The sequence below is a fragment of the Marseilla massiliensis genome (assembly GCF_016899955.1).
In the GTDB taxonomy this organism is placed as follows: domain Bacteria; phylum Bacteroidota; class Bacteroidia; order Bacteroidales; family Bacteroidaceae; genus Prevotella; species Prevotella intestinigallinarum.
The window spans coordinates 1-57,671 of sequence record NZ_JACJJL010000022.1; the positions used below are offsets into that span (position 1 = coordinate 1).

Genomic DNA, 57,671 nt, shown 5'->3' on the forward strand with positions numbered 1-57,671 from the left:
GGCGGGGGCCATCGGCGCGCTGCCGCGGGGGCCGTTTTGCAGTGCGATGCGGGCCGTTTCGCGGTGTGATGCGGGCCGTTTCGCGGTGTGATGCGGGCCGTTTTGCAACCCCAAACGCCGCTTGCCGTCCAACGCCCTGTGCGTCAGCGTGCTGGCCCGGTGGCGGCTGCGGCCTTGCGCGAGCGCACCACCGCCCCGATGATGGTGGCCACCGTCCCCTCAATGCCCATGCGGTCGGTGTTCACCATCAGGTCGTAGGCAGCCGGCGAGGCCCACCTCACCCCCGTGTAGTGGCGGCAGTGGATGGCCCGCCCGCTGTTCACCCGCGCGGCCTTGCGCGCGGCCTCGTCGGTGCCTATGCCCAGCTGCCGGGCCACGCGCCGTGCGGCCTCGCCGGCGCCCGAGCCCACAAACACCCTGACCACGTGGGGGTCGTCGCGCAGAATCCAGTTGGCCAGCCGCCCCACAATCACGCATTCGCCCTTGTGGGCCAGGCTCCTGATGGTGCGGCTCTGGCTCACGAAGATGGCGTCGTCCTTCGACGGGTTCATAGAGCGCGGTATGCCGCTGTCGGCAGCCACCATCTCCCACAGCCTCGCGGCCGAAATGTTCTGTTCGCTGCGCTCCACAAACTCGGGCGCATAGCCCATCTGCCTCGCCGTGATGTCTATCAGCTGGCGGTCGTAGCAGGGCCATCCCAGCCTCCGGGCCACCTCCTCGCCCACGGCGTCGCCCCCGCTGCCGTAAGTGCGGGCAATGGTCACCACGGTGTGGCCGCCCCAATAGTCGGGCGAGGGCGCCGCGCCGGCCTGCTGCCTGTGGGCCCCGGGTATGAGCAGGGCGTCGAGCCACGCTATGTGGGGTGAGAACACGCGCACCATCATGCCCACGTAAAACATGGATATGAGCGTGCCCGGGCCCACCATGGCCCAGTCCCACCGCCCGAAGAACACGAGCATGAACACCGAGCCCACGGCCACGAGCAGCGTGTCGGTGCATATCTTCACCCTGCTGAAGTCGCGGCCGCTAAACTTGGCGATGGCCAGCGGGAAGCCTTCGCCTGCCAGCATGAGCGAGTCGCAGCGCACCTCGAGGGCTATGCCGAAGGCCAGCACCGCGCCGCCCAGCAGCAGCTCGGCCAGCCGCAGAGGCAGGCCAATGGCCGGGGGCAAGTCGAAGGGCACCTGCATGAAGCTCGTCAGCAACATGGTGAGGTCGGTGTAGAAGCCGAAGAGCAGCGACACGCCTATCTGCAGCCACTGCCTCCGCTCGAAGTCGCGGCGCAGCAGGGCCACCTGCGCCGTGATGAAGAACACGTGCATCAGCATGGTGAGCTGCCCCATGGTGAGCCCCATGCCCGGCACGAGCGACAGCACGTAGGGCGGCGCCGATATGGGCGACGACCCGAGGTTGGCCCTTATCGACAGCGACGTGCCGAAGGCTATTACAAAAAGTATCACCACAAACGCGGCGTAACGCCGCGCCCACTCCTGCCTGCTCCTTTTCCTTGTTTCCATTTTCCCATGTAATTTTATCCGGCTTTTGCCGCCTAAGATTCGGCAACGGCGGCAAAGCAGCTGCAAAATTACTCAAAAGAAGGCACTTGCATTGTTGTTTTGCATTGTGTTTAAACAAGTTTAAACATCAGGGGCGGCCAGCGCCGGCGGCTGTGTTGGCGCGGCCTCACCCCGATTGCGGGTAGCACAGGCAGTCTGGCCTGCCGCGCCCATCATTTCGCCTGGGCCAAAAGCCGGCCCGCCGTGCCGATGCTTGGGCAATGGCTGTGCCTGCAGCTTGTTTGCCCGGCACGGCGACCACATCGCCTCGAGGCAGAGTACTATGGTAGGTGCATGCCTATTTGTTATGTGGAATATAAAGCTCTGCTGCCTGTTCTTGGCCGTGTGTGTCAGCGGCGGTTGCGGCCGAGGTGGCGTGGCCCATGGCAATGCCGCCAAACCATGGCGCATACGTGCCGCATGTTATTCAGCGTTGCCCACGCTGGCCTTATTTTACAGTGAGCTTGGCCGACAAGCCCCTTGCCTTCAGGATGTAAGTCCCGGTTGGCAGCTTGGCCGTGCCGTTGCCGCCGCAATACTGCTTCACGCCCCCGGCAGAATAAATCTCGGCCGTCTCGCCATGCTCCAGGCCGCTTATCTCGATGCCCCCGTCCACGCTGTGTGCCTCAGCCCCGGTTTGCCGGTTGGCGCCGATGGCCGATGGCTCCATTTCAACGATGTTGCTGAACTGTCCCCAGCCGGGCGCCAGCCAGTAGTCCGAGTAAGTGCCTTTGGGCACATAGAGAATGCAGCTGCCCGTAGGCACATTGTAGAACACGCCTCCGTTGAGCCCTTCGGTGGTTTGTGGCGGTGTCATGCTGTGGCACGTGATGCTCAGCAAATGCTCGCAGCTTTCAAACGCGCTGCCCTCAACCTTCTCCAAAGATTGCGGCAGTGTGATTTCGTAGAGGTTGTCGCAACAGCTGAAAGCCTTGCCTCCAATGGTCTTGACGCCTTCAGGCACGGTGTATTTTTTGCCTTCATGTTTGGGTATGATAGCAGTGTGGTCATGGCATTGTCGTACAGCACCCCGTCGGGCGAGGCAAAGTTCTTGTTGTTTTCAGACACAACAAACTCTCTCATGCGGTCGCATGTGTTTATGGAATGGCCATACGCGTTCTGCGGGTTGACAAATGCTTCATATGAAAAGCTGACGAGCTGGTCGCCGATGACAATCTTCTCGAGATTGTATGCTTCATAGAATGCCTGGTTCTTCACATACAGCAGCGAGTTTGGCAGTACCAGGGTGCGCACCTCGCAGTTGCTGAAGTTGCCGTTTCTTACGGTGTTGTTTTCTGTGTATGTCGACGTTCCGAAGCTTCCGCTGGCCAGAATCGTGGCATCCGACAGGTCGAGCGTCTCCAGGTTGTCCATGTTCCTTATGTCATAAAGGTCGGTCCCGTTGATGTAGCCCGATATTGTCAGAGACTTGATTTGGTCAAACTTTGATTTCTCTATTTTCGATTCAAGTGTTCCGGCTTCGTCAAGGTGCACCCTGACATCTTGCGCGCATACGCTTGCCGCCGTGGCCACCAGGAGCAGGCCCGCGCCGAGTAGTCTTTTGTGTTTAGTCATAATGATAATCGAATGTTTATTGGTTTGATTCGGAATGAAGTTTGTTTTCGGGTTCATGTCAACGCTGCAAAAATACAGAAAATATCCGGCATGTATACTTGGCGCTCATTTTGAAGCGCTGGCGTTTATTGTTTTTTAACGTTGCTTCCGGCCCGTTGCCCTTCCATAGGCTTGTGCAAGTGCAATTGGCCTTGCCCGCCGGTTGTGTGGCTGTTGCCAGAGGCGCGCCCCGCCAGCGTTGCCCCGGCTGCAGTTTGGCCTTGGCCCGCGTCCATGGCCTGCCGCGCCATCGGGTCGGGCAGGGCCGGGCAGGCTGCTGTCAGCCAGTCGTTTGGGTGCTGTCTCTGGCTGTGCCACCTGTCGGCATGGGCCTCACGCCCAACGCGGCCATGCCTCATCGCAGGTGGCCGCGGCCGTCGGCGTGGCGTGCCGTAATGTGGGCCGCGGCCGGAAAAGGCCCCTTGGCGGCGGTGGCGAAAGCAGCCCTGGGCCAGTCAAAACAGTTTATTAACTCTTAATTCTTCATTAATTTTTGCCTACTTGGCGCGAAAGTTGTAACTTTGCGGGCAAAAGATTGATATTAATATATAAGGAATAAGACTATGGCAAAGAAAGCACTGCTGATGATCCTCGACGGATGGGGCATCGGCAAACACGGCGAGGGTGACGTGATCTATAACACCCCGACTCCATACCTCGACTATCTTACGGCCGTGAGCGCCCACTCGCAGCTCCAGGCCTCGGGCGAAGACGTTGGCCTGCCCGACGGACAGATGGGCAACTCTGAGGTGGGCCACCTCAACATAGGCGCCGGCCGCATAGTATACCAGGACCTCGTGAAGATCAACCGCGCCTGCAAGGACGGCTCGATAATGCAGAATCCCGAGATTGTCAGCGCGTACACATACGCCAAGGACAACGGCAAGAAGCTCCACCTGATGGGCCTCACCTCCAACGGAGGCGTGCACTCGTCGCTCGACCACCTGTACAAGCTCATCGAGATTGCCCGCGAATACGGCCTGGAGCAGACCTACGTGCACTGCTTCATGGACGGCCGCGACACCGACCCGAAGAGTGGCGTGGGCTTCATCCGCGACCTGCAGGCACACTGCCAGGCCAACGGCGCCCACATAGCCGGCATCGTGGGCCGCTTCTACGCCATGGACCGCGACAAGCGCTGGGCCCGCGTGAAGGAGGCCTACGACCTGCTCGTGGAGGGCAAGGGCAAGCAGTCGGCCGACATGGTCAAGGCCATGGAGGAGAGCTACGCCGAGGGCGTGACCGACGAGTTTGTGAAGCCGATATGCAACTCGGCCGTCGACGGCACCATACAGGAAGGCGACGTGGTGATATTCTTCAACTTCCGCAACGACCGCGCCAAGGAGCTCACCCAGGTGCTCACCCAGCAGGACATGCCCGACGAGGGGATGCACACCATCAAGGGGCTGCAGTACTACTGCATGACGCCCTACGACGCATCGTTCACCGGCGTGCACATACTCTTCCCCAAGGAGAATGTGGAGGACACTCTGGGCGAGTATCTCAGCAAGCAGGGCAAGCGCCAGCTCCACACGGCCGAGACGGAGAAGTATGCCCACGTGACGTTCTTCTTCAACGGAGGCCGCGAGAAGCCTTTCGAGGGCGAAGACCGAATACTCGTGCCCTCGCCCAAGGTGGCCACATACGACCTCAAGCCCGAGATGAGCGCCTACGAGGTGAAGGACAGGCTCGTGGGAGCCATCGCCACGCAGCAGTACGACTTCATCGTGGTGAACTTCGCCAACGGCGACATGGTGGGCCACACCGGCGTGTACAACGCCATAGCCAAGGCCGTGCACGCCGTAGACAACTGTGTGCGCGAGGTGATTGAGGCTGCCAAGGCCAACGGCTACGAGGCCATCATCATTGCCGACCACGGCAACGCCGACAACGCCATCAACGCCGACGGCACGCCCAACACGGCCCACTCGCTCAACCCCGTGCCCTTCATCTACGTGACCGACAACAATAGCGCCACCGTGAAAAACGGCCGCCTGGCCGACGTGGCACCGTCGATACTGCACATCATGGGCCTGGAGCAGCCTGCCGACATGACCGGAGAGAACCTCATCTCGGACAACCGATAGGCGTTTGGTCCTGCCGGATGGTTTTTAATGATATTTCATCAGCCGCCACGGTGCCGCCTTCATGGCCCGTGGCGGCTGTGTTTGTGTGCGCTCCCAGGCTGTAGCCGGCCCCACGTGGGGTGGTAGGATGGGCTGAATGGGCATTTGATATGTTAGTCAATAATACGTATTTATACGACGATAGTTCGGTATTATTGGTTGATTTTACACTTGATTAAGCTTTTTTGCCCTTATTGCATCGTTTGCCTTGATTTAAGTCAAGTATTTCGCGGGAGTGTAATAAATATTGAATACTTTTAAAGTTACTGTTGTTTTTATTCGCTATATTGCGTGGCGAAACTCTAAAACCGATGGATTATGGTAAAACATTTTCTTTATTCCTCGCTCGCAGCTCTGGCGTTTTCCTTTGCTGTAGACGCAACCGCCCAGACGGCATACGTAGGACTGGCTTCCACGCCGTCGTCTTCAAGCAACCTGGGCAACGAAGGACGCATAGTGTCTTTCGACGTCAACAACCTGGCAGAACTCACTGGTGAGTATTGCAAGATGCCGACCTACACCGACGGGATGTATATCTCGGCCGACTACTACATCAAGGCAGGCGCCTCGGTGGGCGATAAATATTACGCTTACGTGGTCTCGGATGGCGACGACGAGGCCTCGAGCTTCTTCGGGACGCTGAATTTCGAGACCAACGAGATAGGCAAGATAACCGAAGGCCCGATAGCCACCAAGGTGTCCGACATGACCTATGACGCCACCACCGAGACGATGTATGCCGTGAATCCCGGTTCCGACGGCACCGAGGTCTATACGGTCAACCTGTCAGACGGTTCGCTCAAGCAGGCATTCACGCTCGACGGCGTGTCTGTGGTAGCCATAGCTGCCGACGGCAAGGGCACGCTCTATGGCGTGATCAACAACGAGGTGGATGGCGGCCTCTTCAATGTGAGCGTCGACCTTTCGCTCTGCACCATCGACCCGGCATCCGGCACATTCAACGAGACGCGCGACATCTCGTCGGAGTCGGGGCTGCTCTCGGGAGTGATGGCCAGCACCATGGACTATTACGACGGCAAGCTGTACCTGATTTACAGCACGGGGTCGAGCAAGATTGTGGCCTTCGACCCTGCCTCGGAGGCAGAGATACCCGAGGCGGTGAAGTGCCCCGTGACCTCGAGGCTGGGCGGACTGACGTTCATCAAGTCTACCGAGGGCGGTCAGGTGGAAGAGCCCACCAAGCCCGAAGACACAGGCCTGCGCGCCACATGCGTCGAGGTGTATGGCGACGCCATGGGCATCTCGGGCGACAACGTGTCGAAGCGCACAATCACATACTACGACCGCTACAACAACCCCGTGCGCAGCGCACAGTACGGAATGTTCACCGCCCTGGGCGGAAAGAGCTCATGGCAGATAATGTACTATACCAAGTATGACTACAACGACGCCCACCAGCTGGTAAGCAAGCATTCGGAGTTCATCCAGATGGACAGCGAGGCGCAGGGAGACTTCCACTACAAGTCGAACAACGACACCGTCAACTATGAGTACGACGCCGAGGGCAGGCTCGCCAAGGAGACCACCCTGGCCGATGGCTCATACATCGCCTACGAATACGACGGTGCCGGCCAGCTCGTGAAGAAGACCACGTCGAAGCCCGACCGCTTCATGAACAACGGCGGCGAGCCCCTCATCTCGACAGAGACATACTCAGACTTCGTGGGCTTCGACAAGCCGCAGACAATCGTCGGCGACGGTTTCTGGAGCTCGGACAAGTTCTGGACCGTGGTTGAATACGACTCCGAGAACCACAAGGTGAAGGCAACCAAGTATGATGACGCCGAGAAGACCGCGGCCTCCGAGGTTGAGCGCTGGACATGGCGCAACGACTCCATCGTGCAATACGACCGCGCCTACGTCTACGACGGCGAGGAGTCGCCCAACAACCGCATTGTCTACGAGTGTGTCGATGGCGACCCGTACCGTGTGCGCGAGGTGGCTTACATGAACGTGGGCGGCAATTGGCGCCCCAACGGCCTGCCCACCGTGACGTATTATACGCAGATGGTTCCCGACTATGTGGTCGAGGGAGTGACCGTAACCCCTGTTGAGGAAGGGCTCAACACGGCAGTGGTAAGCTTCGACGCGCCCTTGTTTGCAGTTGCCGACGGCGTGGTGTCGTTCGACATTTACCGTGAAGGCAACCTCATTGGCACCGTCGGGATGGACGAGGCTACCTACGACGAGTCTTCCGGCAAGGCCGTCATAAGCTTCACCGACAACGAAGTGCCCAACGGAACCTATGATTATTGGGTGCAGACAGTGGTGAAGACCGAGTCGACGGGCGACAGCGTGGCTTACAACGTGAGCGACCTCACCGACCACACCTACTTCATTGAGCTGCCGGCCGTAGAGGGCCTGAAGGCCGAATACGTCGACAGGTCGGACGGTTACGACAAGGTGCACTTCACATGGCAGGCACCCGAGGCCCGCAACGAGGCCCTGCGCTTCCGCTATGACAACATCTATGTGGTTGGGCGCGGCCAGGCCAATGCCGGGCAAAGCGGCATAGTGCCCATCACCGACAACATGTATGACATATACTTCGCCGACAACGTGCAAGACATCTACGTCGAGAGCGTCTACCACTTCGGCCGCGTATGCTCCGACACCATATCGGTTGACGTGAGCACCCTCGGCACTCAGTCTATCGACGGCGTGCCCGCTGCAGCCGGCAACGGCAAGGTGACCGTGGGCGCAGGCCGCATAGCCATCGACGGCGTGGCATCGTCAGTGGCCATTTACACCGCTGCCGGAGCCCTCGAGGCTTCCTACAACAACGTGAGCAGCGTAGACCTGGCCCACTTGCAGGCAGGCGTTTACGTGGCGCTGGTATATGTTGATGGCGAGGTGGTTGCCGTCAAGTTCAGCAAGTAATCGCAATTGGTATTTGGATTGGTTAGGGAGTGCGCCGCTGCCAGGGCCTCCGCGCCAGGCGGCCGCACTCCCTTTTCTGTCTTCAAGCCATCGTCCGGCGGGCGGCGCCAGCCCCCGGCAAGCGTGCGGCCAGTGGGTGCCGCTGCCTGCCGGGGCCTGACGCCTAACCGCAGAAAGCATCAAATACAACCTAAAAAAACCATTTTATGAACAGGATATATCTTATTTGCGTGCTGTTAGTGGCCTCCTTGCTCGGCGCATCGGCAGCCGGCGACACGGGCATCATTACCCTTTACGGGATGCAGAATTACACAGTGACGTCAATTTCTCCCAACGGCAAGTGGGCGGCAGGCTATTTCACCGACAGCGGAGGCGCCCAGCATGCATTCAGGTGGAACCTTTCCACCGACCGCTGCGAGCTGCTCACGGGCAGCACGGAGGTGTCAAACGCCTTTGGCGTGTCTGACGACGGCATCGTGTCGGGCTGCTATCCCGATGACAGATACACGTCGAACGGAGCCACCGTCACCACCTGCGGCTACTACTCAGGCGGGCGGTGGCGCGCGCTGGAGCCCATCAGCGGCTTCGGTGCCGCCACTCACACCGAGTATGACGGCCAGGCCTACTGCGTGTCGGAAGGCGCCCACCTCATCGGGGGAGGCATTTACGACGCCAACGGCAAGTGGAAGGCCACCGTGTGGAAAGACGGCAAGGTGCACAAGGTGCTCGAAGGCACCGAGGGATGCGTCTACGACATCTCGGCCGACGGCACCAAGGCGGCCGGATGGGCATACAAGCCCGGCGGCAAGTCGTCGAGGCTGGCTGTGCTTTGGGACATAGAGACAGGGGCAGCCACCTATCTCAACGAGACCGGAAGCCCCTTCCACGTGGCCCAGAAGTTTTCGTCCGACGGCAAGCACCTGCTCCATGACACAGGCATCTACAACGTAGAGACAGGCGAGAACACCGACATCGGCTCATTGTCGACGATGCCTTATTCGCTGCAATACATGTGTATGGACGACAATCTCACCGTCTACGCCTACGAGCAGGACATGATGACTTACACATCCTACGGCTCTGTTTACACCGGCGGCAAGTTTGTGAAGCTCGACACCTACCTCGCTGAAAAGGGAGTAGACCTGAGCAACCTGCCCGTGGTGTCGGCCCTCACCGTCACCGCAACGTCGGCCGACGGCAAGGTGCTTGCCATCTCAACCATGGACAAGAACAGGACAGAGCACCCCGTGGTGGTGCTTCTCGACCAGAACGTCGGCAACCGCGAGCCTGTGGGGCTGGCCGTGGCTCAGCTCGACGGCCTGATGGGCACCAGGCTCTCGTGGCAGAAGCCGCTGGGAGCCACCTCTGAGCCCACGGGCTACAACGTATACCGCGACGGAATCAAGCTGACGGCCCAGCCGCTGGCCGGCACCACGAGCTACATCGACACAGGCCTGGGCTCAGGCATGTACTCTTATGCCGTGACGGCCGTATATGGCACGGCAGAGTCGGCCAAGTCTGAAGCGGCCTCGCTGTGGCTTTCGGAGCCCACACCGTCGGCCCCACGCATGCTGACAGGCCGCCAGAAGGGCTTCAACAGCGTCTCCATCATGTGGTCAAGGCCCGCCACCAACCTCGTGTCGAAGGGGTATTACGACACCGAGGCCGACCTGCTGGGCTTTGGCGGCGGAGCCAATTCGTTTGAGTTTGCCATCAAGTACGACAAGGCCGAGATGGGCGCATACGGCGGCTACACCATCAGTAAGGTGGCGTTTGTGCCGCGTACCGCCCAGAAGGCGTGGGAACTGAAAATATATGACGGCGGCAAGCTTGTATGTTCGCAGCCCATCACCCAGCAGCTTGACTACGGCGTAGAGAACATTGTGGCGCTCGACAAGCCCGTGGCTGTGTCGTCGCTCACCGGCGACGTGATGTGCGCAATAGCCGTCACGGTAGACGACAGCCAGGCCAACACCAACGTCGTGGGCATGGACCAGGGCAATTGCGTGCCCGGCTACAGCGACTTGGTGCACCTGTCCACCGAGTCTGGCTTCTACTCGCTGTCCGACTCGTCGAAGGCCAACGGCTATCAGTTCGACATATCCTTCGCCCTTAGCATGGTGCTGAGCAAGGAAGGCGACACTGCCGGCATCGACGATGTGAAGCAGTACAGTGTGTATGCCGACGGCGCCTTGGTGGGCACGTCGACCACAACGTCGTATGTAGACCGCGGAGTGGCCGACGGCCACTATATATATACTGTCAAGGCTGAGTATGCCGACGGGCGTGTGTCGCAAGGCCCGGGCGTCAGTGTCGACGTGTCGGCCGACAAGAGCAGGCTCAAGCCCGTCGACAACGTCGATTGCTGGGGCGACAACCGCACCGTGGCCTTCAGCTGGCAGGAGCCCAAGGACGACGACGAGCAGGCCGTGGGCTACTGCGGCGAGGAGCCGGCCCAGGCCGTCGAAGGCACCAGCGCCACCGTTTATGGCTACCGTGCCCGCGTGGTTTACCCTGCCGAGAAGCTGAAGGGACTGGACGGCTACGTCATCAGGCAGTTGCGCTACTACCCGATGAACAGCGCCATCTTCACGTTCATGATTTACAAAGACGGCGAGCTGCTGGCCACTGTCGAGCCCGATGAGCCTGTATACAAGCGGTGGAACACCGTCGACCTGGAGGAGCCGATAGTCATCGACGCCAATTCCGAGTACACGCTCGACCTCGACTGCTTCGACGGACTGAAAGACCAGGGCCCGCTGGCCATCGACCTGCTGCCGCAGATGTATGGCTTCGGCGACCTCGTTTCGCTCGACGACGGTGTGTCGTATGCCAGCCTTTCAAGCTCAAACGGCACCGGCAACTGGATGATGGGCCTCGTCGTGGCCGACCCCGCTGCCGCCACGCTGCCCATCGAGGGCTACACCGTGCGCCTTGACGGCGAAGACGTGGCCACGCTCGGGGCTTCGGAAACGAGCTATGAGCACGACTTCGGCCTGTCTGCCGACGAGAACGCAGAGCGCTCCGTGGCCGTCGTGGTCGACTACGGCACCTACGGAAAGGTTGAGGGCAAGCCCAACGCGTTCACCCTCGGCGGCGTTGCCGATGGCATCGACGATGCTGTAGTGGCCGACCTCAGCGTTTACCCCAACCCGGCCACAGACTATGTGACCGTCGAGGGGGCCGGTGTGAGCAGCCTGGCTGCCTACAGTCTCGGCGGCGCCCTCATGGGCAAGGCCGACGGCAACCGCCTCGACGTGTCGTCATACGCTCCGGGCCTGTATATACTCAAGGTGAGCGCCGGTGGCGAAGAGCATACGGTCAAGCTCACCGTGGTGCGCTGACTCTGTCTGAGGGCATGCAGCGCCGGGTGCCCCGGGGGTTCCCGGCGCCTGCGGCCCGCATGGTGATGAAGGTGCCCGGCAGTGTCACAGTGCAGCCTGCCGCGGCGTCTTCTTTTGTTATAGGCGGCCGCCCGGCCCGTGCCGGATGGCCGCAGGGCCCCCGGGGCCATGCCAATAAAGCACATAACCCAGTCTTAACCAACCACTATTAGCAATGAAGAAACTTATGCTCTCGCTCTGCCTGTCGCTTGCCTGCGCGGCCGCGGCCATGGCAGACACCTATTTGGGATATACCAACACCCACTTCGAGCGCACTGGAGGGGTGCGACTCGGAAACTCAGAGAAGCAGGGCCTTGCCATAAAACTGACCAGCGAGAAGCTCGACCGGCTGCGTGGCAAGCGCGTGCTCGGCGTACGCGCCGTGTTCGGAACGAGCAACATGGACGGCCTTGAGTTCTTTGTCGCCACGAGCCTCGACGGCGAGCCGCTTTACAGCCAGGCCTTCGGCGGAGGCTCACCGTCGTGGAAGGAGTTCCGTTTCGACACGCCGGTCGACATAGGCGACGCCGACGAGCTCTACGTTGGCTACACCCTCACCTGCATGCAGTCGTACAAGCCGCTCCAGTTTGACGGCTCCAAGGGCCTTTCCGGCCGCTCCTTCTATTACACCGGCTCGGGATGGCTCGACTGCCAGGGCAATGGCGCCGACCTCGGATGCCCAAACATACAGGTCATTGTCGACGATGCCGACTTCACCGACATCACCCTCAAAGACCTCTCGGCCGGGGGCTACTATGTGGCGGGGCAGACTTACGGCCACGGCGGCCAGGTGCTCAACTTCGGCACTGTGCCCATTGGCAGCTTCGACGTGAGCTTCAGCATTGGCGGCGGCGAGCCGCTGGTGCGCTCTTTCACCGGGCTGGACATAGCCCCGGGCCAGACGTTCGACTTCGACCTGGGCGAATATGCGGCAGGCGAGGCCGGCAACCTTGACTTCGAGCTTAGCGTCACGGCGGTCAACGGTGCCGCCACCGATGCCGACCCGGCCGACAACTCGGTGGCACAGACCGTCTACGTATATCCGGCCGGCATGCGCCACAGCCTGTTGCTTGAGGGATTCACGGGGCAGATGTGCGACAACTGCCCCGCAGGCCACCAGGCCATAGCCGAGGCCCTTGCCTCCTACGGCGGCGACGTGGTCGAGGTGTTCCACCACGTTGGCTTCACGCCCGACGACTTCACCATGGCCGAAGAGTCGTTCTACCTCAATTTCTTCAGCGGGCAGCAAGGCTTCGCACCATCGTTCATGGTCAACCGCATGACGGCCACGGGCAACCAGGCCCCGGCCCAGTCGCCCACAGTGGGCAGCGTCATAGCCACGCTCATGCAGGCAGCCTCGGTGCAGCCCTATGTCAGCGTGGAGGTAAACACCGACTACGATGAGGCCAGGCGCCACGTCAAGGGCAGCGTCGACGTGTTCACCCACGTCATGCCCGACGCCGACACCGTGATGGTGTCGCTCTTCGTCGTGCAAGACTCCATCTTGACATACCAGGTGAACGGCGGCAGCGCCTATGCCCACCGCTATGCCTACCGCGGCAGCCTCTACGGACAGGTGGGCGTGCGCGCCGACTTGGCTGAGGGCGCCACGGTGTCGCTGCCTGTCGACTATGTGCTTCCCGACGCCATACAGTCTACCTACAGCGGCACGCTCATACCCACCGACCCCGACAGGATGTACCTCGTGGCCATTGTAAGCCGCTATCTCATCGCCCCCGACGGCACCTACGACTGCCCTGTATACAATGCGGCCATGGTGCCGATGTGCGCCGACAACCACACCGCAGGCATTGGCGGCGTGGCCTCGGCCCCAGACCTGGCCCCGGTGGTGGCGGTCGACGGCGGTCGTGTCAGCGTGTCGGGCGATTGCAGCCGTGCCGAAGTGTTCGACTCGGCCGGCCGCCTGGTGCGCTCGGGCAGCGGCGGCTCCGTGTTCAGCCTGCCGCGCGGGCTCTACGTGGTGCGCGCCTCGGGCTGTGGCGGCTCCGTTGTGCGCAAGGTCGCCGTCAGGTGAGCTGCCCCTCGGCCTGCCATGCAAATGTATAAACAGAAAGGAAACATAACTCGAAAATCATGTTACGACAGATATTCGCATTGCTTATCGCGGCCTGCTTCTGCCAGCAGCCGTGGGCCCAGTCAAAGCTCTCGCCCGCAGCCCGCCACCTCGTGGCCGGGCTTGCCTCGGGCCAAGCGTCCACGCGTGCCTCGGCCGGGGCCACCGTGTCGGCCTATGTCCACCTTGCGCCCGGCGCCGACGTCTCTGCCTTGGAGCGGCTCGGGGCCACGGTCAACCTGCGCTGCGGCGACATTGCCACGGCGCGCATACCCGCTGGCGCGCTTGAGGCCGCGGCCTCGCTGCCCGGCGTGGCCTATGTGCAGACGGCCGTGCCCGTGGCCCGCATGATGGACATTGTGCGCCCGGCGGTCGGGGCCGACCTCGTGCAGGCCGGCAGCGGCCTGCCCCGGCCTTTCACGGGCAGGGGAGTGGTAGTGGGCATAATCGACGCCGGGTTCGACTATACCCACCCCAACTTCCGCACGCCATCCGGCGAGCTGCGCATCAGGCGCGTGTGGGAGCAGGGCTACGGCGGGGGCACGCCGCCCGAGGGCTTCAGCTACGGCAGCGAGCTGGCTGAGCCCGGGCAGATACTTGCCGCAGGAGGCGATGTGGCTTCGGGCTCCCACGGCACCCATGTGGCCGGCATTGCCGCCGGGTCTGACGGCGCCGAGGGGGCATACCTCGGCATAGCGCCCGATGCCGACATCGTGCTCGTGAGCATATCGGGCGCCGACACCGAGACCAACGTCAACGTATCCGACGCCATGGCCTACATCTACCGCTATGCCGAGTCGGTGGGCAAGCCCTGTGTCATCAACGTCAGCCTCGGGGTGCAGGCCGGGCCGCACGACGGCACGTCGACTTTCGACACGCTGGCCGACGCCATGCTCGGCCCCGGACGGCTGCTTGTGGGCTCGGTGGGCAACTTCGGAGGCATCAACTTCCACCTGTCGGGCGACTTCTCGGGGCCGGGCCCCGACACGCTGCGCACCTTTGTCGATTACAGGCAGGCGCTGACCACGGCCACGGCCGGCGGCGACATCGACATCTGGGGCGAGCCCGGCATGGACCTCAAGGTGTGCGTGTTCACCTACAGCACGTCGCGAGGTGAGATAGCCGACAGCTTTTCGGTGAGCCTGCCCGCCTCGGGCCAAGCCACGCCCGGCGTGTCGGCCGTGCTCAGTGGCACCGTCGGCACCATGGCGGCCTACGGCGAGACAAGCCCGCTCAACGGCAAGCCCCACGTGCTTGTGACCTCGGGCGTCAGCCGTCTGCGCGCAGGCTATTCCGTTGGCCTGTGGGTTGTGTCGGCCTCTGAGGGCAAGGTCGACGTGTGGGCCGACGGCAACAAGCTCGGACTTACCTCCGGCGGCATTGACGGATGGGCCGAGGGCGACGACCTCAACTCGCCGGCCGAGATTGGCGGTACGGGCAGGGGAGTGATTTCCGTGGGCGCCTACGTCACCCGCAACGAGTTTGACACCGAGAACGTGGGCCACGTAGGCACCGGCGAGACCATGGGCGGCATAGCCTCGTTCTCCAGCCACGGGCCCACGGCCGACGGGCGGGTGAAGCCCGACGTGGCCGCGCCGGGCAGTGCCGTGGTGTCTTCGGCCTCGTCGCACGACGCCACGCTCTCCTCGCAGCCCGTGGCCCTGTACCAGCAGTACGGCGGGCGCGACTATGCCTACGCCTATATGCAGGGCACGTCGATGGCCGCCCCCGTGGTGACGGGCACCGTGGCCCAGTGGCTCGAGGCCTGCCCGGGCCTTTCGCCCGCCGACGTGCGGCGCATCATCGCCGCCACGTCGGTGTCCGACTCATACACAGGCGACGTCGGTCCCGGTGGCGACTGCACCTGGGGTTTCGGCAAGCTCGACGCCATGGCGGGCATGCAGGCTGTGCTCGACTTTGCCTCAGGCCTGCCCGGTGTGGCCGCCGTGCCGTCTACGGTGGCCGTATGCCCGCTGGGCGGCGGCCGTGTGCGCATCGTTGCCCCGGCCGGGTCGGCCGTGAGCGTTGCCGTGAGCCGTGCCGACGGTGTGGCGGTCATGTCTGCCGACGGCGTGTCACCGGGCCATGTGGCCGACCTTTCGGCCCTGCCTTCCGGCGTCTATGTGGTGCGCGCCTCGGCCGCTGCCGGCACGGCCTGCGCCAAGGTGGCCGTGCGCTGACAGCCCACGTGGGGTTGCATCCGTAGTAGGCCGTGGCCTGCCTCGGGCCTGTGCCGCCCCGGCCTGCGGCGTGGCATGTTGCAATACGACCCGTTTGGCGTTGCGATACGGCCCGTTTTGCAGTGCCGAACGGGCCTTCTTGCATGGCCGGACGGCCCGTTCGGCCAACGGCCTGGCTGTCAGCGCCATGGCCCGCCGCCACGGCGTGGCTCCCGGGGGCAGGCGTCGGTGGGCGCGTGGCAGCCTCCGGCGTGGGGCGCGCGGCCTTGCAGCCTCCGGTTTTCGGCCATTCGTTCGTTTTGTAGCCGGAAAATTTATATCTTTGCATGGGCGGCAGCCATCGCAATGGCTGCCCCCGATGCAACCAATGACCGTAAAACCATGCGCCACAACCAATTAGAGCGTGAGCTGGAGCTGATGCTCCTGCTGGCCGAAAACCGCGTCTGCACCGTCGACAGGCTGTGCGAGCGGCTGGGCATATCGCGCCGCAACCTGTATTATTACATCGACTTCTTCCGCCAGGCGGGCTTCATCGTCGAGAAGCGGGGCGGGGTTTACAGCCTCGACAAGTCGTCGCCGTTTTTCACCCGACTGTTCCAGACGGTGCATTTCACCGAAGACGAGGCCACCACCATACGCCGCGTGCTCGACAGGGCCGGGGGCGACAGCCTGCAGGTGCGCCACATACTGCGCAAGCTCGACCGCCTTTACGACCTGCGCATACTCGACGACGTGGAGCTGAGCGAGCAGGCCGGGCGCAACGTGAGCGTGCTCTACGATGCCATCAAGACCAAGAACAAGGTGGTGTTGCACAACTATTCGTCGCCCCACAGCAACACGGTGGCGAGCCGGGTGGTAGAGCCTTTCATGTTTCTGCCCGGCAACGACGAGGTGAGGTGCTACGAGGCGTCGACGGGAATGAACAAGACGTTCAAGGTGGCGCGCATGGGCACCGTCGAGATGCTGCTCGACCCGTGGGAGCACGAGGCCGACCACAAGCGCATGTACACCGACATCTTCATGTTCAGCGGCGAGGAGCTGATGCCCGTTGAGCTGCGCCTCGACCGCCTGGCCTACAGCCTTATCACCGAGGAATACCCCCGGTCGGCGCCTCACATCAGGCCCGACGGCGACCGCCACTGGCTGCTCAGCATCGACGTTTGCAGCTACATGGGCGTAGGGCGCTTCGTGCTGGGGCTGTTTGAGAACATAGAGGTGCTGGGCGGCGAGGGCTTCAGGGAATACGTTGCCCGCAAGGTGGGCGCCATGAAGTGCCCCGGTGGGCGGCTGGAGGCGGGGCGGCAGTAGGGCCGCGGCATGTGCGAGTGGCCCATGCGCAGCGCCGGCCGTCGCCGCCGCGGGGGGAAACAGTGGCTACATACGTATTATAATATGGTGGCGGCAGGCAAATCCACCGTGCCGCCAGGCGTTTAAACTAACTGAGACATGAAAAGAATACTATCCTTGATGTTGGCATCCGCACTGGCCGCAACGGGCGTGCGGGCGCAGGGGCACACGCTGTGGTACGACCGTCCGGCCATGACCTGGACCCAGGCCCTGCCCGTGGGCAACGGCCGCCTGGGCGGCATGGTGTTCGGCAACCCGGCCGTCGAGCGGGTGCAACTAAACGAAGAGACCATCTGGGCGGGCCAGCCCAACTTCACGCTCAACCCAAGGGCCAAGGGCGCGCTGCCCCGGGTGCGCAGCCTCATAGCCGAAGGCAAGTACCGCGAGGCGCAAAACCTGGCCGACGCCAGCATCATGCCCGGGGCCAACCGCAACAGCGGCATGCCCTACCAGACGTTCGGCGACCTTTACATATCCATGCCCGGCCACGGCAGTTACACCGGCTACCGCCGCGAACTGAGCCTCGACTCGGCCCTGTCGGTGGTGTCTTACACCGTCGGCGGGGTGAGCTACCGCCGCGAGACCATAGCCACACTGGGCCCGGGCGACAACGTGGTGGCCGTGAGGCTCACGGCGTCGAAGCCCGGCATGATCACTTTCACGGCCTGCCTCACCTCGCCCCACCACGACGTGATAACGCGGTCTGAAGGCGGCGAAGTGACCCTGAGCGGCGTCACCTCGCGCCATGAGGGGCTGAAGAGCCTCGTGAGGTTCCAGGGCCGCATGGCCGCCGACGTGAGTGGGGGCACCGTCACCAGCTCCGGCGGGGTGATATCGGTGAGCGGGGCCGACGAGGCTGTGGTCTACGTGAGCATTGCCACCAACGTGAAAAGCTACGACGACGTGAGCGCCGACGAGCAGGAGCGCACGCGCAACGGTCTGCGGGCTGCCATGGCAAAGGGCTACGCGGCGCTGCGCAAGGCGCATCTCGGGGTGTTCACCGGGTACATGGGCCGCGTGAAACTCGACCTCGGCCCCGACCGCTTCCCCTCCGTGCCCACTGACAGGCGCATAGCCGACTTTGCCGCCACGGCCGACCCGTGGCTCGTGGCCACCTACTTCCAGTTTGGCCGCTACCTGCTGATATGCTCGTCGCAGCCCGGCACCCAGCCGGCAACGCTGCAGGGGATATGGAACGACAAGATGCTGCCATCGTGGGACAGCAAGTACACCACCAACATAAACCTCGAAATGAACTACTGGCCCGCCGAGCCCACCAACCTGACCGAGCTCAGCGGCCCGCTCTTCGACCTCATCGGCGACCTCACCGTCACCGGGGCGCGCACGGCACGCGAGATGTACGGCGCCGACGGATGGGTGCTGCACCACAACACCGACCTGTGGCGCGCCACCTGGCCGATAGACCGTGCCTCGGCCGGGATGTGGATGATGGGCGGCGCCTGGCTCTGCCGCCACATATGGGAACACTACCTTTACACCGCCGACGTGCAGTTCCTTGAGCGCTACTGGCCTGCCATGCTGGGCGCGGCCACGTTTTTCGAGCAGACCATGGTGCGCGAGCCAAGGCACGGGTGGCTCGTGGTGAGCCCCTCGGTGTCGCCCGAGAACTCGCCGCGCAAGGGAGTGCCGCTCAACTGGGGCGTGACCATGGACAACCAGCTGCTGTTCGAGCTCTTCCACTCGGTGGCCGCAGCGGGCGAGGCACTGGACGCCGCCCCAGACCGGTACACCCGCTTCGGCGCGCTGGCCGACTCGCTCGCGCCCATGCAGATAGGCTCGTGGGGGCAGCTGCAAGAGTGGATGGACGACTGGGACAACCCCGACGACCACCACCGCCACGTGTCTCATCTATACGGGCTTTACCCCGGCAGCCAGATATCGCCATACCGCACGCCCGAGCTCTTTGCCGCCGCGCGCACGTCGCTCGAGCACCGCGGCGACGTGAGCACGGGGTGGTCGATGGGCTGGAAGGTGTGCTTCTGGGCCCGACTGCTCGACGGCGACCATGCCATGAAGCTCATCACCGACCAGCTGACGCTCTCGCCCGACACCTTCCTCGTGGTGGGCGACGTGAAGCAACGGGGCGGCACATACCCCAACATGTTCGACGCCCACCCGCCGTTCCAGATCGACGGCAACTTCGGGTGCACCGCCGGCATTGCCGAGATGCTGCTCCAGAGCCACGACGGCTTTGTATACCTGCTGCCTGCGCTGCCCTCGGCGTGGCCCGACGGCTCTGTCAGCGGGCTCGTGGCGCGCGGCGGCTTCGTGGTCGACATGGCCTGGAAGCACGGCCGGCTCACCCGCCTTGCCGTGCACTCGCGCCTCGGCGGCAACCTGCGGCTGCGCTCTGCCGTGCCGCTCAAGGCCAAGGGGCTGGGCCGGGCGCGCGGCGACAACCCCAACTGGCTGTTCGCCCTGCCTGCCACGCCGGCGCCCCTGATAAGCGAAAAGGCCGAGGTGGCCGTCCCGAGGCTGCCCAAGACCTATCTCTACGACCTGCCCACAGAGCCCGGGCAGACCTATGTGATAGTGGCCCGCTGACGCCGCCTGGCCGGCGGGAGGGCCTGGCGCCCGTTCCCGAATATACTGATTGACTGAAAAAACAATTGGCGCCATGCGCAGACTATATGTCATCACCATCCTTTTCATTGCCGCCCTGTGCTCCGTGGCGGCCGGCAACAAACCCTCGCCCGTGGCCCGCCTGGCGGTGTCGGCCAACGGACGCTTCCTCCAGTACGCCGACGGCCGCCCCTTCTTCTGGCTTGCCGACACGGGGTGGCTGCTGCCCGAGCGGCTCAACCGCGACGAGGCGGCTTACTATCTCGACCGCCTGGCCGCCGCCGGCTACAATGTGGTGCAGGTTCAAGTGATAAACGCCATCCCCGCCTTCAACGCCTACGGGCAGATGTCGATGCCCGACGGCTTCAACTTCGAGGCCGCTGACCCTCCTGGGGTGTACAGTTACTGGGACCATCTCGACTATATAGTAGACCAGGCCGCCCGCCGCGGCATCTTCGTAGGCATGGTCTGTATATGGGGCGGCATGGTGAAAGCCGGGCTGATGGACGCCGACGAGGCCCGCGCCTACGGCCGTTTCCTGGCCTCGCGCTACAAGGACAAGCCCAACATAGTGTGGATAATGGGCGGCGACATACAGGGCGACATACGCACGGAGGTGTGGGACGCGCTGGCCACCACCATAAAGTCGGCAGACAGCAACCACCTGATGACCTTCCACCCCCGCGGCCGCTACACCTCGGCCCGGTGGTTCAACGACCGCCGGTGGCTCGACTTCAACATGTTCCAGAGCGGCCACCGGCGCTACGGGCAGCGCATGGGAAACAAGGATTACCCCATTCCCGACGGCACGGAGGAAGACAACTGGATGTACGTAGACTCGACATGGAAGCACAAGCCGCTCAAGCCTGTGCTCGACGGCGAGCCGTCTTACGAAGACATACCGCAGGGATTGCACGACGGCCGGGAGCCCCGCTGGCAGGCTTCCGACGTGAGGCGCTATGCCTACTGGTCGGTGTTTGCCGGCTCGTGCGGCCACACCTACGGCCACAACGCCATCATGCAGTTTGCCAAGCCCGGCGTGGCCGGGGCCTACTTTGCCGACGGAGCGGCCAAGCCGTGGTACAAGGCGCTCGACGACCCGGGCTTCAACCAGATGAAATACCTTAAGCACCTCATGCTGGCCGTGCCTTACTTCGACCGCGTGCCCGACCAGGGCATAGTGCAGGGCAACGGCACCCGCCACGACCGCCTGGCCGCCACGCGGGGCCGCGACTACCTGATGGTGTACAACTGCACGGGCCGCGACATGGCCGTCGACCTGGGGCGCATATCCGGCGAGAGCAAGCGCGTGTGGTGGATGGACGCCGCCACGGGCCGCCTGGCATACCTGGGAGAGCACTCCGGCGGCGTGCGCACATTCAGGTACCACGGCAGCGGCGACGGCGTGCTCATTGCCATCGACTCGGCCAAGGGCTACATATCGCCCTCGCAGCAGTCGATAGTGGCCGCCGCGGCGCCCGCCGAGAAAGACCTCACCGAATAGGGAGCACCGCGCCGGCACCCGCCGCCCGCCGCAAAACGGGCCGTACGGCCGGTTGAAACGGCCCGTATCAGACAGCCATACGGGCCGTTTTGCAATGCCAAACGGGCCCCATGGCGGGCCACGGCGGCTGCCGCCTGACAGTTGACAATTGCCAACCTATAAATGACATGACACAAATGAAAACATCTTCCAGAATATTTTCTTTGATGGCCGCGCAGCTGCTGTGGCTGCAGGCCATGGCCGGCGTGGCCGTGGGCGGGCTGCTCACCGAGGGCATGGAGAGCCCCCTGGGCCTCGACACGGCCACGCCGCGCTTCTCGTGGGCCATAACCTCGGATGGCGAGGGGGTGATACAGACGGCCTACCAGATAGAGGTGGCCTCCGACTCGGCGCTGCTTTGCCGCGGCGGGGCCGACCTGTGGCGCACGGGCCGGGTGGAGTCGGCCCGCCAGCTGTGGGTGGGCTACGGCGGCCGCCGCCTGCGTAGCAACAGCCGCGGGTGGTGGCGTGTGCGCGTGTTCACCAACCGCGGGGCGTCGGCATGGAGCCGTCCGCAGCAGTTTGGCATAGGCCTGCTGGGCGAGACCGCATGGCGCGGCCGCTGGATAGGGCTCGAACAGCTCATGCCCGGCGAGCGCCGCGGACTGCACACCCGCCTGGCCGCACGCTACCTGCGCCGCGAGTTCCGCCTCGGCGGCAAGCCCGTGAGGCGGGCCACGGCCTACGTTGCCGGCCTGGGACTCTACCGCCTGTATGTCAACGGGCGCGAGGTGGGCGCGCGCGATGTGCTCAAGCCCGCGCCGTCAGACTACCGCAAGACTGTCTATTACAACGCCTACGACGTGACTGGCTGCCTTGACACGCTCACGGCCGTGGGCATAGTGCTGGGCAACGGCCGCTACTTCCCAATGCGGCAAGACAAGCCCTGGAAGACGCCCGTGTTCGGACTGCCCTCCTGTCGGGTGAACATCATCGTGGAATATGCCGACGGCAGCACGCAGAGGCTGGTGAGCGACGAGAGCTGGAAGGTGACCGCCGCCGGCCCGATACGCGCCAACAACGAGTACGACGGCGAGGAATACGACGCCCGCATGGAGCTCGGCGGATGGACGATGCCCGGATACGACGACTCCGGGTGGGGCGCGGCCCGGCGCTCTGCCGTGCCCACGGGCACACTGCGCGGCCAGATGACGCCCGCCATGGCGGCCCGTCCGTCGGGCAGGGCCCGTCTGGCGGGTCGCACCGGGGGCGGCGTGGTGCTCGACTTCGGGCGCAACATGGCCGGGTGGGTGGCCTTCGTGCCGCGGGGCAGGGCCGGCGACACCATCAGGGTGCGCTATGCCGAGAGGCTCAACGCCGACGGCACGCTCTACACGGCCAACCTGCGCGACGCCCGTTCGGAAGACATCTATGTGTGCTCGGGCCGCGACACGGCGCTGTGGCAGCCGTCGTTTGTTTACCACGGCTTCCGCTATGTCGAGGTAGAGGGCATGGACGGCGTCGGCCCCGGGGCGTTCACGGCCTACAGCGTGGCCGACAGGATGGGGCGGCAGGGCACGTTTGCCTGTTCCGACTATACGCTCACGCGGGTGGTCGAGGCCGCCCGGAGGGGCATAGAGAGCAACTACAAGGGCATGCCCGTCGACTGCCCGCAGCGCAACGAGCGCCAGCCGTGGCTCGGCGACCGCACGGCCGGGTCGCTCGGCGAGAGCCGCCTGTTCGACTGCGGCCGCCTTTACGCCAAGTGGGTGCGCGACATCTGCGAGGCGCAACGCGAAGACGGGTGCATCCCCGACGTGGCCCCGGCGTTCTGGAACTACTACACCGACGACGTGACGTGGCCCGCTGCACTGCCCATGGTGTGCGACATGCTGCTCGAGAGGCAGGCCGACACGCTGTCGGTGAGCCGGGCCTACCCGGCCATGGCGCGCTGGATGCGCCACATTGCCGCCACTTACAGCCGCGACGGGCTGATAACCAAAGACAAGTATGGCGACTGGTGCGTGCCGCCCGAGTCGCCGCGGCTCATACACAGCAAAGACCCCGCCCGCCAGACCGACGGCACCCTCATTGCCACGGCCTACGCCATACGCTGCCTCGGGCTGCTCGAGAAGTTTGCGCGACTGCAGGGCCTCGAGGCCGACGCGGCAGAGTGGGCCGCACGGCGCAGCGGCATGGCCGCGGCGTTCAACCGCCGCTTCCTCACCGCCAAGAGGGGCACGTCGGCCGTGCCGGGCCATCCGCTCTATCCCGACAGCGTGTTCTACGGCAACAACACGGCCACTGCCAACATCCTGCCGCTGGCTTTCGGCATCGCACCCGACAGCCTGCGCGCCGAGATAGCCAAGAATGTGGTGGCCAACATCGTCACCGTCAACCGCGGGCGGATACCTACGGGCGTGATAGGCACGTCGTGGCTGCTGGGCACACTGACCGACAACGGCTTTGCCGACGTGGCCTGCATGCTGGCCACCAACCGCGATTACCCCTCGTGGGGCTACATGGTTGGGCGCGGGGCGACCACAATCTGGGAGCTGTGGAACGGCGACACGGCCGACCCCGCCATGAACAGCGGCAACCACGTCATGCTGCTCGGCGACCTGCTTGAGTGGTGCTTCGGCCGCCTGGCCGGCATAGGCATAGAGGCGGGAGGCTCGCACTACAGGTTTGAGCTTGCCCGACAGCTGCTGGTGGACAGCGTGGCGGCCAGCTGCCCCACGCCCTACGGCACGGTGTCGAGCCGGTGGCGGGTGGACGGCGGGCGCCTCGAGTGGACGGTAGAGGTGCCGTGCAACACAACGGCCGACGTGTGCCTGCCCGGAGGCGGCACAAGGCGGGTGGGCTCGGGGCGCCACCGTTTCAGCGTGGACTTGCCCACGGCGTCTGCCGCCATAGCCGGGGCTGAGTTCCTGTACACCTCGGCTCCCTTTGCCGAGTGCCACGCGGCCACCATCGCCGAGACCCGCCGGGGCGACCTCGTGGCGGCATACTTCGGCGGCACGAAGGAGCGCAACCCCGACGTATGCATCTGGGTGAGCCGCAAGGAGAAGGGCTCCGACAGGTGGACGGAGCCCGTGCTGGCGGCCGACGGGGTGTTTGAGCTTGGCTCGGCCGACGCGGAGCTGGCCGGGATTACAGACTCCACTACCGATGCCGCGGCCGGCCCCGTGCTGCCGGGCCACGGCGGCGGCGTGCTGAAACGCAAGGCTTGCTGGAACCCCGTGCTCTTCGAGATGCCCGACGGCGAGCTCTGGCTCTTCTTCAAGATAGGCCTGCGCGTGGCCGACTGGACGGGCTGGGTGGTCAAGTCGGCCGACGGGGGGCGCACGTGGGGCCGCCGCGAGCCGCTGCCCAAGGGCTTCCTCGGCCCTGTGAAGAACAAGCCAGTGATGGAGGGCGGGCGCCTCGTGTGCGGCTCTAGCACCGAGACGGGAGGCTGGAAGCTGCATTTCGAGATATACGACCCCGCCACCGGCGAGTGGACTTACGTGGGGCCGATAGCCGCCGACGAGGCCCCGCGCACCGAAGACACTTCCGACGTGAAGCCCATCGACTGCATACAGCCGTCGATACTGCGCCTGGCCGACGGGCGGCTGAAGGTGCTCTGCCGCACGCGCAACGGCCGCCTGGCCACGTCGGAGAGCGCCGACGGAGGGCTTACGTGGAGCCGCGTGAGGCTGACCGACCTGCCCAACAACCAGTCGGGCACCGACGCGGTGACGCTGGCCGACGGCCGCCACGTGCTGGTTTACAACGACTTTGCCACCCTGCCCGGCACCAAGAAAGGGCCGCGCACGCCGCTCAGCGTGGCCATCAGCGCCGACGGCGAGCACTGGAGCCACCTGCTCACGCTCGAAGACAGCCCCGTGGGCGAATATTCATACCCGGCCGTGATACAGGGCAGCGACGGCATGCTGCACTGCGTCTACACGTGGCGACGGCGGCGGGTGGCCTACAGGCGCATCGACCCCGACGGCGTGCAGCCCGGGCGCAGCGCCTCGGTGGGTCGGCGGTGAACAGTTGCCGCGCCGGAACGGCCCGTATTGGAATGCAAAACAGCCCGTATGGCAATGCCATACGGGCTGTTTTGCCACCCGGCGGAGGCTGTTTTGCAACGCCCTGTGCCACAGGTGGTTGGGCCGTGCGGGCCGAAGCCTGCTCAGAGCCTTACCCTGTAGCCCAGCGTAATCCACAGCGACCTGTTCCTGGTGCTGCCCAGCGGCGGGCACACCTTGGACAGCCCGAACACGTAGCTGGCGCTTAGCACCACGTTGCAGTATTCCACCGATGCCCCCACGGGTATGCTCCAGTCTTCGGCCGAATACAGGTCGGGCGTCACCCCGATGTCGGCCCCCGACATGCAGTTGTCGTCGATGAGGCGCGAATACTGCACCCCGGCGTGCACCCCCAGCCAGTCGGTGACGTAATAGTGGGCCGTCAGCGGTATGCTCAGATACTTCAGCCGCGTCTTGATGTCAGCCTCCGGCACGTTCTTCACCCTGTCGCCCTGCTCCGAATACAGCAGCCCGAGCCGCGCCCCGAGCCTGCCGGTCACCATGTACTCGGCCTCCAGCCCGGCGGTGAGCCCCGCCTTGCTCGAGCTTTCCATCGTAGCGGCCTGTTTGGTGTTGCCGATGAGCACGTCGTAGTCCGACAGTCGCGACACGTTGACGCCCGCCTGGGGCAACAGGAAAATGTCGCCGCGCTGCTTCTGTGCCGCAGCTTCCTGTGCGGCCACGGCCATGAGTCCTGCCGCCAGCACGCCGGCAGCAGCCTTGCTAATCCATTTGTCCATAAATATATAGAGTACGTTAAGTAGTCTTTCCGTTATTGTAGATAAACGCCCCGAGCCACTTTTTATTGCCACCTGGTGGGCCTAAAAAGGGCGCGGGGCGTTACGAAAAGGATAAAATGCGGATAAAGACGCGCTTTTTCTGCCCTTATGCTTGCGTATGAGCAGAATTATTAGTACCTTTGCAGCGTTCAGTGGAATGAGGGGCTTCGCGAAAGCTCCTCATTTTATTTTAATGACACGACTATATGATTGACAAGAATGCAGTAAAGACAATCGTCGAAGAGTGGTTGGAAGGCAACGAGTACTTCCTCGTTGACGTCAGCATCGAGCCCGACAACCGCATCGTTGTAGAGATTGACCACGCCGACGGGGTGTGGATTGAGGATTGCGCAGAGCTGAGCCGCCACCTGCAGGAGAGGCTCGGCGCAGAGCTTGACGACTACGAGCTCGAGGTGGGCTCTGCTGGCATCGGCCAGCCTTTCAAGGTGGCGCAGCAGTATGCCATCCACGTGGGCAAGGACGTCGAGGTGATGGACGCCGGCGGCAAGAAGGTGCAAGGCGTTCTCAAGAGCGTCGACGGCAGCTCCTTCGTGGTCACGGTCAGGGAAAAGCAGCGTGTCGAGGGCAAGAAGCGCCCCGTCATCGTGGATGTGGACAAGGCATTTGACATGGACAACGTGAAATATACAAAATACCTATTAAGTTTCAAATAAACTATGGCTGCAAAGAAAGAAGAAAAAGGCCCAAGCATGATAGAGACCTTCCAGGAGTTCAAAGAGACGAAGAACATCGACCGCACCACGCTGGTGAGCGTGCTCGAGGAGAGTTTCCGCAACGTGATAACGAAGCTCTTCGGCAGCGACGAGAACTTCGACGTCATCGTGAACCCCGACAAGGGCGACTTCGAGATACACCGCAACCGCGTGGTGGTGGCCGATGGCGACGTGCAGGACGAGAACAAGCAGATATCGCTCACCGACGCCCAGAAGATAGAACCCGACTATGAGGTGGGCGAAGAGGTGAGCGAGGAGGTGAACTTCAGCAAGTTTGGCCGCCGCGCCATACTCAACCTGCGCCAGACGCTGGCCTCGAAGATACTCGAGCTGGAGCACGACTCGCTGTACAACAAGTACAAAGACAAGGTCGGGACCATCGTCAGCGGCGAGGTATACCAGATGTGGCGCCGCGAGGTATTGCTCATCGACGACGAGGGAAACGAGCTCCACCTGCCCAAGGGCGAGCAGATTCCGGCCGACGCATACCACAAGGGGGAGACCGTGAGGGCCGTGGTGCTGCGCGTGGACAACGAGAACAACAACCCGCGCATCATCCTCAGCCGCACCAGCCCCATGTTCCTTGAGCGCCTGCTCGAGGCCGAGGTGCCCGAGATTGCCGACGGGCTCATCACCATACAGCGCGTTGCGCGCATGCCGGGCGAGAGAGCCAAGGTGGCGGTAGAGAGCTACGACGAGCGCATAGACCCCGTGGGAGCCTGCGTGGGAGTGAAGGGAAGCCGCGTTCACGGCATCGTGCGCGAGCTGTGCAACGAGAACATCGACGTCATCAACTACTCGAGCAACACGCAACTCTTCATACAGCGCGCCCTCAGCCCGGCCAAGGTGTCGAGCATCACGCTCGACGAGGAGAACCGCAAGGCCGAAGTCTACCTGCAGCCAGAGGAAGTTTCGCTTGCCATAGGCCGCGGGGGAATGAACATCAAGCTCGCCAGCATGCTCACGGGGTTCACCATCGACGTGTTCAGGGTGGTCAGCGAGGGCGAGGCCGACGAGGATATCTACCTCGACGAGTTCGCCGACGAGATAGACCAATGGGTCATCGACGCAATCAAGTCCATCGGGCTCGACACTGCCAAGGCCGTGCTCAACGCCCCGAGGGAGATGCTCATCGAGAAGGCAGACCTTGAGGAAGAGACCGTTGACCACGTGCTCAACGTGCTGCGCGCCGAGTTTGAAAACTAAAAAATAATGAAAGACGGGCTTTTGCCGGACTATGTTCATGGTTCATGACGCTCATGTTCACGGGGCCGGCAGCCGTAGGCACCAAGCAGTGCAAGCGGCCTCGGGGGATTGCGTTGTGGATTGTTGAATAAGAAGAAATAAACTTTTATATGAGCATCAGATTAAACAAAGTATTGACAGAACTGAACATAGGATTGCAGACGGCGGTCGACTTCCTTAAGAACAAGAAAAGCCTGGGCGAGATAAAGGACGACGCAAACGTCAACACCAAAATCTCTGACGAGCAGTATTATGCGCTCGTGAGCGCCTTCAAGGGCGACAAGGACATCAAGAGCGAGGCTGAGAAGATGTTTGCAAAGAAGTCCAAGGACAAGAAGTCGGACAAGAAGTCGTCGAAGGCGGAAGACTTGCTGGGCCACAGGCAGCGGTTCAAGCCGCTGGGCAAGATAGACCTCGACAGCATTGGCAAGAAGCCGGCACAGCAGGCGCAGCCGGCAAGCGAGCCTAAGGCCAGCCAGCCAGCCCCGGCACCGGCCGAACCGAAACCCCAGCCGGCGGCAGCCCAGGCCCAGGCACGGCAGCCCGAGCCCGCCCCGGCACCGTCGAAGCCGGCCGAAGCAGCCCCTGCACCCAAGGCCGAGGCCCCGAAGGCAGCCGCGCCGGCCGAGCCCAAGCCGCAGCCAAAGGCCGCACAGCCGGCCCAGGGCGAGCCCAAGGCACAGCCGGCAGCACCGCAGGCCGCCGCAGCCCAGCCTGCGCCAAAGGCCGACGAGAAGCCCGAGAAAGAGGGCCCGAAGATATTCACGCTCAAGAGCGAGGCCAGGCTGGCCCCCAAGGTGAACGTGCTGGGCAAGATAGACCTTGATGCCATCAACCAGAGCACGCGCCCCAAGAAGAAGACCAAGGAGGAGCGCCGCAAGGAACGCGAGGAGAAGGCAGCCCAGCAGCATCAGGGCAGCGAGCGCAAGAAGCGCGTGCGCATAGGCAAGGAGCGCGTAGACATCGAGGCGGCAGCCAGCCAGAACGGCAACGGGGCCGGCAAGAAGAACAAGAACCGCGGCGGCGGTGGAGCCCAGCCTGCAGCCCAGCAGCAGGGCGCGGGCAAGAGCAAGAAGGGCAAGAGCCGCAGCCAGCACAAGCCGATAGAGGTGAGCGAGGAGGACGTGGCACGCCAGGTGAAGGAGACGCTGGCCCGTCTCACGAGCAAGAACCAGAACAAGAAGGGCGCCAAATACCGCCGCGAGAAGCGCGACGCCGTGCAGGAGAGGCTCAACGAGGAGCGCCTCGAGGAGCAGGCAGGCAGCAAGACGCTCAAGCTCACGGAGTTTGTGACCGTCAGCGAGCTTGCCACGATGATGAACGTGCCGGTGAACAAGGTCATCGGAACGTGCATGAGCATAGGCATAATGGTGTCTATCAACCAGCGCCTCGACGCTGAGACCATCAACCTCGTGGCCGAAGAGTTCGGCTTCAAGACCGAGTATGTGAGCGCAGAGGTAAGCGCCGCCGTGAGCGAGGAGGCCGACGACGAGAACGACCTCGTGCCCCGCGCCCCCATCGTGACCGTCATGGGACACGTAGACCACGGAAAGACGTCGCTGCTCGACCACATACGCAACACCAACGTCATAGCCGGCGAGGCCGGAGGAATAACGCAGCACATCGGAGCATACAACGTGACGCTGGCCGACGGGCGCAAGATAACATTCCTCGACACCCCGGGCCACGAGGCATTCACGGCCATGCGAGCCCGCGGAGCGCAGGTGACCGACATCGCAATCATCATCATCGCGGCCGACGACAGCGTGATGCCCACCACCAAGGAGGCCATAGCCCACGCACAGGCAGCCAACGTGCCGATGGTGTTTGCCATAAACAAGATTGACAAGCCGGGCGCCAACCCCGACAAGATACGCGAAGACCTGGCCAACATGAACCTGCTCGTGGAGGAGTGGGGAGGTAAGTACCAGTGCCAGGAGATATCGGCCAAGAAGGGAGTGGGCGTCGACGAGCTGCTCGAGAAGGTGCTGCTCGAGGCCGAGATGCTCGACCTCAAGGCCAACCCCAACCGCCGTGCCGCCGGCTCCATCATCGAGTCGTCGCTCGACAAGGGCCGCGGCTACGTCTCGACGGTGCTCGTGTCGAACGGAACGCTCAAGGTTGGCGACATCGTGCTGGCCGGAACCAACTACGGCCGCATCAAGGCCATGTTCAACGAGCGCAACCAGCGCATGGAGAAAGCAGGCCCGTCGGAGCCCGCCATCATACTCGGACTGAACGGAGCGCCCACCGCCGGCGACGCATTCCACGTGATGGAGACCGAGCAGGAGGCCCGCGAGATAGCCAGCAAGCGCGAGCAGCTGCAGCGTGAGCAGGGCTTGCGCACGCAGACCCGACTGACCCTGGCCGACATCAGCCACCGCATTGCCCTCGGGTCGTTCAAGGAGCTGAACCTCATCGTGAAGGGCGACACCGACGGAAGCGTCGAGGCTCTGAGCGATTCGTTCATAAAGCTCTCTACCGAGAAGATACAGGTGAACGTCATCCACAAGGCCGTGGGACAGATATCGGAGAACGATGTCACGCTGGCCGACGCCTCAGACGCCATCATCGTGGGCTTCCAGGTGCGCCCGTCGGCGGCAGCCCGCAAGCTGGCCGACCGCGAGGGAGTGGAGATAAACACCTACTCCATCATCTACGACGCCATCGAAGACATCCGCTCGGCCATGGAGGGCATGCTCGACAAGGTGAAGAAAGAGGTGGTGACCGGCCAGGTCGAGGTGCGCGAGGTGTACAAGATATCGAAGGTGGGCACCGTGGCCGGTGCGCTTGTCACCGAAGGCAAGGTGCACGCCAAGGACAAGGCGCGCGTGGTTCGCGACGGCATCGTGATTCACACCGGCGACATCAACGCGCTCAAGCGCTACAAGGACGACGCCAAGGAGGTGGCCGCCGGACTGGAGTGCGGCTTGAGCCTGGTCAACTTCAACGACATACAGCAGGGCGACATCATCGAGACCTTCACCGAGATAGAGGTGGAGCAGAAGCTCTGATGCGCCCGTCGGCATGGCGCGCAATGCAATGCGAGAGCCGGACGGTATGGTTGGTGCCATGCTGTCCGGCTCTTGTTTTGTTGGACTGCCGTGGGGGTAGGTTTGCCATGTCGGCCGTTTCGCATTGCCAAACGGGCCGTATCGCAGTGTGAAACGGGCCGTATTGCAAGGCCGGACGGGCCGTTTTGCCGGCGCCTGTCGCCATGGCTGCCGCCTGTGACCGTGGCTCACCGTCGCCGCAGGCCCTGCCTGCCAAAATCGCCGCATCGGTTGGAAAAGGCGGCCGCGCGCTTTGCCGTTTGTGCAAAAACCGCTATTTTTGCACATGGGCAGCCTTCTTGATGTGCCTCGGGCCAAGGCCCGGCGCAGGGAGGGGCCCGCGGTGAGTGCAAAATAGATGAGGCGAATGGGAAAAACAGGCACAGGCAACGGCAATGGTGGCAGAGGCAAGGAGCCCGACCGCCTTGTTTACTATGGTTTGATGGCTGCGGGTGTGGCCTTGGTGGCGCTGGTGCTCGCGGCCCCCTCGGCCGTGTTTGTGGCCATTGGGCTCGGGCTGGTGTGCTACCTGCTGTGCAGGTGGCTCATAGGGTAGGCTGCACGCCGGCCCGGGGCGTTTGGGCCTGATGGCATAAGCAGCTGTTCAAAATCAACCGATACAATTGCCCGTGCAAGTGTCCTCTATATCTTTGCCACCATCTTGTGCGCTCTTTCGGGCCGCATGCCAAAGTCCCATCGGTGGCGTAGCGCGCTACGCTCTCTCTTCGGACTGTGGCATGCATCTCCGAAATAGCGCACAATTTGATGGCAATTGATTTTGAACACCTACTTATCGGGCAAAATCAATACGCGCCGCGACAGGTTTTTTCATCCTGTCGCGGCGCGTTTATGGTGATGCCGGTGTGCGCGGCGCTTGCCTTCCAGCCGCTTGACCGGCCCTGCCGCAGCCCCGGCCGGGAGGCCACACAGCCGGTTTACCTCACCGCCACCTTTGCCGTGAGGCCTCCGGCCTTGACGATGTAGATGCCGGCAGCGGCCGGAGTGAACTCCGTTGCGCCCTCGGCCAGCAGTTGCCCGGCGGCGTTGTACACGCTGAAGCGGCTGCCGTCGGCCATGCCGAGCGTGCGCCCGGTGAGCCTCACGCCCGCCTTGGCCGTGGCTTCGGCCGTGGCTATGGCGGCCGCCTCGTTGTAGGTGTATTCCAGTTTCACCTCTTCGGTGCGCGTGCCGTCTTCGCTCACCGACACCTCGGTGCGCCCGGCAATGCGCCCTTGGCTGTCGTAGGCGTAGGTAATCTCGTCGTATGCCAGTCCGGCGGGCACAGTTGCCGCCCGGCTCATGCCCGCGTTGCCCGACCCGGTGGTTGGGCCCGCGTTGCCATGGTCGGCCTCGTGGTATATGTATTGGCGCACCAGCCGACCGCCGGCCACCACATATATGGGCCGCCCCTCGATGTCGCTGCACACCGTTTCGTCGCCGTCGTGGCTGATGGCGAAGTAAGTCTTGCCCGAGATGGCGTTCATATAGTTGTAGCTGTTGTCTTCTTCGATGGAGTGGAACCCGTAGTTCATGTCGTTGTCGTAGCCGCAATCGTAGGCGCATACCACCCTGCCGGCCACCGAGGCCACCACGGTGCTGTCGGGCGAGAAGCCCGCCATGTCGGCCGATATGTCGGGCATCACGAAGCTGACGTCTTCTTGCTGCACCTCGCGCACAAAGCGGTAGTCGTCTGTCCACGTGCCGTCGGTGCAGCTGCGCGTGGCCACAGAGTACCTGCTGCCGTCGTCGGTGATGGTGCATTCGTCCTTGTTGGCGCTTTGGTCGTTCTCGGCCGTCACCGTGAAGCTGCCCTCGCCGTATGAGTATCTGAAGTTGGTCACCTCGGTGTATTCACGTTGCCCGTCCGGGTAACGGGTCTTCGTGTGCCACGTGTTCACGGCTTCCGTCACCAGTCCGCCCTCCCATGTGTATTCGGTGGCGTCGCTGTAGTAATAGTATTCGTCGCCGTAGGTCTCTTCCGACGTGTCTTCTATCCTGGTGATGAGGCCGTCGGCGTCCACTTCAACGGTGCCCGTCTCGGTCACACCCTCAATGTCTTCGTCGCTGTAGCTTACGCTGAGCAGCTTTCCCGAGGCGTCGCGCTCAAACAGAGTCTGCGTGATGTAGCCCTCGTCGTCGAGGTAAATGCGCTTCAGCGGGCCGTCCATGCCGAACACGTCGTGCCACGGGTTGCCCACGCCATACACCTCGTCGCCCCAGTATTCGTAGGTCTCGCTGTATTCAAGCCGCCACTGCGGCTCCCCGGTGGCAGCCCGGCTCGCCCGTGCCGGGCTGTCGCTGCCGTATGTTGCGCCGTCGCCGTCGGTGTCGCCGCTCCATCCCGGCTGGCTGTCGTCGTCGTTGCCGGTGTAGTATTTCTTTATCGACGTGATGCGTCCCAGCCCGTCGTACCCGAATTCAAACATCCTTTCCTCATACGAACCGTAGTATTCGTCGGTGCCGTAGCACTTGTATACGGCCAGCCGCCCGGTGCCCCAGTTGTGGTGTCTGTTTGCCTCTATTCGCTCCTGGCGCCACTCGGCGTTGCTGTCATCGCGCCAGTAGTGGGTCACGGTGCTGTCGTTGACGGTGCCCGAGCATACGTATTTCCTCAGGTCGTTGCCCCCGCCGGTGGCGATGCCGTTTTTGGCGAAAGTCCTCGCGTACTTTGCCCAGCCGTCATAGTCGTATTCTGCCGACGAGGCCAGCTGCCCGCCGTCGTAGCAACTCCACTGCCTGGCCAGCCGGTAGCTGCCGTCGCCGCTGTCGAGCTCGTAGCGGGTGTATGTTGTGGTGCCGTCGGTGCCGTAGTCTACCATCACCCGGTAGCTCACAAAGTCCTCGTTCTTGCCGTAGCTCACGGTCTTGGCCTTGACGCGCCCCTGGCTGTCGTACTCATAGAGATAGGTGCCCACGTCATACAGCGTCTGCTCTCCCCAGCGGCCGTCGTCGCCCTTCACCTTCTTGTAGATGGTCTCCGACGAGCGCATCAAGTCCTCGTCGTAGGCGTAGACATAGCGGTAGAAGGCGTCGCCCCGCTTCTCCTGGTACTCGTCGAGCGGCTTGTCGGCAGCGCTGCCGAGCCGCGCCATGGGCACAGTAGCCGGTGTGCCGTTTTGTTTCATGCCTTATTGCTCCATTTGTCCGGCGCGTTGCTTCAGGTGCATCCGCCCGAAACTGACCCCCTGTGCGTTGGCGGTTGATGCCAAGGCCAGTGCCAGCGTGATGGCAGGTAAAGTGTGGTTCATAAGTCAATGGTTGTTGGTTAAATATAAAAGAGTACATTACAAACATGCGGCCACTCCCCTGGCGGCACACTTTGGCTGCCGTTGGCCGTGGCAATGGCTTTGTTTTTGCAAATATACGGATAAAATACGGCCATTGTCTTTTTATTCGACAATTTGATGATATTTGTATCCAAATGAAACATCTCCGGCGGCGCTTCCCGACAGTGTGGGCGGCCCGCCACTGCAGTCCCGGCCGCACCATGATGCAAAACGGGCCGTCCGACGTTGCCGAACGGGCCATATCGCAGTGCCAAACGGCCCATATTGCAGTGTCGGACGGGCCGTTTTGCAGAGCATGGCGTGCGCAGGACCCTGACGTGGTGGCGCGTGTGGCGGCCCTGCGGTTGCATTCTTGCAGGGCGGACGGGCCGTGGCGGCTGGGCGTGGCCTATGGCCACGTGGCCCGGCGGCGCGTTGCCCGGCTCATAATGTGTCGGTATTTTGCTGCCCGGAGGCATGGGCCGGGACTGCATTAAAATAGCAAAAAATTGTTATTGCGCATGCCGTGGATAGTCAGTAACTTTGCAAAACGATAGCATTAGCATTAAAATGTACCATTATGACGTATAAAAACAGGTTCAGGATAACCATTATTTTGATTTTAATGTCAGCCTTCGTGACCGCCACAGCCCAGCACCGTGGCGGCACGTTTGTCTATGGGCGCGTCCTGTCGGCAGACGGCAGCGGCCCTGTCAGCGCCACCGTGACGCTCAAGCCTGCGGGCCGTGGCTCGGCCGCCGGCCCCGATGGCACCTACCGCATCAGTGCGCCCGCCGGGCGCTACACCCTTGTGGCCTCTGCCCTGGGCTACGAACGGGCCGAGCACACCGTAGAGCTAAGGCGCGGCCAGCGGCTCAGGCTCGACGTAAGGTTGCGCCCGGCGGCAGTCAGCCTGGGCGAGGTCAGTGTGGTGGCGGGCGGTGTGGGCCGCGTGAAAAACTCATCATACAACGCCGTGGCCGTGGATGCGCGCGCCATGCGCAACACCACCAAGACGCTGGCCGAGGCACTGGCCAAGGCTCCGGGGCTGAAACTGCGCCAGAGCGGCGGCGTGGGCTCAGACATGAACGTGATGGTCGACGGCTTCAGCGGCAAGCACGTGAAGGTGTTCATCGACGGTGTGCCGCAAGAGGGAGTGGGCTCTTCGTTCGGGCTAAACAACATTCCGGTGGCCTTCGCCGACCGCATCGAGGTGTACAGGGGCGTGGTGCCCGTGGGGCTGGGGGCCGACGCCATAGGCGGGGTCATCAATGTTGTGACCAGGAAAGACCGCCGGCGGTGGTATGCCGACGCCTCCTACTCTTACGGCTCGTTCAACACCCACCGCTCCGACGTGCACTTCGGCCAGTCGACCAAGGGCGGGCTGGCCTACGAGGTGACGGCCTTCCAGAACTACTCGGACAACGACTACTGCGTGGATGCGCCCGTTTACGACTTTGCCACCCACAGCATCAACACGCGGAAGCTGGAGCGCGTGCGCCGCTTTAACGACACATACCACAACGAGGCCGTAGTGGCCAAGGTGGGCTTTGTGGGCAAGCCGTGGGCCGACAGGCTCATGCTGGGATTTGGCTACGCCCATTCCTACAAGGACATACAGACCGGCGTGAGGCAGAAGACGGTGTTCGGCCAGAAGCACCGCTACGGCCACTCGCTCATGCCGTCGCTCGAATACAGCAAGCGCAACGCCTTTGTGAGGGGCCTTAACATTGTGGCCACGGCCAACTACAACCGCAACTCGACCACCAACGTAGACACGGCGGCCTACACCTACAACTGGCGCGGAGAGCGCGAGCGCAAGGGCGAGGGCGGCGAGCAGTCGATGCTCTACGCCCGTGCCGACGCCGACAACTGGAACGCCACCCTCACGGCGCGCTATTCGCCGGCCGACGGCCACCTGCTGACGTTCAACGAGGTGTTCAACGCCTTCAGGCGCGACAACACGTCGCTGCTCTACGGCCACGAGGAAACCAACCCCATAGCCAAGCAGACGCGCAAGAACATAGTGGCGGCGGCCTACATGTATGCGCCGACGGAGCGCTGGAACGCCACCGCCTTTGCCAAGCACTACCTGCTGTGGGTGGCCGGCCCCGTGGCCACCGACGCCAACTCGTCGGCCTTTTTGCGCCGCAGCCGCTCGCTGGGTGTGTGGGGATACGGCGCGGCGGCCTCGTGCCTGCTGGCCCGCGGGCTGCAGGCGAAGCTCTCTTACGAGAAGGCTTACCGGCTGCCCACCACCGAAGAGATGTTCGGCGACGAAGACCTTGAGACCGGCAGCGTGCTCATAAGGCCGGAAAACAGCGACAACGTGAACCTCAACCTGAGCTTCTCGCGCTCCTTCGGCCGCCATTCTGTCTATGTGGAGGGCTCTGTCATCTACCGAGACACCAAAGACTATATACAGAGAAGCATTGCCGGGCTCAGCGGCAACCGCGAGGGCGCTTTCTACGAGAACTACGGCAGGGTGAGGACCACGGGCGGAAGCCTGTCGGTGCGCTACTCCTTCGGCCGGTGGCTGAGCCTCGGGGGCAACTTCACGCAGATGGACGTGAAGGACAACGAGCGGCTGATGGTGGGCAGCCAGGCCGTGGCCAACCCGCTATACGGCGCGCGCATGCCCAACGTGCCCTACCGCTTTGCCGACGCCGACGCCACGCTGAGCTGGCCGGGGCTGGGCGGCCGGGGCAACACCCTGTCGCTGACATACGACAACGCCTACACCCACAGCTTCAGCTATTACTCCGAAGGCGTGGCGGCGGTGAACGGCTCGGACTACATTGTGCCCCGCCAGTTTGCCCACAACCTGTCGCTCGCCTACAGCATTGCGTCGGGGCGGTATAACGTTTCGCTCGAGTGCCGCAACCTGACCGACGCCAACCTCTACGACAACTTCAGCCTGCAGAAGCCCGGAAGGGCCTTCTATGCCAAGGTGAGGGTGAGCCTCGGCGGCTGAGGGGCCATGGCGAGGCGCAATGGTTGGCGGGCAACCGCCACCTGCCTCCGGCCCTGCCAATGCGTGGAAGGCGGCCCGGCATGAGGCGCTGCGGCTACCTCCCCGCGTTGGAGGGGGTGGGCCGTGGGCCCCACTATCGCGTGATTACAAACCATAACCAACAACATTAAGGATATGAAAATGCAAAATAACTATTTGATTACCGGCGCGATGGCACTCATCGCCGCCGGAGTGTTGACAACATCGTGCTCTGACGACGACACTGCCGCGGGCGGTGCCGACGCGGGCGGAGGCCCGCTGGCCGGCAAGTATGTAATAGGTACGACCGTGAGCGGCTCGGGCACGTCGACCAACCTGCTCACCACGGCCAGCGCGCTGAGCGGGAACATCACCCCGGCGGGGCTCTACAACGACGGGGCCACCTACTGGGTGTTCCATTCAAACAAGTATCTGTATGCCCTCAACTACCACCAGGGCGACGCCGGAACCACATTTTCTTATGTGCGCGACGGGGCCACGGGGCAGATAAGGCAGCGCGACAAGGAGTATTTCGTGACGCGGTTTACCACCTTCGGGCTGTACGACCGCTACATCATGACCACGTCGAGCGGCGAGGGAAACCCCGACTGGGCCGACCCGCAGACGGGATATGTGCCCTACACCATCAAGGTGGGATACCTCGACACGGCCGCCGAGACATTTGAGAGCAACACCTCGGGGGGCACCGGCTCTGACGCCATAGTGACCGACAGGGGGTATATATGCGAAAACTTCCTTGGCAACGGCGAGTATGTGACGCTCTCGGGGCTCGAGCAGGTGGGCTCAAAGATATACAGCGCGGCCGTGCCCATGGGCCTGTCGCAGTACGGGTGCCAGCAGTATGCCGACGAGGCGCGCACGCAGTACCGCTGGGTGCGCCCCGGGTTTGAAGACCTGATAAAGACCGAGAGCGGCGGCAGCGGCAGCTCGAGCTACAAGAAAGACCAGCTGCAGTGGACGCAATGGCCCGACTCATGCTGGGTGGCCATCTTCACAGACCGCACGCTCAAGGGCAAGAAGCTGCTGCGCACGGGCCGCATAAGCTATGCCTGCGGCCGCAACAGGTCGCAGTATTACCAGATGGTGTGGGCCACCGACGACGGCCGCTACGTTTATGTCATCTCGCCGAGCTACGCCAAGACCATGGCCGACCCGCGCCAGCGGACCACGCTGCCGGCCGGTGTGGTGCGCGTGGACGTGGCCGCCGAGGCTTTCGACGACTATTACTGCAACCTTGAGGAGCTGTCGCCCAACGGCATAATGCGCAGCTGGTACATCGGCGCCGACAAGTTTATGTTCCTCATGTACGACGCGCCCATCACCTCGTCGGCCAAGACGGCCAACCGACTGGCAGTGTTCAGTGCCGGCGACAAGACGCTGACCGAGGTGAGCGGGCTGCCCGCCGACGTGTCGGGCTTCGGCACCACGCCTTACATGGAGGGCGGGGCGGCCTACATCTCGGTCAACACCAAGACGGGTTCGCCCGCCGTGTGGCGCATCGACCCGGCCACGGCCGTGGCCGTCAGGGCGCTGACCGTTGACGGGGCCACCACGCTTACGGCCGTGGGGCGCATAGACTGACTCGCCGGCGGCGCAGATGCGGGCCGCCAGCCAACGCAAGTAGCGGGTCGCGCAGGGATTGTCCCGGCGCGACCCGCTCTGTGTTTCTGCCGCTTTCGGCGCATGGCTGCCACGGCTGGCGCTGCCCTGCAGGCAACCCGCTGTCAGCCAGGCACTTGGCGGCATGGGGCGCACAGTCTTAGCAAACGGCCCGTATCGCGTTGCAAAACGACCCGTATCGCAATGCAAAACGGGCTGTATCGCGTTGCCAAACGGGCAGTGTAGCAGTCGGGGGCGTCAGAACCATTCGACCCGGGCCGCCATCTTGCGCAGCCGCTTGGCGTCGGCCGTGGCGGCAAGCGTGGCCCGGGCCTCGTCGAGCAGCTTGCGCCGGCCGTCGAGCTGCCGCAGGGTGAGGGTGGGGGCGGGGCGGCGCTCAAGGGCGTCGATGGCCACGGCCAGTGCCGACCACGCCTCGAGCCGTTCGCGCTCGGCGGCCGATATGTGCATCACCGAGCCGTGGCGCGGGGTGAACGTGCCGCGCGTGGGGGTGTTTTGCACGAAAGTGAAGTTCTTCAGGTCGCTGCTGCGGCAGAACTGGTAGTAGCCCTGCGCATAGCAGTCGTACATCAGTATGTAGTCGTCGCTGCCTATCAGCCGGAACACGCTCGACCCCTCCACCGGATACTGGCCCGGTTTCTGCAGGTGGCGGAACTCGGTGGCGTAAGGCCCTGTCAGCTCCTTGGCCGTGGCCCTCATCACCCCCTGCCGCGTGCGGAAGCCGTTGTTTACCGTTGGCAGGCCCTCGTCTTTGAAGAAAAGCACATACTCGCCGTTGCGACCGTCGTAGATAATGTCGCCGTCGATGGCCGCCGTGCCGAAGTCGAACAGCAGCCTTGGCTCGGTGATGTCGGTGAAGTCGTCGTTGACATAGCTGTAGAATAGCTTGAAGTAAGGCTGGCGCTTGTCGCCCACGGGGTATTCCCAGTCGTGCCGCCCGATGGAGTAGTATATCATGTAGCGGCCCTCGCGCCCGTCCCAGATGAGCTGCGGCGCCCACACGGCGTGCAGGTTGTCGCGGCCGAAGCCCTCGAGCGACGGGAAGCGCGTGGGGAATTCGATGGCCGTGTGCTGCCAGTGCAGCAGGTCGTCGCTCTTCATCAGTATCAGTCCGTCGTTGCTCTGCCATCCTTCCGACGACCTCATGTCGGTCATCACCATGTAGAACGTGCGCCCGTCGCGGCCCCTGCAGATGTACGGGTCGCGTATGCTCTTCTTCAGCGCTATGGTGTCCGATGCCACCACCGGGCGCCCCCCGTTGAGCGAAGTGTAGTTCAGCCCGTCGTCGCTCAGGGCATAGCGCACCTGCTCGCCATCCGGCGTGTTGTTGGAGAAGAATGCAAAGAGATAGCAGCTGTCTTGCTGGTGCTGCCCGGCGGCCAGTGCCGGCCCGGCCGCCGTTGCCAACAGGGCGGCCGCCGCGGCCGCCAAAGTAGTCCGTTTCATACTGTTATGCTTGGTTTTGGTGTTTCAGCCAGTGCCCGCCCCCGGCCTGCCGCCGTGGCCGCCTTGCGCGCCATGGCAGCCGCCTTGTCGGTGTCATCTGCAAAATTACGCATTTTCCGCCATACGGCAAAGGGCCGCCGGCCATATTGTGGGGCCGCGTAGCCACGGCGCGCAGCCCGTGTATCCCAACAAAAGCGCCCATTCGCTTTGCCGGATGGCGGAAAATGAGTATTTTTGCGGGGCATTCACAACAACCCGCAAGCAATGGAAGTAAAGATAGAGGAGTCGTGGCGGCGCCACATAGGCGCCGAGTTCGACAAGCAGTATTTTGCCGACCTCGTGGCGTTTGTGCGCTCAGAGTACATGCACCACACGTGCTACCCGCCCGGGAAGCTCATATTCAACGCCTTCAACCTGTGCCCCTTCGACAGCGTAAAGGTGGTCATCATCGGCCAAGACCCATACCATGAGCCCGGCCAGGCCCACGGGCTGAGCTTCTCGGTGAACGACGGCGTGCCCTTCCCGCCGTCGCTCGTCAACATATTCAAGGAGATACAGCTCGACCTGGGCACGCCGATGCCTACGTCGGGCAACCTCACGCGGTGGGCCGGGCAGGGCGTGCTGCTGCTCAACGCCACGCTGACGGTGCGCGCGCACCAGGCCGCCAGCCACCAGCGCAAGGGCTGGGAGGAGTTTACCGACGCCGCCATCAAGGCGCTCAACGCCGACCGCGACCACCTGGTGTTCATCCTGTGGGGAGGCTACGCGCGCTCGAAGGCCGCGCTCATAGACCAGTCGCGCCACCTCGTGCTGCAGTCGGTGCACCCCTCGCCGCTCTCGGCCAACCGCGGGGGATGGTTTGGCAACCACCATTTTTCGCGCGCCAACGACTACCTCGAGGCCCACGGCATGGAGCCCATACGGTGGTGACGCCGGGCCGAGGGGCCGCCGCAGCCTTTTTCGGCGGTTTATTTTGCGGTTTGGCCCTTTTGTACTATCTTTGCAAAGCGCTATGCGCGGCCCCATGGCGGGGCCGCACAGGCATGCCGGGCAACCACGCCCTGCCATACGGGAAATATGCGCCGGGAGCCGGCATTGATGCATGCCGCCATGCCGGCGGGCCACAACATATATAATATACAGACACCAATGGAATACAATTTTAGGGAAATTGAGAAGAAATGGCAGCGCCGGTGGGTGGAGCAGAAGACATACCACGTTGCCGAAGACAGCCACAAGGAGAAGTTCTACGTGCTCAACATGTTTCCTTACCCCTCGGGGGCAGGATTGCATGTGGGCCATCCGCTGGGCTACATTGCCAGCGACATATATGCAAGATACAAGAGGCTGCGCGGCTACAACGTGCTCAACCCCATGGGATACGACGCCTACGGGCTGCCCGCCGAGCAGTATGCGATACAGACCGGGCAGCATCCGGCCGTGACAACAGAGGCAAACATCAACCACTACAGGGAGCAGCTGGACAAGATTGGCTTCTCTTTCGACTGGAACAGGGAGGTGCGCACGTGCGACCCTAAGTACTACCACTGGACCCAGTGGGCCTTCCAGCGCATGTTCGAGAGCTACTACGACAACCGCCAACAGAAGGCGATGCCCATCGCCGGGCTCGTAGAGGCATTTGAGCAAGGCGGCACCGAGGGCATCGACGCGGCCTGCTCGGAAGACATGGCCTTCACCGCCGACGACTGGCGGGCCATGGACGAGCGCCGCAGGCAGGAGGTGCTGATGAACTACCGCATAGCCTACCTGGGCGAGACCATGGTCAACTGGTGCCCGCAACTGGGCACGGTGCTGGCCAACGACGAGGTGGTCGACGGCGTGTCGGAGCGCGGCGGCTATCCCGTGGTGCAGAAGAAGATGCGCCAGTGGTGCCTGCGCGTGTCGGCATACGCACAGCGGCTGCTCGACGGACTGGACACGATAGACTGGACCGACTCGCTCAAGGAGACGCAGCGCAACTGGATAGGGAGGTCGGAAGGAGCCGAAATAACGTTCACTGTAGCCCCCCACCAACTCCCTCCCAGCCCATCAGCAGAGTCCGCCGGAGCCCTCTCCCCAAGGGGGAAAGATGGAGAGGGGCTGTCGTTTACCATATTCACCACCCGCGCCGACACGATGTTCGGCGTCACGTTCATGGTGCTGGCACCCGAGAGCGAGCTCGTGGCCGTGCTGACCACGCCCGGGCAGAAAGCCGAGGTGGATGCTTACCTTGAACGGACGAAGAAGCGCACCGAGCGCGAACGCATAGCCGACCGCAGCGTCAGCGGCGTGTTCACCGGCTCGTATGCCGTCAACCCGCTCACCGGCGAGGAGATACCAATATGGGTGAGCGACTATGTGCTGGCCGGATACGGCACGGGGGCCATCATGGCCGTGCCTGCCCACGACTCTCGCGACTATGCCTTTGCCAAGCACTTCGGTCTCGAGATAAGGCCGCTGATAGAGGGATGCGACGTCAGCGAGCAGAGCTTCGACGCCAAGGAGGGCATCGTTTGCAACTCGCCGCGCACAGGATGTGAGGCCCGTGGGGGCCTCGTGCTCAACGGGCTCACCGTGAAGGAGGCCATTGCAAAGACCAAGGCGTTTGTCGAGGAGCAGGGCCTTGGCCGCGTAAAAGTGAACTACCGCCTGCGCGACGCCATCTTCTCAAGGCAACGCTACTGGGGCGAGCCGTTCCCGGTGTACTACAAAGACGGCATGCCATACATGATTCCTGAAGACTGTCTGCCGCTGGAGCTGCCCGAGGTGGCCACGTTCCTGCCCACCGAGACGGGCGAGCCGCCGCTGGGCCACGCCACACGCTGGGCCTGGGACACCGAGGCGCGCTCGGTGACCGAAAACTCGCGCATTGACAACAAGACGGTGTTCCCGCTCGAACTCAACACCATGCCGGGCTTCGCGGGCTCGTCGGCCTATTACCTTAGGTATATGGACCCGCACAATGACAATGCATTGGTGAGCGCCGAGGCCGACTCTTACTGGCGCGAGGTAGACCTCTACGTGGGCGGAACGGAGCATGCCACAGGCCACCTTATATATTCGCGCTTCTGGAACAAGTTCCTGCACGACATCGGGGTGTCGGCCGTCGAGGAACCGTTCAGGAAACTTGTCAACCAGGGAATGATTCAGGGGCGAAGCAACTTCGTGTATCGTATAAACAGGAAAGCCCCCTCCGACTCCCCACGTGGGGGAGAGGGCCGACTGTCTGACGCAAATCTAAGCTCCCCCACGGGGAGAGTTGAGGGGGCCGTTACTGCTCTGCTCTCTCCCCAACAGGGGGAGACGGAGGGGGCTTCACCCGTCTTCGTCTCTCTCGGGCTCAAGGACCGCTACGACACCACGCCGCTGCACGTAGACGTCAACATAGTGCATGGCGACGTGCTCGACATAGACGCCTTCCGCAAATGGCGCCCGGAGTATGCCAATGCAGAGTTCGTGCTCGAAGAAGGGAAGTATGTCTGCGGATGGGCGGTAGAGAAAATGTCGAAGTCTATGTACAATGTGGTCAACCCGGACATGATAGTCGACAAATACGGGGCCGACACACTGCGCCTCTACGAGATGTTCCTCGGCCCGGTGGAGCAGAGCAAGCCGTGGGACACCAACGGCATAGACGGATGCCACCGCTTCCTGAAGAAGTTCTGGGCCCTGTTCTACGGCCGTGAGGGAGGCCTGCTGGCCGACGACCGCGAGCCCTCGGCCGCAGAGCTGAAGGCCGTGCACAAGCTGATAAAGAAGGTGACGCAAGACATTGAGCAGTTCAGTTACAACACGAGCATCTCGGCATTCATGATATGCGTCAACGAGCTCGGGCAGCTCAAGTGCCACAACCGCAGCCTGCTCGCCGACCTCGTTGTGCTCATAGCGCCGTTCGCCCCCCACATCGCCGAGGAGCTTTGGGAGGCCCTCGGTGGTCGCGGCAGCGTTTGCGACGCGTGCTGGCCGCAGTGGAACGAGCAATACCTCGTGGAGTCGACCGTGCAGCTCACCGTTTCGTTCAACGGCAAGGCGCGCTTCCAGATGGACTTCGCCGCCGATGCCGACAATGCCACGATAGAGCAGGCCGTGCTTGCCGACGAGCGCTCGGCCAAGTATATGGGCGGCAAGCAGGTGGTGAAGGTCATCATCGTGCCGCGCAAGATAGTCAACGTGGTGGTGAAGTAAAGCCGCCACGGGGCCCCCTTGCAGCCTGGGGCTCAAGGGGTGGCGGGGCAGGCGGGCAGCCGAAAAACTGCTACAAGGCCTCCCCGCCGCCGCCACGGCGGCCTTGCAGGCACGCAAAACGGCCCGTTTGGCCGGCCCGTACGGGCCGTTTCACACTGCAATACGGGCCGTTTGGCAGCCGGCCACGCATCCGGGCGCAACGTGCTGGGCGTCAGGGCGTTGCAGTAGGCATGCCTCCTTGTGAAATGTTTTTACACCCGCAGCCCGCCACGCGCGTGGCCGTGGCCATGGAGGGCCACCACAATGCCGCAGCGGGCACAACCTTTTGACATTCGACTTATTCATCTATTCACCTTTATATGACAATCAACAGAACAGCAGTATTCAACGAGGTCAAGGACTATGTGTTCATAACCTTCGGCCTGATGCTTTACACCTTCGGCTTCACCGTGTTCCTGTTGCCCTACAAGATAGTCACGGGCGGCATCGCCGGCATAGGGGCCATAGTGTTTTACGCCACCCATTTCCCGGTGCAGTACACCTTCTTCCTCATCAATGCCGTGCTCATCGTGGCGGCGTTGAAGATTCTCGGGTGGCGCTTTCTAATGAAAACCATCTACGCCACGTTCATGCTCACGTTCCTGCTTGAGGTGGCCCAGGAGGTGGTGATGATGCCCGACGGCACGTTCTACAAGCTCATGGGCGACGGCAACGACTTCATGTCGCTCGTCATCGGGTGCATGCTCACGGGCACGGCCCTCGCCATAGTGTTCCTGAACAACGGAAGCACGGGCGGCACCGACATCGTGGCGGCGTCTGTCAACAAGTACCGCGACATATCGCTCGGCCGCGTGCTCATCATGGTCGACCTGTGCATCATTGGCAGCAGCCTCTTCATCCCGTCGTTCGGCGACGTGTTCCACCGTTGCCAGATGGTGGTGTTCGGCCTCTGCACGATGGTCATCGAGTGCCTGATGCTCGACTATGTGATGAGCGTGCAGCGCCAGTCGGTGCAGTTCCTCATCTTCTCGAAGCACTACGAAGACATTGCCCGCGCCATAACGCGCAAGACCGACCACAGCCTGACGCTGCTCGACGGCCACGGATGGTACAGCGGCAAGGAGATGAAGGTGATATGCCTGCTGGCCAAGAAGCGCGAGAGCGTCACCATATTCAGGCTCATAAAGATGATCGACCCGCAGGCTTTCGTGAGCCAGAGCTCGGTCATCGGTGTTTACGGCGAGGGATTCGACCCCATAAAGGTGAAGCCCGGCAAGGCCGAAAAGGAAGGACATAACATAAAGACAAATGAAGATAGTATTCGCAACTAACAACGGGCATAAGCTCGAAGAGATTCGCCAGATACTGGGAGAGGGCATAGAGGTGCTCTCACTGGCCGACATCGGCTGCCACGCCGACATACCCGAGACAGGCACGACGCTCGAAGAGAACGCCACGCAGAAGGCGCGCTATGTCTACGACCACTATGGGCTCAGCGTGTTTGCCGACGACACGGGCCTCGAGGTGGACGCCCTCGGGGGCGCCCCGGGCGTTTACAGCGCACGCTACGCAGGCGGCGCAGGTCACGACAGCGAGGCAAACATGGCCAAGTTGTTGGCAGAATTAGGAGAAAATAACAATCGCCGGGCACGATTCCGCACTGTTATCGCGTTATTAGAAACAACCGGCGGAAGCGACGGGCCGCGCCTCACGACGTTCGAGGGGCGCGTCGACGGCGAGATAACGCGCACGCGCAGCGGCGAGGGGGGGTTCGGCTACGACCCCATATTCCGCCCCGAAGGCTACGGCGAGACCTTTGCCGCCCTCGGGCCCGGCGTGAAGAACAAGATAAGCCACCGCGCGAGGGCCGTAGCCAAGCTGGCCGCCCACCTGCTCGGCACCCGCGGCTGACGGCTGCCCTGTGCCCCACGCGGTGCCGGGCCCCGCGCGCCATTCGGCTGCGAGGCTGCGGAGGCTGGCCTGCCGGTTGGAAACAAGACATATAAATGAGCGTATGCGTACAATAATAGCATTGGCATTGTGCCTCATGACGGCAGCCCCGGCCACGCTGAGCGGCCAGGGCATAGGCACGTGGAACGCCTACATGGCATATCACGACATCCAGCAGATACGCAAGGCAGGCAACTATCTGTTTGTGCTTGCGTCCAACGGGCTGTACCAGTATAACCTTAATGACGGGTCGATAGCCACTTACGACAAGGTGAGCGGGCTCAGCGACGCATGCATAACCAACATCGCGTGGAACAGCCGGGCCGGAAGGCTCATCGCGGTTTACGACAACAGCAACATCGACTTGGTGGAAACAAACGGCGATGTGACCAACATCTCAGACCTGTACAGCAAGTCGATGACCGAAGACAAGACGGTGAACACCATCAGGATGGACGCCCAGTATGCCTATCTTGCCACAAACTTCGGCGTGGTGAAGGTCGACATGGCCCGTGCGGAGATAAGCGAGACCTACAACCTGGGCATCGCCGTGGCGCGGCTGGCGCTCGACGAGGGCCGCATATATGCCCGCACGGCATCGGGCGAGGTGTGGGCGGCCGACCTCACGGCCAACCTCATCGACAGAAACAACTGGGGCCGCGTTGACAGTTGGCGCCCGGGGATATTCGACCTCGACACTTCCGACTATGACGAGTACCATGGGCTCGTGTCAACGCTCAGCCCCGGCGGCCCCGACTACAACTACATGGGCTTCCTTATGTTCAAGGGCGGAAGGCTGTACACAGCCAACGGCATGACCAACCTTGAGGACAAGGCCTGCGTGCAGGTGCTCGAAGATGGCGAATGGACTGTGTTTGAGAACGACATAGAGGACAGGATAGGCCACCGTTTCGTCAGGATCTTCGCCTGCGACGTCGACCCTGCCGACCCGTCGCATGTCTTTGCCGGCGGGCAGACGGGGCTTTATGAGTACCGCGACGGCAAGTTCGTCAACGAATACACCATCGACAACAGTCCGCTCCGGGCGGCAGCCACCGTCGATGAAGGCGACAAGGAATACGTGGAAGTGACTTCCGTGAGGTTCGCATCCGACGGACACCTGTGGCTTACCAACAGCATCAGCCCGTCGACGTCGCTCTTTGAGCTCACCCCCGATGGCGAGTGGATATCCCACCACGACAGCAAGCTCATGGTAGAGGGCATGGGCCGTTCGCTCGAAGGCATGGACGGGCTGATGTTCGACAGCCGCGGGCTGATGTGGTTTGGCAACAACCACTACCGCCAGCCGGGCCTGCTGCGCTACAACACGGCCCAGTCGGAGCTCACGGCCTACGACCGCGACTTTGCCAACCAAGACGGAACAAACCTCACGCTTACCTATTTGAGAGACGTGACCGAAGACCGCGACGGCAACATTTGGTTCGCAACAAGCGCCGGCCCGATGTATGTCACGCCGCAGCAGATAGCCTCGGGCGACGCCACCATGGCCTTCAACCAGTTCAAGGTGCCGCGCAACGACGGCACCAACTATGCCGACTACCTGCTCGGTAACATAAGTATCTCGGCCATAGCCATAGACGGAGCCAACAGGAAATGGTTCGGGACGTCAGACAACGGCATCTATCTGATAAGCGCAGACAACATGACCCAGCTGCTGCATTTTACCACAGAGAACAGCCCTCTGCTCTCGAACAACGTCATGGACATAGCCATCGACGGGCAGACAGGCGAGGTATTCATAGGCACCGACCGCGGTCTCTGCTCGTACATGGGCGATGCCACCGACCCGGCGGAGGAGATGGAGAAAGACAATGTCTATGCTTACCCCAACCCGGTGGAGCCTGGCTACACGGGGCTGATAACCGTCACTGGGCTCAGTTTCGACGCCGATGTCAAGGTGACAACGGCCAGCGGCGCCCTCGTGGCGTCGGGGCGGAGCAACGGAGGCACGTTTACGTGGGACGGGCGCGACAGCCGCGACCGCCGCGTGGCGTCGGGAGTGTACAGCGTGGTCACGGCCAAGAGCGACGGAAGCAAGGGAACCGTGTGCAAGATAGCAATCATAAACTGACCTCAAGCATACCGGCATGAACAACGGCAAGGACGATAACTGGATTGGGCGGGTTAATCCGCTGGCAGTGATATTGCTGCTCTCGCCGGCCATTCTCTATGCCATAGTGCTGCTGTTGCCCACGTTCGACGACTGGACTTACTACACCGCGCCCAGTTTCGACGGCCTTTTCAATTACAGGCTTCTGCCCAATTCGAGCTACTGGCGCCCTTTTGACGCCGCTTTCGGCTGGCTGCTGGGGCTCGACCACCGCATGTTTCCGGCCCTCAACCACATTGTTGTATATGCCGCCCACGTGGGTGTGACGGTGCTCGTCTACCGGCTTGCCACCGCCATGGGCCTTTGCAAGACGGCCCGCAACATAGGCACCGTGTTCTTCTTCACCTCTCCCGCCATGCTCGGCACGGTCTACGGGGTCGACGCCCTCAACCAGGCCTGCTCCCATTTCTTCGGGCTTCTCGGGCTGTGGCACTACTTCAACCGCGGCCGCAAGCCCCGCGTGGCACTGTGGCTGACGTGCGTTTTCGTGGCCACGCTGTGGAAAGAGAACGGCATAATGTTTTTCTTCATCGCCCCGCTGTTTGCCTTCGGCATTTCGGGCCCGGGCTCGCCCGGCGGCGGTTGGGGCCGCTTGCGCTCCGGCATGGTGTGGGGCGTGGTGGCGTCGGCAGCCTACTTTGCCTTGCGCATAGCCCTCACCACAGCCTACGTAGACATCAACCACGAGTATTTCGAGAGCACCCCGGTGGCTAAGTTGCTCGATGTGGCAATGTTCATCGGCATGGCCTGGGTGCCTGTAGACTACGTGAGCCTTGTCCATGCGCCCAGCCGCAACCTCCTACTGGTGGCCGCCACGGCGGCAATGTCGATGCCTTTCATCGTGGTGCTGCTCTTTTCGCAGCGCCGCCAGCTCGTGAGCAGGCCCTTGCTCACGCTTGCCGCCTGCATGGTGATGGCCGCCTTGCCCCACCTGCTCACCATTTTCACCACCATGCATTCATACGCCGGCCTGTCGATGGCGGCGCTCATGGTGGCTTTCCTGGCCGACAAGGCCGACGGTTACGGCCGCCTTGCCCCGCTCTTCGCCATGTTTGTGGCTTCCTGCCTCTTCGTCGACTGGCACCATTGGCAGAAGTCTTACGACTCGGGCCTTATGGGCCGGCGCATGGGGCGCGAGGCCATAGAGAAGACAGGCGAGCCTGTTGACAGCGTTTACATAGTGTCATTGGCCGGCCATGAGCGCAAGTACTCGTCGTTTTGCGTGCTTCCCGCCGATGCCTTTGCCTGGGGGAACACGGCCGTTGCGGCCACCGGCTACAAATGGCCTGCCGTGTGCCGCGACACGGTGGTGGCGGTTGAAGACCGCCGGATGGTAGACAGCCTGGCCGACCGGGCCCTGGCTCTCGGGTTCAAGCGGGTTTGGCTGGTTCACGGCGACACCGTGGACGTAATCCGCTGACGTCTGGTGTGGGTGGCGCCCCGGTGGCGGCGGGGCTGCCTGCGAGTGGCAAAAGTCACACAATATATATGAATATGCGTTTCATAGCCTTGCTTGCGGCCGTCATGGCCGTGGCGTCTTCGGCCGTTGCCGAAGGCAACCTGCCTACAGTTTTTATAGATACGCCGGGCTCGAAGCCGGCAGACAGCCGTGACAAATGGGTGGCCGACTGCCGCCTTAGGGTGGTCTCGCCCGATGGAATCGTGCTTTTTGAGACCAAAAGCGCCGAAATAAAGGGTCGCGGCCACTCCACGTTGGCCAAGCCAAAGAAGCCGATGGCCATACGGCTTGGCAAGCGGACGCCACTGCTCGGCATGGCCGGAGGCAAGCGTTGGGTGCTGCTGGCCGACTTCATGGACCACAGCCGGCTGCGCAACAGGCTCGCCCTGGCCATGGCCCGGGCCACCTGCATGGACTGGACGCCGGCCTGCCGCCATGTCGACGTGGTGCTCAACGGGAGGCCCCAGGGCTGCTACCTGCTGGCCGAGCAGGTGAGGGTGGCCCGCGGCCGCGTTGACATTGACGAGCGCAGGGGCGTGTTGCTCGAGGTCGACGCCTACGACGACGGCGACCCTCGCTTTGTCACAGCCGTGCGACGGTTGCCGGTCAACGTTAAGTCGCCGTCGAAACCGTCGGCCGCCATGGTAGACTCCATACGCCTGTTTCTCGATGAAATCGAGCAAAATCTGTACTCTTCGCCCCAAAACGGGCGTTTTGAGCCATGGCGCCACATGCGTCTCGACACCTTTGCCGACTGGTGGCTGGTGAACGAGATGGCCCAGAATGCCGAGCCCAACGGCCCCCGCAGCTGCTATATGTATCGCGATGCAGGCGGCTTGCTTGCCGCCGGGCCTGTGTGGGACTTCGACCTTGCGTTCATCACCGTGGGCCTCGACGGCGGCGGCGACCTGCGCCCGGCCCGCCTCAACCGCCCCGATGCCGTGAGGCTCACGACAGACAGCGTTTACAACCGCCACGCGCTGTGGTACGACCGCCTGCTTTCCGACTCGTCGTTTGTGGCCCTCGTGGCCTCGCGGTGGACAGCGCTCAGGCCCCGTTGGGCCGCCCTCTCCGACAGCCTTGTGCTTTGGCGGCGCGAGATAGAGCCGTCGGCTCTGGCCGACGAGGCCCTGTGGCGCGGCCAAGACCCGGCCCGCTTCGACACCTGCACCACCTTCCGCGCGTCGGCCGACAACCTGCGCGCCACATACCTTCGCCGCTTTGCGGCCATGGACAGCATTGTTGCGGCCCTGCGCCGCCAGTTTGGCGCGCGCTGACTTTTGTCGGCTTGTTTCGCAATGCTGCCTCCGACCCATAGAGCCCTGGCCCACAAGCAGTTGCGCCGGCGCCCGTTTCGCATTGCAAAACGGGCGCCGGCGCATTGTAAAACGGCCTGTTTGGCGCTCTCATACGGCCCGTTCGGGCGGGCGTCTGGGCCGCTGTGGCCTCATCATCTTTGTTTTGTCTGAAAATAGTCATGGCCCGGCAGGCTGTCTGTGTGGCTACCGCCGTGCTTCCGCGTCCATGGTCAGAGCATGCCCTGGCGGTGCAGCTCGTCGGCCGTGGCCACCAGCTCGGCATACCACTGCTCGCCAAACCGCCTCTTGAGCGGCCCCTCCAGAAACCTGTAGAGCGGCAGACGGAGCTCGCGCCCTTTCACCACGGCCGGCCGGCATATGTCCCACCGGTTGTAGTTCAGGCCCACCAGCCCGCCGGCAAACGTCTTCTCGCGCAGCGGGTAGAGCGCGCAGCTCACAGGTTTGCAGAAGTCTGTCAGCCCCGCCCGGCAGGCCCGTTCGAGCGCGCACAGGCAGCATCCGTCCTCGTGGCAGGTGAACACACAGTCGCGCCCGCCCACAATGCTCGTCACGAGCTCGCCTTCGGGGTCGGTGCAGGCCACCCCCTGCCGGTCGATCACTGCCTGCGCCCCGGCCGACAGGCTGCCCCACACCGTGTCGAGCGAGTCTTCCATGGCCGCAATCTCGTCGAGCGTCACGGGCGCCCCGGCGTCGCCTTCCACGCAGCATGCGCCGTGGCATGCGTCGAGGTCGCAGCAGAAGCATTCTGTGAATACGTCGGGCGACACGAGCACGTCGCCCACTTGGATGATAGGTGGTATGTTCATTGTTGCTTGTCTGTGGTTGGTTGCGTAGGCTTGCCGCCGCGGCCTGTTGCCGCCGCCGGCTTTCGGGCGGCAAAGTTACTCATTTTCCGCCGATGTGCAAGGGCCGCGCGCCCACTTTTTGGCGTTCGCCGCCAAGGCCGTCGTGGCCGCGCGTCAGTTGCTCTTCTTGTAGCTTGCCACGGCCCAGGCGTTCAGCACCACGGCAAATCCGCCCAGCCACATCAGTTCGCGGGCCAGCTCCGCCGGCGAGCTTCCGCGCAGGTAGGCCAGCCTCATGGCTCTCGTGAAGTATCTCATGGGGTTTAGCGTGGTTATCTTCTGCGCCCATTCGGGCATGCTCTCGATGGGAGTGAACAGTCCGCACGTTAGCATCATCAGTATCAGGAAGAAGAACATGAGGAACATGGCCTGCTGCATGGTGTCTGAATAGTTGGATATCACCATGCCCATGGCCGACGCCACGAGTATGTAGACGGCCGAGAAGAGCACTATCGACGGCAGCCCCTGCAGCGGCGAGATGCCGTGGACGGCCCACGCAAAGGCAACGCCGAACGAGAGCGAGAGCATCCCTATGGCCCAGTTTGGCATCAGCTTGGCCAGTATGAACAGGCTCTTCGGCACCGGCGTCACGTTGATTTGCTCAATCGTCCCGGCCTCTTTCTCGCCCACAATGTTGAGTGCCGTCAGGGCGCAGCACAGCAGTGTGATGAGCACGGCAATCAGTCCGGGCACCATGAACACCTTGTAGTCGAGCGTGGGGTTGTATCGGTAGAGCGTGGCCGGGCCGGCCCCGGCCGCCATCCCTTGCGCCGCCCGGGCTTCGCTGCCGCCCTCTTCGGCGGCAAAGGCGGCAATGACGGCCGACAGGTATTGCGACCCGAGGCCGCCGCGCACACCGTTCACCGAGTTGGCCGCCACCGTCACCTGCGGCTCTTCGCCCCGGCCGCGGCTCTTGGCGAAGCCCCGCGGTATCTCGAGCACGATGTCGGCCGAGCCCTCCTCGATGCCCTTCATGGCCTCGCCGTAGGTGGGCTCGTAGCCCGCGACGCTGAAGCAGCCCGACGCCTCCACCTTCTGCGCGAGCCTTTGCGAGGCCTGGCTGTGGTCGTTGTCGACGATGCAGACCTTCACGTCGGTCACTTCCTGGCTGGTGACATAGGGGAACACCACTATGGTCATGATAGGAAGGATGACCATCATCTTCGACAGGAAGGTGTTGCGGACAATCTGCTTGAACTCTTTTTCCAGTAGATACTTGAGCATAGTTGGCTATTGTTGTGGTTAGTTGTTGCCGCCCTGCGCTGCAGCCTTGCCGCTGCGGCTTGGCGGCTTGCGGCCCGTCAGGGCGGCCCGGGTGCCGTTCAGCACAGCCTCACCTTGAATTTCTTCATGGCGGCAGCCATGAGCACCACCGCCATGAGCGCTATGATGCACAGTTCCTTGGCAAACGACTCGGGCCCGGTGCCCTCGATCATTATCTTGCGCACGGCCGAGATATACCACCGTGCGGGTATTATGTCGGATATCCAGCGCAGCGCCGCCGGCATGTTCTCTATCGGGAAGATGAGCCCCGAGAACACCAGCGTGGGCATCATCAGCCCAATGCCCGACACGAGCAGGGCCGACATCTGTCTGTCTACGAGCGTAGAGATGAGCAGCCCGAGCGCCAGCGCCACCACGATGAACAGCACCGAGGCCACCGAAAGCCACGCTATGCTGCCGCGTATGGGCACGCCCATGACGAAGACCGCCAGCAAGAGCACCGTGACGATGTTGACCACCGAGAGCGTGAAGTATGGCGCCATCTTCGAGAGTATGATGTGCAGCGGCTTCATGGGCGAGGCCAGGAGCACCTCCATGGTGCCCGTCTCCTTCTCGCGCACTATGGCCACCGATGTCATCATGGCGCAGATGAGCATCAGCACGAGGCCCATCACGCCCGGTACGAAGTTGTATGAGCTTTTCTGCTGTGGGTTGTAGAGCATCCGCGTGTGTATGCCTATGCCCCCGCCGGCTCCAGTGGCCGTGGCCATCACGCCCTGTGCGTAGGCCGTGAGCATGGCAGCCTGGTTGGGGTCGGTGCCGTCGGCAATCACCTGTATGGCCGTTTCTCCCGCTGGCTTGCCCATGGTGGCGGCAAAGTCGGGGCCGAACACGAGCGCCATGCTTATCTCGCCGCGGCTGAAAAGCTCGTCGATGCGTGCCATGGTCGGCGCCTCCTCGACTATGGTAAACCACTTGCTGGCCCTGAAGGCCTCCTTGATGCGCAGCGTCCGGGCGTCTTTCGATGCGTCGAACACAGCCATGCGCGCGTTGTTAAGCTCGGTCTTGATGGCGTATCCCAGGGCCATCACCAGCACGAGCGGCATGGCCAGCAGTATGAGCAGCGTGCGCCTGTCGCGGAATATCTGCAGAAACTCTTTCTTGACGAATGACTTGAACTGTCTCATCTTGTAGGTTTTGATGGTTGTCAGTCAGATTGCCGTGTGGCCTTGCGGGCCAGTCGGCGGAACACCTCGTCCATGGTGGGTGCCTCGAATTGCCGTTTCAGGGCGGCGGGCCTGTCGAGGGCCTCTATCCGTCCGTCCACCATTATGCTCACGCGGTCGCAGTATTCGGCCTCGTCCATGTAGTGGGTGGTCACGAATACGGTTATCCCGCTGTCGGCGGCGCTGTATATCAGTTCCCAGAAACGGCGTCGGGCGGCCGGGTCGACGCCCCCCGTGGGCTCGTCGAGAAACACCACCCGAGGCTTGTGGAATATGGCAACAGAGAACGCCAGCTTCTGTTTCCAGCCCAGCGGCAGGGCCTTTACGAGCGTGTCGCGCTCGCCTTCGAGGCCCAGCCTGCATAGCATCTCGTCGGTCTTTGTGGCCGTTTGGCGCGCGCCGAGGCCGTAGATGCCCCCGAACAGCCTCAGGTTCTCCCACACCTTCAGGTCTTCGTAGAGCGAGAAACGCTGGCTCATGTAGCCTATGTTGCGCTTTACCATCTCCGGTTGCGTGGCTATGTCGTATCCCGCCACGCTGCCGCTGCCCTCCGTCGGGCGGCTCAGTCCGCAGAGCATCCGCATGGCCGTGGTCTTGCCGGCGCCGTTGGCGCCGAGGAATCCGAATATCTCGCCGCGCCCGACGTCGAACGATATGTGGTCGACGGCGGTGAAGTTGCCGAACCGCTTGGTCAGCCTGTCTGTGTGAATCACTGTCTCTCTCATCCGTGTCATTCCTCTTTTTTGCTCAAAAGCATGAAGCAGTCCTCCACCGTGGGGGCCGTCTGCTCTATGCATACGGCCTTGTGCCCCAGCGCGGCAAGGTGGCTTTGCAGGTCGGCGGGGGCCGTGCCCGGTGCCAGCGTCACGTGGAACGTGTCGCCGAACGAGAAGGCCGATGCCGCCCCGGTGTATCCGGCCAGGTCGGCCATGAGCCTGTGCATGTCGGCGGAGCGCACGGCGTAGAGCGCCGTGGGGTATCGGCCGACAATGCCCCCGGGCGTGTCGGTGCCCAGCAGCGAGCCGTCTTTGACCAGCGCGATGCGGTCGCAGAGCGTGGCCTCGTCCATGTAGGGTGTCGACACGAGTATCGTTATGCCCTCGTTGCGCAGTTTCAGCAGCATGGCCCAGAACTCCTTGCGCGAGACGGGGTCGACGCCGGTGGTCGGTTCGTCGAGCAGCAGCACCTCGGGCTTGTGTATCAGCGCGCAGCTCAGGGCCAGTTTCTGCTTCATGCCGCCCGACAGCTTGCCGGCGGGGCGCTTCCTGAACGGCTCTATCTGGCGGTAGATGTCGTCCACCAGGTGGCGGTTGGCCTCGACGGTGGTGCCGAACACCGTTGCGAAGAACTCGAGGTTTTCCTCTACTGTCAGGTCGGGGTATAGCGAAAACCGCCCCGGCATGTACCCTATGATGCCCCTGACTGCCCGGTAGTCGGCCACCACGTCGAGCCCGCCCACGGTTGCCCGTCCGCTGTCGGGCAGCATCAGCGTGGCCAATATCCTGAATAGCGTTGTCTTGCCGGCCCCGTCGGGGCCGATGATACCGAAGAGTTCGCCCCGGCCAACGTCGAGGCTCAGGTTGCCGACGGCCTTCACCCGGCCGTAGCTCTTGGCTATGTGGTCAACCACTACACTGTGTCTGCTCATTGTCTGTTGCGTGTTTGGTGGCGCGTCGCGGCCTGTCGGGGCCGGCCGCCCTGCCGGCGTTGTGGCCCGTCGCGGCCTGTGGCGCATCCCGCGGGGGCCTCCGTTCAGAAGTCAACCTCGCCGTACATGCCCCTCTTTATGTATCCGTCGTTTTTCACTGCCACCTTGATGGCATACACAAGGTTGGCCCGCTCGTCGCGCGTCTGTATGGTCTTGGGCGTAAACTCGGCCTTGTCGGATATCCATTCCACCACGCCCCCGTATTCGCGGCTGCCGCTCTCGCCGTCGTCGGCATACACCTTCACCTTCTGGCCAATCTTGATGCGTGTGAGCAGCGGGGCCGTCACATAGGCCCGCAGGCGCATCCGCGAGATGTCGCCCACGGTGAACAGGCTGCGCCCCTCGGCCGCCAGCTCGCCCCGCTCGGCATACTTGGCCAGCACGGTGCCGCCCGTAGGGCACACAATGGCACACTTGGCCATGCGGTCTTCCACCTGTGCTATCTGCGCCTCGATGGCCCTGGCCTGCGCTCCGGCGCCGCTGTTGCCCTTTTCGAGCGTCTCTTGCTGGGCCTTGAGTTGCGCCCTTAGCGCGTCGAGCCGGGCGTTGATGTCGTCGAGTTGCTTGGCGTTGGCCGCCTTTTGGGCCACGAGCGCCTCGAAGCGCCGCCTCTCCCGCTCGGCCGTGGCTATCTCGCTGCGCAGTGCCGCCACCTGCCTTGCCACGTTGTAGCGGCGGCTGTCGGCAGCCTGGAGCGACGCTTCGAGCTCGGCTCTCTTGAGCGACAGCTGCACGGTGTCAATCTGGCCCACGGTCTGTCCGGCTCTCAGTGTCTGCCCCTCTTCGGCGTCGAGGCGCATAATCTCGCCGGCCCCCCGGGCCGACACTGTCACTTCGGTGGTCTCGAACACGCCCGAGGCGTCGTGGCCGTCGCCGCCGTTGCTGCACGATGCCGCGGCCAGGGCCGCCGCAAGTGCCAAAAACGCTGATGGTCTCATAGTCGTTGTGCGTTAGTTGTTGGTTGCAAACTTCAGGTTGTAGATGGCTTCAAGCCGTTGCGTCTCGTGCAGAATCTTGTCTTGCACGGCAGCGTGCTCGGCGTTGATGTCGGTGGCCAGGTCGGTGCCCGATATCGTTCCCCGCTCCATCTTTGCCACCGATGCCTGCTTGACGCTTCGCCTGAGGCGTATTATCTCGTCGTCGTA

The 57,671-nt window shown here is 62.9% G+C and carries 34 protein-coding genes and 1 pseudogene (1 of these 35 running past the window's edge); 22 read left to right on the plus strand and 13 right to left on the minus strand.

Translation table 11 applies throughout. The features are described from left to right. Positions 1 to 143: 143 nt before the first annotated feature. The 3 genes from H6B30_RS11995 to H6B30_RS12005 form a co-directional block, all read right to left on the minus strand. Entirely contained in the window at positions 144 to 1,517 is a 1,374-nt protein-coding gene (locus tag H6B30_RS11995) for a cytidylate kinase family protein (RefSeq protein ID WP_205110886.1), read from the minus strand. 487 nt (positions 1,518 to 2,004) lie between these two features. Next, positions 2,005 to 2,499 carry a leucine-rich repeat protein gene (locus H6B30_RS12000; protein ID WP_338088990.1) on the minus strand — a complete coding sequence of 165 codons (495 nt, stop codon included), beginning with the start codon at positions 2,497 to 2,499 and terminating at the stop codon, positions 2,005 to 2,007. Continuing rightward, entirely contained in the window at positions 2,391 to 3,131 is a 741-nt protein-coding gene (locus H6B30_RS12005) for a leucine-rich repeat protein (RefSeq protein WP_205110889.1), read from the minus strand. The genes H6B30_RS12000 and H6B30_RS12005 overlap by 109 nt, the downstream gene beginning before the upstream one ends. A 602-nt stretch (positions 3,132 to 3,733) precedes the next feature. On the opposite strand from H6B30_RS12005, the gene gpmI reads away from it, so the two are divergent. The 9 genes from gpmI to H6B30_RS12050 all read left to right on the plus strand — a co-directional run bounded on the left by gpmI (position 3,734) and on the right by H6B30_RS12050 (position 25,284). Then, a complete protein-coding gene (gene gpmI / locus H6B30_RS12010; RefSeq protein ID WP_205110891.1) occupies positions 3,734 to 5,257 on the plus strand; it encodes a 2,3-bisphosphoglycerate-independent phosphoglycerate mutase in 1,524 nt (507 codons plus the stop codon). 357 nt (positions 5,258 to 5,614) lie between these two features. Then, complete coding sequence (locus H6B30_RS12015) at positions 5,615 to 8,197, plus strand: RHS repeat domain-containing protein (protein WP_205110893.1); 2,583 nt, start codon at positions 5,615 to 5,617, stop codon at positions 8,195 to 8,197. Positions 8,198 to 8,403: 206 nt separating this feature from the next. Further along, positions 8,404 to 11,541: a rhamnogalacturonan endolyase family protein gene (locus H6B30_RS12020; RefSeq protein WP_205110895.1), complete on the plus strand. Its 3,138-nt coding sequence runs from the start codon at positions 8,404 to 8,406 to the stop codon at positions 11,539 to 11,541. A gap of 214 nt (positions 11,542 to 11,755) precedes the next feature. Beyond that, complete coding sequence (locus H6B30_RS12025) at positions 11,756 to 13,615, plus strand: T9SS type A sorting domain-containing protein (RefSeq protein WP_205110897.1); 1,860 nt, start codon at positions 11,756 to 11,758, stop codon at positions 13,613 to 13,615. Between the two features lie 59 nt (positions 13,616 to 13,674). Continuing rightward, positions 13,675 to 15,834: a S8 family serine peptidase gene (locus H6B30_RS12030; protein ID WP_205110899.1), complete on the plus strand. Its 2,160-nt coding sequence runs from the start codon at positions 13,675 to 13,677 to the stop codon at positions 15,832 to 15,834. A 381-nt stretch (positions 15,835 to 16,215) separates the two neighbouring features. Beyond that, positions 16,216 to 17,142, plus strand: coding sequence for a helix-turn-helix transcriptional regulator (locus tag H6B30_RS12035; protein WP_205110901.1), 927 nt, complete (start codon positions 16,216 to 16,218; stop codon positions 17,140 to 17,142). A 159-nt stretch (positions 17,143 to 17,301) separates the two neighbouring features. Continuing rightward, positions 17,302 to 19,746, plus strand: coding sequence for a glycoside hydrolase family 95 protein (locus H6B30_RS12040; protein ID WP_239483981.1), 2,445 nt, complete (start codon positions 17,302 to 17,304; stop codon positions 19,744 to 19,746). Between the two features lie 73 nt (positions 19,747 to 19,819). Next, on the plus strand, positions 19,820 to 21,268 hold the full coding sequence (locus H6B30_RS12045) for a glycoside hydrolase family 140 protein (RefSeq protein ID WP_205110905.1): 1,449 nt from the start codon (positions 19,820 to 19,822) through the stop codon (positions 21,266 to 21,268). A gap of 176 nt (positions 21,269 to 21,444) precedes the next feature. After that, a complete protein-coding gene (locus H6B30_RS12050) occupies positions 21,445 to 25,284 on the plus strand; it encodes a family 78 glycoside hydrolase catalytic domain (protein ID WP_205110907.1) in 3,840 nt (1,279 codons plus the stop codon). 143 nt (positions 25,285 to 25,427) lie between these two features. On the opposite strand, the gene H6B30_RS12055 is transcribed toward H6B30_RS12050, so the two are convergent. Beyond that, positions 25,428 to 26,063 (minus strand): porin family protein, encoded by a 636-nt coding sequence (locus H6B30_RS12055; protein WP_205110909.1) that lies wholly within the window; start codon positions 26,061 to 26,063, stop codon positions 25,428 to 25,430. A 245-nt stretch (positions 26,064 to 26,308) separates the two neighbouring features. Between H6B30_RS12055 and rimP the strand changes: the two genes are divergently transcribed. From rimP to H6B30_RS12075, 4 genes are all read left to right on the plus strand, one after another. Beyond that, complete coding sequence (gene rimP, locus H6B30_RS12060; RefSeq protein ID WP_205110911.1) at positions 26,309 to 26,776, plus strand: ribosome assembly cofactor RimP; 468 nt, start codon at positions 26,309 to 26,311, stop codon at positions 26,774 to 26,776. Between the two features lie 3 nt (positions 26,777 to 26,779). Continuing rightward, positions 26,780 to 28,042 (plus strand): transcription termination factor NusA, encoded by a 1,263-nt coding sequence (gene nusA / locus H6B30_RS12065; RefSeq protein ID WP_205110913.1) that lies wholly within the window; start codon positions 26,780 to 26,782, stop codon positions 28,040 to 28,042. Between the two features lie 149 nt (positions 28,043 to 28,191). Next, positions 28,192 to 31,095, plus strand: a complete 2,904-nt coding sequence (gene infB, locus H6B30_RS12070; RefSeq protein ID WP_205110914.1) for a translation initiation factor IF-2 — start codon at positions 28,192 to 28,194, stop codon at positions 31,093 to 31,095. Positions 31,096 to 31,501: 406 nt separating this feature from the next. Further along, positions 31,502 to 31,690, plus strand: coding sequence for a hypothetical protein (locus H6B30_RS12075; protein WP_205110916.1), 189 nt, complete (start codon positions 31,502 to 31,504; stop codon positions 31,688 to 31,690). A 379-nt stretch (positions 31,691 to 32,069) separates the two neighbouring features. Here H6B30_RS12075 and H6B30_RS12080 read toward each other — a convergent pair whose 3' ends face one another. After that, positions 32,070 to 34,259, minus strand: coding sequence for a hypothetical protein (locus tag H6B30_RS12080; RefSeq protein ID WP_205110917.1), 2,190 nt, complete (start codon positions 34,257 to 34,259; stop codon positions 32,070 to 32,072). A gap of 721 nt (positions 34,260 to 34,980) precedes the next feature. Here H6B30_RS12080 and H6B30_RS12085 point away from each other — a divergent pair. Both H6B30_RS12085 and H6B30_RS12090 read left to right on the plus strand, forming a co-directional pair. After that, positions 34,981 to 37,374: a TonB-dependent receptor gene (locus H6B30_RS12085; protein ID WP_205110919.1), complete on the plus strand. Its 2,394-nt coding sequence runs from the start codon at positions 34,981 to 34,983 to the stop codon at positions 37,372 to 37,374. A gap of 180 nt (positions 37,375 to 37,554) precedes the next feature. After that, positions 37,555 to 38,994 (plus strand): DUF4374 domain-containing protein, encoded by a 1,440-nt coding sequence (locus H6B30_RS12090; RefSeq protein ID WP_205110964.1) that lies wholly within the window; start codon positions 37,555 to 37,557, stop codon positions 38,992 to 38,994. A gap of 276 nt (positions 38,995 to 39,270) precedes the next feature. On the opposite strand, the gene H6B30_RS12095 is transcribed toward H6B30_RS12090, so the two are convergent. Continuing rightward, complete coding sequence (locus H6B30_RS12095) at positions 39,271 to 40,479, minus strand: glycoside hydrolase family 43 protein (RefSeq protein ID WP_205110920.1); 1,209 nt, start codon at positions 40,477 to 40,479, stop codon at positions 39,271 to 39,273. A gap of 264 nt (positions 40,480 to 40,743) precedes the next feature. Between H6B30_RS12095 and ung the strand changes: the two genes are divergently transcribed. The 7 genes from ung to H6B30_RS12130 all read left to right on the plus strand — a co-directional run bounded on the left by ung (position 40,744) and on the right by H6B30_RS12130 (position 51,481). Further along, positions 40,744 to 41,409, plus strand: coding sequence for a uracil-DNA glycosylase (gene ung / locus H6B30_RS12100; RefSeq protein ID WP_205110922.1), 666 nt, complete (start codon positions 40,744 to 40,746; stop codon positions 41,407 to 41,409). Positions 41,410 to 41,628: 219 nt separating this feature from the next. Beyond that, positions 41,629 to 44,664, plus strand: coding sequence for a leucine--tRNA ligase (locus H6B30_RS12105; protein ID WP_205110924.1), 3,036 nt, complete (start codon positions 41,629 to 41,631; stop codon positions 44,662 to 44,664). 359 nt (positions 44,665 to 45,023) lie between these two features. Next, positions 45,024 to 45,995, plus strand: a complete 972-nt coding sequence (locus tag H6B30_RS12110; protein WP_205110925.1) for a YitT family protein — start codon at positions 45,024 to 45,026, stop codon at positions 45,993 to 45,995. Continuing rightward, positions 45,973 to 46,575, plus strand: coding sequence for a non-canonical purine NTP diphosphatase (locus H6B30_RS12115; RefSeq protein ID WP_205110927.1), 603 nt, complete (start codon positions 45,973 to 45,975; stop codon positions 46,573 to 46,575). Before H6B30_RS12110 ends, H6B30_RS12115 begins: the two co-directional genes overlap by 23 nt. Before the next feature lie 103 nt (positions 46,576 to 46,678). After that, the gene (gene porZ / locus H6B30_RS12120) at positions 46,679 to 48,706 is read left to right on the plus strand and encodes a type IX secretion system anionic LPS delivery protein PorZ (protein ID WP_239483967.1); all 2,028 of its coding nucleotides are present in this window, start codon (positions 46,679 to 46,681) and stop codon (positions 48,704 to 48,706) included. A 16-nt stretch (positions 48,707 to 48,722) separates the two neighbouring features. Further along, positions 48,723 to 50,165, plus strand: coding sequence for a hypothetical protein (locus H6B30_RS12125; protein ID WP_205110928.1), 1,443 nt, complete (start codon positions 48,723 to 48,725; stop codon positions 50,163 to 50,165). Between the two features lie 68 nt (positions 50,166 to 50,233). After that, positions 50,234 to 51,481, plus strand: coding sequence for a CotH kinase family protein (locus H6B30_RS12130; protein ID WP_205110934.1), 1,248 nt, complete (start codon positions 50,234 to 50,236; stop codon positions 51,479 to 51,481). A gap of 251 nt (positions 51,482 to 51,732) precedes the next feature. On the opposite strand, the gene H6B30_RS12135 is transcribed toward H6B30_RS12130, so the two are convergent. The 7 genes and pseudogenes from H6B30_RS12135 to H6B30_RS12165 form a co-directional block, all read right to left on the minus strand. After that, positions 51,733 to 52,329, minus strand: coding sequence for a DUF3109 family protein (locus H6B30_RS12135; protein ID WP_205110936.1), 597 nt, complete (start codon positions 52,327 to 52,329; stop codon positions 51,733 to 51,735). A gap of 153 nt (positions 52,330 to 52,482) precedes the next feature. Further along, complete coding sequence (locus H6B30_RS12140) at positions 52,483 to 53,592, minus strand: ABC transporter permease (RefSeq protein WP_205110938.1); 1,110 nt, start codon at positions 53,590 to 53,592, stop codon at positions 52,483 to 52,485. A gap of 98 nt (positions 53,593 to 53,690) precedes the next feature. Next, positions 53,691 to 54,779 (minus strand): ABC transporter permease, encoded by a 1,089-nt coding sequence (locus H6B30_RS12145; RefSeq protein WP_205110940.1) that lies wholly within the window; start codon positions 54,777 to 54,779, stop codon positions 53,691 to 53,693. Positions 54,780 to 54,799: 20 nt separating this feature from the next. Then, positions 54,800 to 55,528 (minus strand): annotated as a pseudogene (locus H6B30_RS12150) (ABC transporter ATP-binding protein); the annotation flags it as partial. A 20-nt stretch (positions 55,529 to 55,548) separates the two neighbouring features. Continuing rightward, positions 55,549 to 56,466, minus strand: coding sequence for an ABC transporter ATP-binding protein (locus tag H6B30_RS12155; RefSeq protein WP_205110942.1), 918 nt, complete (start codon positions 56,464 to 56,466; stop codon positions 55,549 to 55,551). A 104-nt stretch (positions 56,467 to 56,570) separates the two neighbouring features. Beyond that, positions 56,571 to 57,464 carry an HlyD family secretion protein gene (locus H6B30_RS12160; protein WP_205110944.1) on the minus strand — a complete coding sequence of 298 codons (894 nt, stop codon included), beginning with the start codon at positions 57,462 to 57,464 and terminating at the stop codon, positions 56,571 to 56,573. Between the two features lie 12 nt (positions 57,465 to 57,476). Next, positions 57,477 to 57,671 carry the 3' end of a TolC family protein gene (locus H6B30_RS12165; protein WP_205110946.1) on the minus strand. Its footprint extends 1,080 nt past the window's final position, so 195 of the gene's 1,275 nt are visible here — the last part of the coding sequence; its start codon lies off the right edge, out of view — the gene reads right to left on this strand; it ends in the stop codon at positions 57,477 to 57,479.

Excerpts from the sequence above, each read along its gene's own strand:
- H6B30_RS12035 (WP_205110901.1), top strand. The coding sequence starts at position 16,216 with ATGCGCCACAACCAATTAGAGCGTGAGCTGGAGCTGATGCTCCTGCTG.
- H6B30_RS12125 (WP_205110928.1), top strand. The coding sequence starts at position 48,723 with ATGAACAACGGCAAGGACGATAACTGGATTGGGCGGGTTAATCCGCTG.
- H6B30_RS12160 (WP_205110944.1), bottom strand. The coding sequence starts at position 57,464 with ATGAGACCATCAGCGTTTTTGGCACTTGCGGCGGCCCTGGCCGCGGCA.
- H6B30_RS12145 (WP_205110940.1), bottom strand. The coding sequence starts at position 54,779 with ATGAGACAGTTCAAGTCATTCGTCAAGAAAGAGTTTCTGCAGATATTC.
- rimP (WP_205110911.1), top strand. The coding sequence starts at position 26,309 with ATGATTGACAAGAATGCAGTAAAGACAATCGTCGAAGAGTGGTTGGAA.
- H6B30_RS12085 (WP_205110919.1), top strand. The coding sequence starts at position 34,981 with ATGACGTATAAAAACAGGTTCAGGATAACCATTATTTTGATTTTAATG.
- infB (WP_205110914.1), top strand. The coding sequence starts at position 28,192 with ATGAGCATCAGATTAAACAAAGTATTGACAGAACTGAACATAGGATTG.
- H6B30_RS12090 (WP_205110964.1), top strand. The coding sequence starts at position 37,555 with ATGCAAAATAACTATTTGATTACCGGCGCGATGGCACTCATCGCCGCC.
- H6B30_RS12075 (WP_205110916.1), top strand. The coding sequence starts at position 31,502 with ATGGGAAAAACAGGCACAGGCAACGGCAATGGTGGCAGAGGCAAGGAG.
- H6B30_RS12110 (WP_205110925.1), top strand. The coding sequence starts at position 45,024 with ATGACAATCAACAGAACAGCAGTATTCAACGAGGTCAAGGACTATGTG.
- H6B30_RS12040 (WP_239483981.1), top strand. The coding sequence starts at position 17,302 with ATGTTGGCATCCGCACTGGCCGCAACGGGCGTGCGGGCGCAGGGGCAC.
- H6B30_RS12135 (WP_205110936.1), bottom strand. The coding sequence starts at position 52,329 with ATGAACATACCACCTATCATCCAAGTGGGCGACGTGCTCGTGTCGCCC.
- H6B30_RS12105 (WP_205110924.1), top strand. The coding sequence starts at position 41,629 with ATGGAATACAATTTTAGGGAAATTGAGAAGAAATGGCAGCGCCGGTGG.
- H6B30_RS12045 (WP_205110905.1), top strand. The coding sequence starts at position 19,820 with ATGCGCAGACTATATGTCATCACCATCCTTTTCATTGCCGCCCTGTGC.
- H6B30_RS12130 (WP_205110934.1), top strand. The coding sequence starts at position 50,234 with ATGAATATGCGTTTCATAGCCTTGCTTGCGGCCGTCATGGCCGTGGCG.
- ung (WP_205110922.1), top strand. The coding sequence starts at position 40,744 with ATGGAAGTAAAGATAGAGGAGTCGTGGCGGCGCCACATAGGCGCCGAG.
- gpmI (WP_205110891.1), top strand. The coding sequence starts at position 3,734 with ATGGCAAAGAAAGCACTGCTGATGATCCTCGACGGATGGGGCATCGGC.
- H6B30_RS12115 (WP_205110927.1), top strand. The coding sequence starts at position 45,973 with ATGAAGATAGTATTCGCAACTAACAACGGGCATAAGCTCGAAGAGATT.
- H6B30_RS12155 (WP_205110942.1), bottom strand. The coding sequence starts at position 56,466 with ATGAGCAGACACAGTGTAGTGGTTGACCACATAGCCAAGAGCTACGGC.
- H6B30_RS12020 (WP_205110895.1), top strand. The coding sequence starts at position 8,404 with ATGAACAGGATATATCTTATTTGCGTGCTGTTAGTGGCCTCCTTGCTC.
- porZ (WP_239483967.1), top strand. The coding sequence starts at position 46,679 with ATGCGTACAATAATAGCATTGGCATTGTGCCTCATGACGGCAGCCCCG.
- H6B30_RS12030 (WP_205110899.1), top strand. The coding sequence starts at position 13,675 with ATGTTACGACAGATATTCGCATTGCTTATCGCGGCCTGCTTCTGCCAG.
- H6B30_RS12005 (WP_205110889.1), bottom strand. The coding sequence starts at position 3,131 with ATGACTAAACACAAAAGACTACTCGGCGCGGGCCTGCTCCTGGTGGCC.
- H6B30_RS12050 (WP_205110907.1), top strand. The coding sequence starts at position 21,445 with ATGAAAACATCTTCCAGAATATTTTCTTTGATGGCCGCGCAGCTGCTG.
- H6B30_RS12140 (WP_205110938.1), bottom strand. The coding sequence starts at position 53,592 with ATGCTCAAGTATCTACTGGAAAAAGAGTTCAAGCAGATTGTCCGCAAC.
- nusA (WP_205110913.1), top strand. The coding sequence starts at position 26,780 with ATGGCTGCAAAGAAAGAAGAAAAAGGCCCAAGCATGATAGAGACCTTC.
- H6B30_RS12025 (WP_205110897.1), top strand. The coding sequence starts at position 11,756 with ATGAAGAAACTTATGCTCTCGCTCTGCCTGTCGCTTGCCTGCGCGGCC.
- H6B30_RS12080 (WP_205110917.1), bottom strand. The coding sequence starts at position 34,259 with ATGAAACAAAACGGCACACCGGCTACTGTGCCCATGGCGCGGCTCGGC.
- H6B30_RS12015 (WP_205110893.1), top strand. The coding sequence starts at position 5,615 with ATGGTAAAACATTTTCTTTATTCCTCGCTCGCAGCTCTGGCGTTTTCC.
- H6B30_RS12095 (WP_205110920.1), bottom strand. The coding sequence starts at position 40,479 with ATGAAACGGACTACTTTGGCGGCCGCGGCGGCCGCCCTGTTGGCAACG.
- H6B30_RS11995 (WP_205110886.1), bottom strand. The coding sequence starts at position 1,517 with ATGGAAACAAGGAAAAGGAGCAGGCAGGAGTGGGCGCGGCGTTACGCC.
- H6B30_RS12055 (WP_205110909.1), bottom strand. The coding sequence starts at position 26,063 with ATGGACAAATGGATTAGCAAGGCTGCTGCCGGCGTGCTGGCGGCAGGA.